We start from the raw sequence: 44,769 nt of genomic DNA on the forward strand, positions 1-44,769 counted from the left end.
TGTCCGTTGTAAACCCGCCCGGCACCAGACATACAACCCGTCGGCGGGGCAGCTTCAAGCGGGGGGGGGGGGCCCGCGTGGCCCCCAACCCCCGCGCAACCTCCCGTACCTACGCAGCTCGCATCTTCTGCTGCCTCACCCAAGCCTGGACCTCAGACACCTTGAACTGCAGCTTGGCGTTCCTGCCGCACCCGAACTTGTAGGGCACGAGCCCGAGCCGGGGAGCGTCGCGGTATACCCAGGCGAGCGACATGTTCAGATACGTCGCGGTCTCCTTGGCACTCATGAACTGTTCCGGCACGGCGCCTCCTGCATGAACGGACCGAAGTTTGCGGAACACGAATATCGATGAATGAAGGTGGCTTGGTCTCGCCGTCACCGCGTGGTAGGGGTACTGCAACGCCACCCCATCACCGCTGGCCGCACCGAGAACTCTTCGAAAGCAAGGTGAGGCGCAAGGGCGGGCTGGCTCCCGGGCTCTGCATATCGGTCAGCGGCTTCACCACCGGGGCTCGCACGAGTACGACCGTCGCACGACCTTCAGCACGATGGGCGGCGGCGACCAGCCAGGTTCGACAGGCTCCGGTCAGCGGAGGATGGTGGTCCCGGATAGGGATCGCGGGCGGCTCTCAGAGACAACGCCTGTGAACCACAACGGAGATCGGGAGCGGCAGTGGGCGATCGCAGCGGAATCGAGTGGACGGAGGCCACGTGGAACCCCACCACAGGGTGTGACCAGGTGTCGGCCGGGTGCGACAACTGCTACGCCCTCACGCTTGCCAAGCGGCTGAAGGCCATGGGGGCGGCGAAGTATCAGAGCGACGGCGATCCCCGGACCTCCGGACCCGGATTCGGCCTCGCCCTTCACGCGGATGCACTCCGGGTACCATACGGCTGGCGCAGCCCGCGGACGGTTTTCGTCAACTCGATGTCCGATCTGTTTCACGCCCGGATTCCGCTCGACTTCGTCCGCCAGGTGTTCGAGGTGATGGCGGAGACACCGCAGCACACATACCAGGTGCTCACCAAGCGGGCCCGTCGGCTGCGGCGCGTGGCGGATCGGCTCGAGTGGCCATCCAATCTGTGGATTGGCGTGTCCGTCGAAAGCACGGAGGAACTCGGCCGGGTCGACGACCTTCGAACGGTCCCCGCTGCCATCCGATTCCTGTCCTGCGAGCCGCTGTTGGGACCGCTCGACGGTCTGAAACTCGACGGCATCCACTGGGTCATCGCGGGGGGCGAGTCCGGGCCAGGCCACCGGCCGATGGAAGTGGCCTGGGTCCGGGAGCTTCGCGACGCCTGCCTCCGCGAGGAGGTGGCGTTCTTCTTCAAGCAGTGGGGCGGGCGCACGCCCAAGTCTGGTGGCCGCGTCCTCGACGGACGAACCTGGGATCAGCTGCCGCTGCCGGTCAGTACCTGACCGGCGGTCGCACTTCGAGGTTCTTGATCCTCGATCCCTTTCCGTCGCTCGGGGTGGCGCCGGCCGCGTGCAGGTGCTGGATCGCTTTGCGGGCCACGGTTTCCGGGACCTGGCCGTAGTAGTCGCCGAACACCTCGACCGTGTGCTCGACGAGCTTGAACGGCCGTCCCAGCTGCAGCAGCGTCCGGATGTTCTCGGCGATGGCCGGCACAGCTTCCTTCTGCACCCTCGCCGGGTCCGGCCGTTGAATGGTCGCCAGCGGAATCAGTGCGTTGTCCTTTGCCTCTTCCTGCAGCACGAGACCCTCCCACCAGGTGTCACGGGCACGGGCATGCGCATCGCCGAAGACCCACAGACCGTGGTTGCTCCGAGTCCCAAAGACCAGGTTGTAGACGGCCTTCTGCCCCGGCCCCTTCGTAACGGGCACCGAGACCATGCGCATGCCGGTCTCCCGTCCTAGACGCAGGCTGTACTCGGCGGCTACCTTCTCGTCCGCGTCCTGCGTGTAGCCGTCCGCGAAATGGCGGCGCCACCACGTGCCGCCGCACACGGCGTCGAGGCGCTCGTTGGTCCGCTCATTCCCCTTCGACGACTGCGAGTTTCCTCCGATCCGGCGCACCGCCATCATGCTGAAGTTCAGCAGCAGCTCGGTAGGCGGCCAGGACGCGGTGCTCCGCCGACGAGCGAGGATGTCGACCAACTGCTCGAACGGCAGCGCCAAGCCACAGGGGTCGAGGAACAGGAAGAGCGGTCGGCCGACCGCAGCGGCGAGCACCTCGTCGACCAAGCCCAGCACGTCGCCGTGGAACGCCCGAGCGTCCACCCCACGAGCGCGGTATTCCCCCACCAGCACTTCGAGTTGGGTGAACGAGCCCACTGCCTTCTCCGCGAAGAAGCACGTCCAGTGGATCAAGCCCTTGTCCTGATGATCAGCTGCCACTCTGAGCACGCGGTCAGCGGACCCGGACTCGCCGTTAAGGTAGCGCCCCTCCCCCGCATAGCCGTCCAGGTAGACGACCCCTCCACCCGGCGAGCCGGTCATTCCGCCGAACTGCGGTATGTACCGGCTCAGCAGGTCGTGCTTGAACCTGCTGGGCAGCGCCGGCGCAGCCCAGTACTCCCCCGAGGTGCCCTTCGACATCCGTCCCCTCCTGGCCCGACACCCGCACGAGTCGTCGACCGTTACAGAGTGGGCCTGCAAAGTCCGACACGTAAAGAGCTGGTGCCGACACAACGGCCCCATCCCCAAAGACGATGGGCGCCGAGGGACTGGGCCGGGGTAACGCAGGATTCAACGGCAGGACTTCGTACCTCAGTCCGATTCCCGGAGCATGCCGGAGAGCGCGGCCAGGACCGACGGGGCGACGCGGTAGTAGATCCAGGTGCCCCGGCGGTCGGAGGTGATGAGGCCGGCCTCGCGGAGTCGGCGGAGGTGGTGGCTGACGGTGGGCTGGGAGACGCCGACGTCCTGTATGTCACAGACGCAGGCTTCGCCGTCCGGGTGGGAGGCGATCTTGGAGAAGAGCCGGAGCCGGACCGGGTCGCCCAGCGCCTTGAACATCGCGGCCATGACCTCCGCAGCTTCTTCGGAGAGTTCCTCGCTGGTCAACGGTGCGCAGCAGGCCTGCACCGGCGTGGCGGATTCGAGGGTGGCGACCGTCCCGAGCGGCTTCGACATGCCCCCATGTTGACACTCCCGATCGAGTAGTGCCAGGATCCGCTGATTAGACATCTGTCTAATCATGGCACCACCGGACGACGGGCGGGGAGTCAATGCGGACTGCGGTCATCACCGGGGGAAGCAGCGGCATCGGAGCGGCAACCGGGAAGGCGCTGGCCGGCGCCGGGTTCAAGGTCGTGCTCACGGCGCGGCGAGCGGATCGGCTGAGCGAGGTGGCCCGCGAGATCGAAGCGGCCGGCGGCCACGTCGCGACCGCCGCACTGGATGTGACGGACCAATCGGCAGTCGAGAAGTTCGCCGGGAGGATCGACCGGTGCGATCTTGTCGTCAACGTCGCCGGCGGAGCCTTCGGCACCGAGACCGTCTCCACGGCCGATCCGGCGGACTGGCGGCGCATGTACGAGGTCAACGTGCTGGGCTCGCTCCAGGTCACGCAGGCGCTGCTGCCCAAGCTGATCGAGAGCGGTGACGGAACGGTGGTGATCCTCACCTCGACGGCCTCGTTCACCGCCTACGAGGGCGGTGGCGGCTACTCGGCGGCGAAGCATGGCCAGCACGTGATCGCGGCCACGCTGCGTCTTGAGCTGTCCGGACACCCGGTTCGCGTCATCGAGATCGCGCCCGGGATGGTGGAGACCGAGGAGTTCTCGTTGAACCGGTACCGCGGCGATGCCGGGAGGGCGGCCGAGGTCTACGACGGGCTCGACGCGCTGACCGCGGCGGACGTGGCCGAGGCGGTCACCTGGGCGGTGACCCGGCCGTCGCACGTCAACGTCGATCTGCTGGTGGTGCGACCGCTCGCCCAGGCCGCCCAGCACAAGGTGCACCGGCGCGCCTGAGCGGCGGCGACCGACCAGTGGGTGGTGCCGCCCGGGAGCGGCACCACCCCGTCCGGTTCAGCCGCAGTTCGGAGCGCTCGGCACGTCGAACTGTTCGGCCGCGAAGGCCGCGAGCTGCAGCGCCGCCGTCTCGTCGACGCCGAGTTCGGCGGCGGCCGCCAGCACCGCGTCCGCCGCCGTGGGCGAGGTGCCCAGGTGTTTGGCAGTGGCGTGCAGAAGCTGCTCGTGCCGCTCCGGGGTGAGCCCCAGCCGGGTCGCCAGCGCCGCACCGCCGGACACGACCGAGCACACCCCCGTCTCGGGGAGCCGGAGCTCCACCGACCTCGCCGACTCCATATCCCCGGCGAGGGCCGCCGCGATCGAGCGGACCTGCTCGTAGCCGGTGAGCATCAGGAAGGTCGGGGCCCTGCCGTAGCTCTTCATGCCGACGGCGAAGTAGCCCGGCTCCGGATGGGCGAGCTCCGCATAGCCGTGCGGGGTGACCGTGCCGCAGGAGTGGTGGTTCGGATCGATCAGCCGGGCCAGCGGCCGGACGGCCTCCATGATCGGGTCGAGCTCCAGGCGGAGTTCGGCGGCGATGCCGAAGTCCGGGCGATAGCCCGTCGCGGCGACGATCCGATCGGCCACGATGACCGTCTCGTTGCCGTCGGCCTCCCGCGAGACGAGCTCGACGCCACCGGAGGCGGGGTCCGCACCCAACGGCCTGATCGCGGACGTACGGAAGTTCGGCGCGAGTGCGATCCTCCCGGAGTCCACCAGGAGCTTGATTCCGGAGCCGAGGGCGCCGCGGGCGGGGAGTTCGTCGTCCGAGCCGCCGCCGAACGAGCCGGCCGGGTCGCTCGCCCGGATGGCCCAGGTGATCCGCGTGCCGGGCTCGCCCTTGGCCAGTTCGGCGAGGGCGAGCAGCGTGGTCGCGGCCGAGTGACCGGCCCCCACCACCACGGTGTGCTGGCCCGCGTACCGGGCCCGCTCGCTCCCGAGGACGTCGGGCATGGCCGACGCGACCCAGGGCCGGGCGTCGTGCTCACCGTGCGCGGGAAGGCCGTTGGCGCCCAGCACGTTCGGCTGAGTGAAAGTGCCGGAGGCATCGATGACCGCGCGGGCGAGTACTTCCTCCCCCGTCTCCAGCCGGAGCAGGAACGGCGTCCGCTCCCGCCCCGCCGAACGCATCCGGTCGATGCCCTGGCGGGTGATGGCGGTGACCTTCGCGCCGTACCGGACGTGCGGAGCGAGGGCCGGCACTTCGGAGAGCGGCCCCAGGTACTGCTTGATCAGCTCCTCGCCGGTCGGCAGTCCGGACGCCTCCGGTTCGCTCCACCCGGCCGCGGTCAGCAGACGACGCGCGGCCGGATCCGTATTGAACTCCCATGGGCTGAACAGCTGGACGTGCCCCCAGGCACGCACGGAGGCGGCGGCTTGATCGCCGGCCTCCAACACGACGAAGGGCAGGCCGCGTTCGGACAGGTGGGCGGCGGCGGCAAGGCCCACGGGGCCGGCTCCGATGACTGCCACCGGCAGGTCCGGGCTGGGGCTGAGCGAGTCGGCCACGGGCAGTGGTCCTTTCTCACATGAGGGCGAACGCGGTCAGCAGGCGGGCGTGATCTCATCCGCAGGCCCATCGGGCGCCTCCGCGGCGGCCGCGGCCCGGGTGGCGGCGGCCTCGCGCCACTCATCGAGAGCGGCACAGCAGCTCGCGTGCGACTCCTCCGCCTCGATGGACGTGGTGGTGTCCTGGTCCGCCATCGTGACCCCCTAGCAGCGGCCGGACCATCCCGTTCGGCCGACCGACATCCGGATGAAGGATGAGAAAACGGGACGACTCGTCCCGGCATTGCCATAGATAGACACATACCTAATCAAGACCAGGGTGACCCTTGATTCGATAGATGTCAACTTACATTCGAGCCCTTATCGCGTGTGACGATGGTCACACTTGACCTCGTTGCGAACGTCGATTCGGAGTGTCAATCTCGATACACGTCGAAGCAACGGGGGAAGGTCGGCAGCGACCGGACGTGCACACTGACGTCGCCTGACCATTCGTCACCAAGCCCGATTCCTGGCCTGGTTGATTCTTCAGAGCGCCCATGCGGCATACGCCGGAGCGGTTGGCTCTGTCTCCACGCGCAGTGGCGCCGACGCCGCCTGCCATCGTGCCCTCTCACCGTCTTCACGCCCTGTAAGCAGAGAAGTGCCGCGCCCGGACCGCACGCCTCTCCGCCGCAGGAAAGACATCCAGGTACCGCTTGGAGAGGACGCGTTCATGCCCGTCGACAAGCCTGCACCGCCGCCCGCCGAGAACACCGGGCCCACCCAGCCGATCGCCATCATCGGGATGGCCGGCCGATTCGCCGGAGCCTCCGATCTGCACGCCCTGTGGGAGCTGCTGGTCGAGGGAAGAGACGCCATTCGAGACATCCCCGCAAGCCGGTACGACATCGATGCCGTCTACGACCCGGAGCCCCGCAAGCCCGGACGGACCGTCAGCCGATGGGGCGGACTGCTCGACGGCATAGCGGAGTTCGACACCGAGTTCTTCGGCATCTCCCCTCGGGAGGCCGACCGCATGGACCCCCAGCAGCGGCTGTTACTGGAGATCACCCATGAGGCGCTCGAGGACGCGGGCCAATCCCTCGACCGCATCAAGGGCACCGACGGGGGCGTGTTCGTCGGGCAACTCGGCGGAGACTACTGGCACTTGCAGTACCGCAGCACCGACCGCCTGGATCTGTACGCGATGACCGGCGCCGCCTCGCGCGCCATCATGTCGGGCCGGCTCTCGTACGCCTTCGACCTACGGGGCCCCAGCCTCACCGTCGATACCGCATGCTCCTCCGCGCTGGTGGCCGTCCACAACGCGGTGCAGGCGTTACGCCTGGGCGAATGCGGACTCGCCATCGCCGGAGGGGTCAACCTCGTCCTGCTGCCCGAGGAGGGCATCGTCTACTCCGGTGCGGGCATGCTCGCCAAGGACGGCCGCTGCAAGTTCGGCGATGCCACGGGCGACGGATTCGTCCGCAGCGACGGCGTGGGAGCCGTCGTCCTGAAGCCGCTCGACGCCGCCCTGGCCGACGGGGACCGGATCCGGGCCGTCATCCGTGGCTCCGCGATCGGCAACGACGGGCAGAGCAGCGGGTACCTGGTCACCCCGGCCGTGGAGGGCCAGCGCGACGTCCTCGTCCGGGCCTACCGGAACGCGGGAATCGACCCGGCGGACGTCGACTACATCGAGGCCCACGGCACCGGTACGTCCGTGGGCGACCCCGTCGAGCTGGAGGCGCTGGCGGACGTCGTCGGGCGCGGACGCCCGGCCGAGCAGGCGGCCCTGGTCGGCTCGATCAAGACCAACATCGGTCACGCCGAAGCGGCCGCGGGCATCGCCGGGCTGATCAAGACCGTGCTATGCCTGGAGCACGGCACGGTCCCTCCGAACCTCCACTTCCGCACACCCAATCCCGCCGTCCCCTGGGACCGGGTACCGCTGAGCATCCCCACGACCGCGATCCCGCTGCCGGACCGGGGACGGCCCGCCCTTGCCGGGGTGAGCAGCTTCGGCTTCTCGGGTACCAACGCCCACATCGTCCTCGAAGCCGCGCCGCCGAATCCGAGCACCGCGGCGGCCGGCGGCGGAGACGACCGCGCCGAACTCCTCACCCTCTCGGCGAGGTCGCCCGAGGCCCTGGCCGAACTCGCCACGCGCATGGCCGACCATCTGACGAGCGGCCCCGGGCGCGCACAGTCCCTCCTCGACATCTGCCACAGTGCCGCGCTGCGGCGCTCGCACCTCGACTCCCGACTCGCCCTCGCCGTCACCGGCCACGAGCAGGCGGCCGAGGCCCTGCGGGTCTTCGCCGACGGGGAACAGGAGCCGGGCCTGTCGGCGAGCGACTACACCGACCCGGAGAGCCGCCCTCGCATCGCTTTCGTCTTCCCCGGCCAGGGTTCGCAGTGGGTCGGCATGGCGCGCCGGCTCCTGGAGGAGGAGCCCGCGTTCGCCGGAGCACTGGCCGCCTGCGACGAGGCCATCGAGCGCGAGACCGGGTGGTCGGTCCTCGACGTAGTGCTCACCGCCGACGAGGCCGGGCTGAACCGACTCGACGTCATCCAGCCGACGCTGTGGGCCATCGAGATCGCTCTTGCCGCGCTCTGGCGCTCCTGGGGCGTCGAGCCGGACGTGGTCATCGGCCACAGCATGGGTGAGTCGGCAGCCGCCTACGTCGCCGGCTCGCTGAGCCTGGCGGACGCCGCCGCCGTCATCTGCCGTCGGAGCCGGCTGGCCAAGCGGCTGACCGGCCTCGGCACCATGGCCTGGGTGGCGCTGCCCGCTGCGGAGGCCGCCGCCGCACTGGCCGGGTACGAGGACAGCGTCGCCGTCGCGGCGGCCAACAGCCCCACGGCAACCCTGCTGTCCGGTGAGCCGGCCGCACTCGCACAGGTGAGTGCGGCCCTGGAGGCACGCGGGGTGACCGTCCGACCGGTGAAGGTCGACTTCGCATCGCACTGCCCGCAAATGGACGCGCTTCGCGACGACCTCCTGGCGGAGCTGGCCCACCTCGCCCCGCGCGCCGGCACCGTACCGATGCATTCCACCCTCCTCGACGAAGTCGTCGACGGCTCCGGTCTGGACGCCGAGTACTGGGTGCGCAACATCCGCGAACCCGTCGACTTCGTCGGTGTCGTCAGCGGACAACTGGCGCTCGGTGAGACGGTGTTCATCGAACTGAGCCCACATCCGATCCTCGCGGGCAACATCCGGGAGACCGGTCGCTCGCTCGGTCTGGACACAGTGGCGGTGGGCTCGCTCCGGCGGCACGAGGACGAACGCTACGAGCTCCTGACCTCGGCCGGTGCCCTGCACACCGCGGGTGTACCGGTCGACCTCGGCGCCCTCACGGCAGGCGGCCGCTACGTCCCGCTGCCGTCGTACCCGTGGCAGCGCACGCACCACTGGCTTCCCGAGGACAGCCCCGCCACCACGTCCGCGCCCCATGCCGTGCCGACGCCACCGGTCCCGTCGCACCCCCTCCTCGGTCCGGAGGCCACCGTCGACGGACCGGCCCGCGCATGGGAGGGACCGCTGGACCTGACCCGGAACGCCTACCTGATCGACCACCAGGTCCAGGGTTCGATCATCCTTCCCGGGACGGCGCACCTCGAACTCCTCGCGGCCGCGACCCGCGCCGTGCTCGGCGACGCACCGCTCGCGCTGGCCGACGTCCGCTATCACCGCGCGCTCTTCCTCGACGAGGACGGCCCGGCGCCGACCGTCCGGGTCACCCTGTCACCGACCGACGACGGGCAGCTCGCCGGTCGGGTGCTCAGCCGGACCGGGGACGACGAGTCCTGGACCCTCCACACGGAGGCCACCACCCGGGCACTCGACGATCCCGCCCCACCTGCCGGAGAGCCCGTCCACCTCGTCCGTGCCCGCTGCACGGAGCACCAGACCGGTGCCGAGTTCTACCCGTGGAACGCCGAGCGCGGAAACCAGTGGGCGGGCACCTTCCAAGGCGTCAGCGAGCTCTGGCGCACCGACGGTGAAGTCCTCGCGCGCGTCAGCTGCCCGCAGGCGCTCCTCGACGGGCTGGACGCCCATGTCTTCCACCCCGCCCTGCTGGACTCCGGCGCGCACGCGGTGGCCGCCGCCCGGCCCGCGACCGTCCCTGGTCAGGACAACGTCTTCGTCCTCGGCGGCATCGAGGAGATCCACCTGTACCGCTCCCCCGGCACCCGGTTGTGGAGCCACGCCCGACTCGTCCCGGTCGAACGCGCCGACTCCTTCGCGGCCGAGCTGACGATCCGGGACGACGACGGCGAGGTCATCGCCGAGGTCCTGGGGATCCGCCTCCAGTACCTGGCCGGCTCGGCGCCCGCGCTGCTCGCCGATCAGGCGGTCGAGCCCAGGAGTGAGCCGAGCAGCGACCGAGCGCCGACCCCGGCCGGCGTGGCCGGCGCTTCCTCCGAGCTGCTGTACGACCTCCGGTGGGAGCCGGCACCCGCCCGGCCGGACGCCGACGTGGCGAGCGAAGGCAGCTGGATCGTCCTCACGGACAGCGGCCCGACCGGCCGGACGCTGGTCAGGGAACTGGCCGGCCGGGGACAGCGGGCGGTTGTCGTCACCGTGTCCGCCGGGTACCAGGCCGGCGGGGCGGACCGTTTCCGGATCGACCCGGCCAACCCGGAGCACTACCGCGCCGTCCTGGCCGATGCCGCCCTCGACGGCGGCATCCGCGGCGTCGTCCACCTGTGGGCGCTCGACGCCACGCCCGGGCTGGATGCCACCGCACGCGAGATCGCGCGGGCGCAGTTGCTCTCCTGCCACAGCGTGCTGCATCTGGTGCAGGCGCTGGACGAGATCGGGCTCGACTCGCCCGAACTCTGGCTGGTCACCCGGCACGCCCAGTCGACCGACCCGGCCGACCCCGTCTCCGCGCCCTTCCAGGCTCCGCTCTGGGGCCTCGGCCGCACCCTCGCCGCCGAGCACCGGTCGTGGCGCACCCGGCTTGCCGACGTCGACCGGGACGCCGCCAGCCTCGGCGCGCTGGCCGACCTGATCGTCCACCCGGATGCCGAGGACCAGATCGCGCTGCGTGGCGGTCGGCGGCTGGCTGCCCGCCTGGTCGCACGCGCTGCCCCCGGCTCCGCTGCCGAGCCGACCGTCAGGGTGTCCATCCAGAGGCCCGGAGTCCTGGACGATCTCGGGCTGGAGGCCGTCACGATCCTGCCGCCGGGGCCCGGCGAGGTGGTCCTGAAGGTCTCGCACGCCGCGCTCAACTACCGCGACGTGCTGATGGCGATCGGCATGTACCCCGGCCAGGGAGAGGAGAGCCCCAGGCTCGGCTGGGAGTGCGCGGGTACGGTCGAGGCCGTCGGGCCGGACGTCGACGAGGTCGAGGTCGGCGACCGGGTCATCGCCTTCACCGACGGGGCCATGGCCACCCGGGTCGTCACCAAAGCCGTCCTCACCGCGCCGATGCCCGCCGGGCTCACCCCCGCCGAGGCCGCGACCCTGCCGGCCTCCTACCTCACGGCCTACCACGCCCTGCACGGCCTGGCCGACGTCGCCCCCGGCGACCGCGTCCTGATCCACTCAGCGACGGGGGGAACCGGCCTGGCCGCGCTCAACGTCGCGCGGTGGAAGGGCGCCGAGGTCTTCGCCACGGCCGGAAGCGCGGAGAAGCGCGCTCTGCTTCGGGAACTGGGGGTGCAGCATGTCGCGGACTCGCGGTCGCTCGCCTTCGTCGACAGCTTCCGACTCGCCACCGACAAGGCGGGGTTCGACGTCATCGTCAACACCCTGGCCGGGGAGGCCATCCCGGCCAACCTGTCGCTGATGGCACCGTACGGCCGCTACATCGAGCTCAGCAAGCGGGACATCATCGAGGACGAACCGCTGCCGCTCGGGTTCTTCGCCCGCAACCTCTCGTTCCACGCCGTCGACCTCGTGCACATGGTCCAGCACCAGCCCCGGCGGGCGGGAGCGCTCCTGCGGGCGGCGGCCGAGCTGGTCGGCCAGGGGGTTCTGCGACCGCTCCCGTTCCAGGAGTTCCCCGCCGACCGGGCGGCCGAGGCGTTCCGGCTGATGTCCCAGTCCCGGCACACCGGCAAGATCGTGCTGTCGTTCCCGGACGTTCTTCCGGACCACCGGTCCGTGAGCCGGCCCGTCGACACGGTCGGTTCGGACACGCCGATCGTCCTCGGCTCCACCGGCACCTACCTGGTGACCGGCGGCGCCGGCGGCATCGGTGGGCGGCTCGCAACCTGGCTGGTCGAGCACGGCGCCCGGCACCTGCTCCTGACCGGCCGGAGTCCGCTGCCGGATCCAGCGGCCGTCGTGGCCGAGGACCATCCACAGGCACCGGCCGTCGCCCTGCTCCGCGACCTGGCGGAACGCGGCGCCGAGGTCGAGTACGCGGCAGTCGACGTCGCCGACCTCGACGCCATGCGGTCCTTGCTCGACGGGCGCGCCCAGGCCGGCAAGCCGCCGCTGAGCGGTGTCCTGCACGCCGCTGGCACCATCGACTACGCACCACTGCGGGACTTCGACACGGGCCGGTTGGACGCGGTGCTGCGGGCCAAGGTCACCGGGGCGTGGAACCTCCACCGCCTGACCCGAGACCTCCCGCTCGACCTGTTCGTGCTGTTCTCCTCCGGGTCCGCACTATTGGGCTCCCCCTTCCTCGGGGGGTATGCGGCGGGCAACGCCTTCCTCGACTCCCTGGCCCATCACCGGGACGCCCAAGGCCTCCCGGCCACGGTGGTGAACTGGGGCTTCTGGGAGAGCGTCGGCATGGTCGCCCGCAAGGAGCGGGAGGACGGCCGCAGCCTGCTTCCGCGCGGCATGGGGTCGTTCACCCCCGACGAGGGGCTCTCCGTCCTGGGCCGACTGCTCGACGCGAAGGCTCTGCACACGGTCGTGCTTCGGGCCGACTGGCCGACCTGGGCCCAGGCGTATCCGGCCGCTGCCGACGCACCTCTGCTCCACCACCTGACGGGCTCGGCCACCGCGGTTCCGGCTCGTGCGCTCGTGCCCACCGGGGCGGCTCGGACGTCACCGGCTCCTGCCGAACGGGAGCAGGACAGCCCCGCCGAACCCGTGGAGGCCGTCGACGACCTCGGTCCGATCCAGGAGTTCCTGGTCGCGGAGGCCGCGCAGGTGCTCGGACTGCGGCCGGAACGCATCAACGCCAACCGGCCCCTCCAGCGCATGGGCATGGACTCCCTGATGGCCGTCGAGTACCGCAACCGCATCGAACGCCGCTACCGCCTCAAGCTCCCCATCGTCGAGCTCCTCAAGGGCGGCACCATCGCCTCCGTCACCCAGGCCCTCGCGGCCGGACTCGCCGATTCCACGGGGGCGGAACGACCCGTCGCCGCTGCTCACCCCGCGCCCGCCGAGGCTCCTGCCGCCACACCGCCGGCTCCGGTGGCCGCAACGCCGGTCGTCGAGCCGGCCACGCCCGCACCCGTGCCCGTCGTGCCGACACCCTCGGAGCCGGCGACACCCCTCGAACCGTCCGACGCCGTCCAGGAGTTCCTGGTCGCAGAGGCCGCACAGGTCCTCGGACTGCGGCCGGAACGCATCAACGCCAACCGGCCCCTCCAGCGCATGGGCATGGACTCCCTGATGGCCGTCGAGTACCGCAACCGCATCGAACGCCGCTACCGCCTCAAGCTCCCCATCGTCGAACTCCTCAAGGGCGGCACCATCGCCTCCGTCACCCGGCTCGTCCAGGAGGGGTTCCCCGTACAGACGACGGCCGACGAACCGGCCGCCGCCGAGGAGGTCACCGCACCGTGAAAACCCCCGAGATCTTCATCGCCGGGCTCGGCACCTACCTGCCGGAGCTGTTCGACGCACGGAAGGCCGTCGCCCTGGGGCTCTACGACGGCGAGGACTACGAGTGGTACGGCTGGAAGAGCGCGGCCGTGGCCGGTGACATGCCCGCACCCGACATGGCCGTCACCGCGGCCCGACAGGCGATGCGGCGCTCCGGCCTGCACCCGCACGACCTGGACCTCCACATCCATGCCTGTGGCCACGAGCAGGGCCCTGAGGGCTGGTCGGCGCAGCACTACATCCTCCGGCACATCACCGACCGGGACATCCCGTCCTTCCGGGTCTGGCAGGCGTGCAGCGGGCTGATCGGCTCGTTGGAGCTGGCGGCCTGCTACCTGCGGGCCGTGCCCGAGCGGTCGGCGGCACTGGTCACCGGGGCCGACAACGTCGGGACGCCCTCGTTCAACCGGTGGGACTTCGGTATCCAGAACGGCGTGGTCGGGGATGCCGCAAGCGCCGTGGTGCTCTCCACGACGGGCGGGTTCGCCCGCCTGCTGGCGATCAACACCGGTTCCACCGCCGAGGTCGAGGAGCAGTATCGGGGCGCGGAACCGCTGTTCCCGCCGTCGCTGACGGTCGGCCGGTCGATCGACTTCAAGGAACGGCTGGCAGCCGCCGGCGGGTTGGAGGAGACCGTCGCGGAGGTGGTGCGCCGGCAGGGCGAACTCCGCACCGAGATCGCTCTCAGGACGCTCGCCGAAGCCGACCTCGACGCCGCGGACATCACCCGGGTCGCGCACGTCTTCACGGGCCAGGAGAGCTATCTGAAGGTCATCCTCGACCCGATGGGCCTGCGCCCCGAACAGGGCCTGCTCGACTTCGGCAGCCGGCTCGGCCACCTGACCGTCAACGACCAGATCGTGGGCCTCGAACACCTCGTGGCCACCGGCCAGGTGGGCGCGGGCGACCACGTTCTGATCGTCGCCCACGGCGGCGGGGTGTCGATCACCTGCGCCGTCGTCCGGATCGAGGCCCGACCGGACTGGTCGAGAACCTCCTCCCCGCTCACCTGACCACCGGCCGGGGCCGGCGCGACCGCTGTGGTCCGCCGGCCCCGGTCGCGTCGTGCCCGCACCACCGCACGGTTCTCCTTCCAACCCGTCTGTCGAGAGGTCACCACCGATGACACAACTAGCGGCCGGGTCAGGGCTCCTGGACCCAGAGCACCTGGTCTCCAGTTTCGGTCTGCTGGGAATCGCGGTCCTGGTCTTCGCGGAATCCGGCCTGCTCGTCTGCGCCGTCCTGCCCTTCCTCCCGGGTGACTCCCTGCTGTTCACCGCCGGGCTGCTGGTCGCCGGCGGCGGCTTCGTGGAAGACGGTCTGTGGCTGGTCTGCCTGGTGGCCACGGCAGCCGCCATCGTCGGCGACCAGGTCGGGTACCTGTTCGGCCGGAAGGTCGGCCCGAGTCTCTTCCGGCGTCCGGACTCCCGCTTCTTCAAACGCGAGAACGCCGAGAAGGCGCACGCCTTCTTCGAGCGCCACGGCGCGCGTTCACTCGTCCTCGCACGGTTCGTGCCCCTGTTCCGGACGTTGACGCCGATCATGGCCGGCGTCGGCCGGATGGACTACCGGGCCTTCCTGACCTACAACGCCCTCGGCGGTGCCCTGTGGGGATGTGGGCTCACCGTTCTCGGGTACTTCCTCGGACAAGTGGCCGTCGTCCGTGACAACATCGAGGCCGTCCTCATCGGCATCATCGTGCTCTCCTTCGCGCCGCTCCTCGTCGAGTGGCGCCGGGGCCGTCGCGCCCGGGCGCGGCAGGCGGCGGCCACAGCCGACGAGGTCCCTCCCACCCAGCGCGAGCAAGGAGTCCAGCAGTGATTTCAGCCGAGGTGTTCTGCGAGGAGCTCACCCGACGCGGGTTCACCATGGCCACCGGTGTGCCCTGCTCGTCCTTCGGCGGACCGATCGCCCTGTTGAGCCGCGACACCGACACCTACGTCCCGGCGGCCAACGAGGGTGCCGCGGTGGCCATCGCGGCGGGCGTCGCCCTGGCCGGGGGCCGGCCGTACGTCATGCTGCAGAACTCGGGCCTGGGCAACCTGATCAATCCGCTCACGTCGCTGGTCGCGACCTACCGGATTCCGCTCCTGATCTTCGTCAGCCTGCGCGGTTGGCCGGACCCGGCCACCGACGAGCCGCAGCACGCGGTCATGGGGCCGTCCACGCACGCCCTGCTCGACGCCGTCGGGGCACCGCACCACACCCTGCGCGCCGACGACGACCTGGCCCGCTTCAGCGAGGTCTTGGACGCCGCGCAGAAGGACCTCGAAGCGCAGCGGCCCGTCTTCGTGCTGGTCGAGCGGAAGGCCATCGGCACCGTCCCCGCCGAGGTCGACACCGGGCGGACGGGCGTGCCGAGCGCCGACGCGATGCGCCTGATCGCCGAACTCGCCCCCGAGGCCGCGCTCGTGGCGACGACCGGCTACACCGGGCGGGAGCTCTTCGCGGTCGCGGACCGGCCCGGCGCCTTCTACATGCAGGGTTCCATGGGGCACGCCTCGGCGATCGGGCTCGGCGTCGCCCGAACGCGGCCGGAGCGCACGGTGATCGTCCTGGACGGCGACGGAGCCGCGCTGATGCACCTGGGGACCCTGTCCACCATCGGGCACGCGGCGCCCCCGAATCTGATCCACGTGGTCCTGGACAACGGCGCACACGAGTCGACCGGCGGCCAGTGCACGACGTCGGGGACCACGTCCTTCGCGGTCGCCGGCACCGCCGCCGGCTACCGGGGCACCGCCGAGTGCCGCAGCCTCGACGAGGTGCGCGAGGCCGTGCGCGAGGCGCTCGACTCGCCCGGCCCGCACCTGATCTCCGTCCGCACCCTCCCCCGGACCGGCGTCATCCCGCCGCGGGCGACGAGCGCGCTCGGCGCGGAGGACATCCGCGACCGGTTCGCCGCCTCGCTCCGGGAGGACTGACCGGCCGCAGCAGCGGGGCCGGTCCCGTCACCCACGCGGGCAACGGGACCGGCACCGCCTCCGGCTTCCGGAGGTCCTTCACTCCGCGGCGCGTGGCTGGAGACAGGCTGCGACGCCCTCCGGGTCCATCGCCGCCAGACTCGCGAGCACCCGCACCGGCTCGGCCAGCGCGGGGCAGCAGAGCACGTACTGGTTGCTCCGGCCGCGCGGCACGGCCTCGATCAGCTCCTGCTCGCGCAGTGGCGCCAGGTGGTGACTGACGAGCGTCTGGCTGAGACCGGTGGCCTCCTGCAACTCCTTGACCGTGCGCGGCCTCTGAGCTATCAGCAGGATCAAGGTCAGCCGGGTCTCGTCGGCCATCGCACGGAGCTTCGGAGTCAGTACCTTGGCCCGCTCGCGCTCGTCGAGCCAGTGGGTGGGATCGCTGACGGCCACCCTCAGCTTCGCCGGCTGCGCCATGGTCCGCCTTCCTCGTGGGGCGACGCCGTCAGCGCCCGGCGGGGCGGCCGACAGCAGTCACGCATTGCCTTCCTGGGGCTTGTGCCGGGAGCGCCGACGAACCGCCCGTTCGCTGCCGAGTCTACGCTCCGGCCGCCCATGACAGTGGCCCACCAGGGGTCAGAGACCTGCCGGCGCGGTGCCCTCGGGGCTCTGGGCCGCAGCGGCCGGTTCGCCCACTTCGTCGACGCCGACCGTACGGCCGCGCGGGAGCGCCAAGGCAGCCACCAGCGCTCCGACCACGGCCACCGCGACGGCGATCGAGAGCGTCCCCGCGAACCCGTCGACGAAGGCGTCCTGAGCGCCCTCCAGGAGGCGACGACCGGCGTCGCCACCGAGCCGGCCGGCGACCGCTGCCGCGCCCGCCACCGACTCCTCCACCGCCCGACCTGCCTCAGCGGGCAGCTGGTCGACGTTCGGCAGGCCGTCGCGGTAGAGCGTCGCGATCACACTGCCGCTGATGGCGATGCCGAGCGCGCCACCGATCTGCATCCCGGTATCGGCGACCGCGGAGCCCGCCCCGGCTTGCTTGTCGGAGGAGAGGATGAGGATCGCGTCCACCGCTGCGGGGAGCGCGATGCCCATGCCGAGGCCGAACACGGCCAGTCCGATGAGCGCCTGCGCCTGGGCGTCGGCACCGACACCCGCCAGCAGACCGAGGCCGGCGGCGCAGAGCAGCAGCCCCACCACGACCGTGCCCTTCAGGCCGATGCGCTCGACCAGCTTCGGCGAGGCCGGCGCGCCGACGATCATGGTGCTGATCGCCAGCATGCGGATGCCGGCCGCCAGCGGGTCGAGTTCCAGGACGGACTGCAGGTACTGCGTGAGCAGGAACAGACCGCTGTAGAGACCGAACGAGACGCAGGTGATCGCCAACGCGCTCGCGCCGTACCGGCCGTTGACGAAGAGCCGCACGTCCAGCATGGGATTCGGGGTCCGAAGCTCCCAGACCACGAACGCGACCAGGAGCACCAGGCCGAGCCCGAGGGCGCCGAAGGTCACGGGGTCCGTCCACCCGTTGTGGGGTGCCTCGACGAGCCCGTAGACGAGGGCGACGAGCCCGCCCACCGACAGCAGCGCCCCCAGGAGGTCCAGTCCGGGGTGCCCGGCGGCCTTCGACTCGGGGATCAGCAGGAACCCGACCACCAGTGCCAGTACCGCCAGGGGCACGTTGATGAGGAACATCGAGCCCCACCAGAAGTGCTCGAGGAACAGTCCGCTCACCACCGGGCCCAGTGGCACGCCGATGGCCGCCGCGCCGGACCAGATGCCGATCGCCTTGCCCTGCTCCTCCACCGGGAAGACGTCCCTGATGATCGCCAGGGTGGCGGGCATCATCAGCGCCGCCCCGACGCCCATCAGAACCCGGAACAGGATGAGCCCGCCGGGCGACGTCGCGAAGGCCGCGGCCAGTGAGAAGGCGGCGAAGACCACGATGCCGACAGCCAGCAGACGCTTGCGGCCGAACCGGTCGGCCAGTCCGCCGGCCATCAGCAGGAGTCCGCCGAAGGCGAGCGCGTAGCCGTCGACCGTCCACTGCAGTTGGCTGGTGCCGGCGCCGAGGTCCGTCTGGATGCTCGGCAGGGCCAGGTTGAGGATGAGCGTGTCCAGCCCGATCAGGACGAGGCTGAGGCACAGCACGGCCAGGATCTTCCAGCGGCACTGGTGCACGATGTCGCGGTCCACGGGGGAGCCTTCCTCTGAGAGCCCCGACCGGCGAGGCGAGTCCCGCCGGATAGGGATGCTGGCGCGGATTTCCTTGGGAGATGACCCAGTTGGGCCACGCAGCGATTCAACAACGCCAGCCGCTATCAACAGTAGATGCTGTTGATAGCAGACCTGACTATGAACCAGATCCGGCCAAGATCCGACAAGCCCCCTGACAGGCCGAGACGACCGCGCGCCCACCGTCGCCACCCGGAAGGGGCCCGCCAAGGGTGGCCGATACCCGCCTCCAAAACTTTTATGGTCATCGATAAATTGAGCGAAGAGCGATGCGGATGACACCCCTGAGGGCTCCGCATCCGACGGGGGAAGGACCAGAAGCCGCGATCCGCTCCACCGGGAGTGGCACTCGCGCCGGCGTTCCGAGGCGACGCTTCGGGCCGGCCCCCACTGTGCGTCACCACGCGCCGGCCGAGCTCACCAGCCGAGAGGCCACCGACCGGCGTTCGCAGCCCGCACCGAAGGGGGAATCCGTTGTCCTCATCCAGCCTCCCGCGCATAGCGCTCGTGGGCGACCACGGCAACCACAACGAGCCGGCCCATCCACGGATCGACGAGATGGTGCCGCACCTGCCCGTCCAGGCCACATGGGTGCCGACGGTCGACATCCACGACGCGGCGGCCCTCCAGGGGTTCGACGCCGTCTGGCTGGTCCCGGGTGCGCCGTACTTCAACCAGCGCGGCGTGCACCTCGCGATCCGGCACGCCCGCGAGAACGGACTGCCCTTCCTCGGCACCTGCGGCGGGTTCTTCAGCGCGTTGATCGAGCACGCCCAGAACGTCCTGCACCTGCCGGCGGCCGAAGGGGTCGACGAGAACCCGGACAAGATGCTCCCGCTGGTGACACCGCTCAAGTGTTCCTTCCGCGGCGAGCGGGCCCCGCTCCGGATTCGGGAGAACTCGCGGATGTCATCGATCTACGGTGGCTCGACCGAGGTCGAGGAGGTGTTCCACTGCGACTACGGCCTCACCGAGGACTTCATGGACGCCGCCAATCAGGGGCAGCTCAGCTTCAGCGCCTGGGACATCGACGGCGCGCCACGCGGACTGGAGATCGCCGGCCACCCGTTCTTCGTAGGCACTCTGTTCCAGCCCGAACTCTCCTCGACGCCCGAGTCCGTCCACCCGATCATCCGGACGTTCATCGAGACGGTCCTCCTGACCAGCGGCGCCACCGGGAGAGCCGCCGCCAAGGACGCGGCCTGACCCCACTCCGGGACCGCCGGAATTCATCGAACTCAATTCCTGATCAATGGCATCTCGGGAGCGCCCCACCGCCCTCGGTGAGGCGCCCTGAGGCGTGCCCGGAAATGGCCCTTCAAGAGAGTCGGGGCATGTCCGGATCACTTTTGGTGATTTTCCGGAATAAGCCACCTCGCGAACGGCGATGGCCGTTATTGTCTCTACCTGTTCGGCGGCCCAGAGCAGCGCCTGAGGCAGGAGATGATCATTCATGCGCGCCAAGAGGAGCGACGTGTCCCGGCGGAGATTCGTCCAGGGCACGATCGTCGGAGGGGTGGGACTCGGCGCGCCGGCCCTGGGCTCCTCCTCCGCGTCGGCCGAGGCAGCTACCGGGGCAGCGGAGCACCCTGGGGAAGCCACCGCCCCGTTCGACTTCACCACCGGCTCCGCCGCCCTCCAGCCCGATCGCACGGTGGCCACCGCCTGTCAGTTCTGCAACTCCAACTGCCGCCTGAACGTGGACCTCAAGGCGGACCGCGTGATCGCCGTCCGCGGCGAGGACGAGGACCCGGTGCAGGCCGGCGGCCTGTGCGTCAAGGCCGGTCTGATGCCCGAACTGGTCTACAACCAGGACCGGTTGACGAGACCACTGCGCCGGGTTTCGGGCCGCAAGGGCTCCCCGGACTCGAAGTTCGAACCGATCTCGTGGGACGAGGCCCTGGAGACGATCGCCGCCAGGTTCCTCCGACTCCGCGACTCCGGGCAGGCGCACACGATCGCCAACCGCACCACCGGGCGCCTCCCGCGCGGCACCGGCTCCCTGGTCGCCCGGATGTTCGCCATGCTCGGCAGCCCCAACAACACGGACGTCGGCCCGGTCTGCAACGACGCCGGCGGCGACGCCCTGGCCATGACCTTCGGCCTCGGCAACTTCACCAACGGGTACGGCGTCGACCCGGCCACCGGCGGACAGGACCTGGGCTCCGCCCGCTACCTCCTGTTCCTCGGCACCAACCAGGCGGAAACGCACCCGGTCACGTTCGAGCACCTCCTGCGCGAACGTCGCCGGACCGGCGCCCGGCTCACCGTCGTCGACCCCCGGCTCACGCCCACCGGCACCCAGGCCGACCGCTGGGTGGCGCCCAAGCCGCACACCGACTTCGCGCTCGCGCTCGCGCTGCTCCATCACATCGTCACCAACGACCTCCACGACCAGGCCTTCGTGGACCGCTGGGTGACGGGATTCCCCGAACTCCGCAACCACCTCGTCAAGCACGGCTACACACCAGCCTGGGCGGCAGGGGTGACCGGCGTTCCCGAGGAGACGATCACGGCGATCGCGGAGGAGTACGCGACGGCGAAGCCCGCGGCGATCTTCTGCAACGCCGGCGTGTCGCATCAGCTGGGCGCCTTCGACACCTACCGCGTGCTCGCCTTCCTGGCCGCCGTCACCGGCAACATCGGCGTGCCCGGCGGTGGCTGCAACTTCATGCACAACACCTGGCCGGGCGATCTGCACCTGCCGCCACTGAAGGCCCGGGTACCCGACCTCACCACCGCGCTCCCCGTCGGCCCCGACTACTTCGCCGAGTCGATCCTGACCGAGCGCCCGTACAAGCTGCGGGCCGTCGTCACCCAGGGCAATCCGCTGGTCTCCTCCGCCAACTCCGGCCGGGTGCGCCAGGCCTTCGAACAGCTGGAGTTCTACGTCTACACCGGCCTGTTCATGGAGGAGGCCGCCTACTACGCCGACGTCATCCTGCCGGTCTGCAGCGGCCTGGAGTTCGAGGGCGTCTACATGCGGCGCGACGACCGCGGCATCCGCTGGCAGGACCAGGTCGTCCCGCGCGTCGGCGAGTCGAAGCCCGACTGGGAGATCTGGATCGGCCTCGCCCAGGCACTCGCCGAGCTCGACCGGAAACGCCCCCCGACCGACTGGACGGACGCCTTCCCCACCTCGTGGCTCGACTACCGCAACCTCTGGCGCGAGTTCGTGACGCACACACCGGCCATGGGCGGCATGGGCGAACAACGCCTTCGCGCACGCAGGGAACCGCTGCGCTGGCCGTGCCCCGACGACGGCCACCCCGGGGTCTCCACCCTCTACCTCGACCATCCGACCTGGTACCGGGCAACCGAAGTACTCACCGGCAAGCAGGGCCGGCGCTTCCTGACGCCCAGCGGGAAGATCGAAATCACCACCCCTGAACTGGAGGCCAGGCTGGCCACCGCCGGCCACAGCGCCCTCCCGATGTTCTACACCCACCCCGAGGTCACCGGTGGCCACCCCACCGTGCGCCTCGGCCGAACCTTCGTCCCCAATCCGATCAACCCCCAGGCGCTCACCCACCCCGCCGCCCTCGGAGTGCCCGGGAACGGCCGGGTCCACCGCGACTTCCCGCTCATGGGGATGACCGGACGCCCCAGCGTGGTCCACTTCGCATCGGTCACCCACTGGACCCACACCGGCAAGCAGCTGAACGGCGTACGCCTGATCCAGATCCACCCGCGGGCCGCGCGACGCGCCGGCGTCGCCGACGGCGACACCGTCCGGGTGGAGAGCCCGCGCGGCGCGGTCACCGGGACGACCCTGCTCTGGGAGGGCATCCGCGAGGACACCGTCTTCGTCCCCAACACCTTCGGGCCCGCCCAGCGCGTCGGCGACGCCTTCGGCGACCCGCGCTACGAGCCCGCCAACACCCTTGCCGACGACGGCTTCTACGACAACCTGTCCGGCCAGCAGGCGTACAAGTGCTTCGCCTGCCGGGTCGTGAAGGCCTGACCGCCCCCCTTTCCCCCATCGGATCCGCCCGCTGCCGCGCGGCGGCGGACCGGCATGCCTGTCCCGGCACCGCACCAACGCACACCTCACGATCAAGGAGCAGCAGTTGAGCGCCACGCCCGATCCGCGCCTGAAGGCCGAAGAACTGACCGTCCTGCCCTTCGAGGGCCCACTCGACACCGAGGTCCGGGTGCTCGGCTCGAAGAGCTACACCAACCGGTACCTGGCGATCGCCTCCCTCTCCGGCGAGGAGACGGTGATCAGCGGCGCGCTGCTCTCGGACGACACCCTGTACTTCGCCAAGGCCATCGAGGCCTTCGGGCACGTCCGGACCGAGATCGACCACGAGACCGCCGAGATCCGGGTGACGCCCACCGGACGTCCGATGCGCGCTCCGGCGGAGGACGTCTTCGTCGGCGGCGCGGGCACCCCGCTGCGGTTCCTGATCTCGATGGCGGGCCACGCCGAGGGCGAGACCGTCATCACCGGCAACGCCCGCATGCAGGAGCGCCCGATGGGCGACCTGCTGGCCGCCCTCCCGGCGCTCGGTGTGGACGCGGTGGCCGTGCGCGGCAACGGCTCGCCGCCGATCCGGGTGTCCGGAGCGTTCCACGGCGGCTCCACCACGATCAGCGGACAGGTCTCCAGCCAGTTCACCTCCAGCCTGATCATCAACGCGATCCGGGCCGAGTCCGACACCGCGATCACCATCGCCGACGACCTGGTCTCCAAGCCGTACGTCGAGATGACCCTCGCGGCCCTCACGGAGATGGGAGTCACGGTCGAACGCGACGGCTTCGAGCGCTTCATCGTGCCGGCGGGCCAGAAGGCGCGCGGCGGTCACGTCACCGTCGAACCCGACGCCTCCGGGATGTCGTACTTCCTGGCGGCCGCCGCGGTCCTGGGCGGCCGCGTCACCATCCCCGGCATCGGTGCCGGCTCGCACCAGGGCGACGTCCACCTCGTCCGGGCCCTGGAGCAGATGGGCTGTCGAGCCGAGCTCGGCGCCTCGTCGATCACCCTTCACGGCGGGCCGCTGCGCGGGATCGACATCGACATGGAGGCGATGCCCGACGTCGTCCCGTCCCTCGCCGTCGTCGCCGCCTTCGCCGAGGGCACGACGCGCATCACCAACATCGCCTCGCTGCGGGTCAAGGAGTGCGACCGGATCGCCGCCGTCACGGCAGAGCTGCGGAAGATGGGCATCGCCGTCGAGGAGTTCCCGGACGCCATGCACATCACCGGCGGGGTCCCGCACGGCGCCGTCATCGACACCTACGACGACCACCGCATCGCCATGACCTTCGCGGTGGCCGGCCTGCGCACCGAGGGCGTCGTCATCAAGGACCCGGGCTGCGTCGCGAAGTCGTTCCCGTCCTTCTGGCGGACGCTGGACAGCCTCCACCCGTCGAAGGCGAGCACGAAGTGACGCAGCCGCAGCGGGTGTCCGGGCCCGGGATCCTCCTGGTGCTCGACGGATGGGGCGAAGCCGCCCCCGGCCCGGCCAACGCCCTGTCCGCGGCCGGGACTCCGGTGCTCGATTCCCTTCGGGCCGGTCATCCGTCCGGATTGCTGGCGGCTTCGGGCGAGGCCGTCGGCCTGCTCCCCGGCACGGTCGGCAACTCGGAGATCGGCCACATGGTGATCGGTGCGGGCCGCCCCCTCCCGTACGACAGCCTTCTGGTCCAGCAGGAGATCGACGGCGGCGGGCTCCGTCGGAACGCCCTGCTCACCGGCGCCGGCGACGTGATCGCCTCGACCGGCCGGGCGCTGCACCTGATCGGGCTCTGCTCGGACGGCCAGATCCACGCCGACATCGAGCACCTGTCGGAGCTCCTGGCGGTGGCGGCCGAAGCGGGTGTCCCGCGCGTCTGGATCCACGCGATCACGGACGGGCGCGACGTCGCCGACGGCACGGCCGAGTCCTACCTCCGGCGGGCCCAACACCTGGCAGAGCGGGCCGGGGTCGGCCGGATCGCCACCGTCACCGGCCGCGGCTACGCCCTCGACAAGGCCGGCAACCTCGACGTCACCCGCGAGGCCGTCCTCGCCGTGGCCGACGGTACGGGTCCTGGCGTCAAGTCCCCCGAGGAAGCCGTGCGTTCGTCGGAGCGCGGCGACGAGTGGGTCCCGCCCAGCGTCGTGCTCGGCCCGGACGGCGACGCCCTCGCGCCGATCCGGGACGGCGACGCCGTGCTGTTCTTCAACTTCCGCAGCGACCGCATCCAGCAGTTCGCCGACGCGCTGCTCGTCCACCTCGCCGAGACCGGGCGCACCGTGACCGCGCTGAGCCTGGCCCAGTACGACACCACCGCGCCGATCCCGCCGCTGGTGCCGCGCGCCGACGCCTCCGGCGGCCTCGCCGACGAACTCGCCGCCGCGGGGTTGCGGTCGGTCCGGATCGCGGAGGCCGAGAAGTTCGAGCACGTCACCTACTACGTGAACGGCCGCAGCGACGTACGGCGCGAGGTCGAGGAGCACGTCCGGATCAAGGGCGAGAAGGCCCCGGACTACCGCGCGCGACCGGAGATGGAGCTCGGCCTGGTCACCGCCGCCGTAGTCACCGCGGCGCACCGGCCGGAGGTCGACCTCGTGGTGGCGAACCTCGCGAACATCGACGTCGTCGGGCACACCGGCGACTTCGACGCCACCGTCGGGGCCGCCGAGGCCACCGACGCCGCGGTGCAGGAGATCCTCATCTCCGCTTCTCAGAGCGGCCGTTGGGTGATCCTCGTCGGCGACCACGGGAACGTCGAACTGATGTCGAAGCCCGGCCCGGACGGCACCGACCGGCCGTACGGCGGCCACACCACCAACCCGGTTCCGGTCGTGGTCGTCCCCGCTCCCGGCAACCCGGACGGCGAGCTCCGGGACGACGGCACGCTCGCCGACATCGCCCCCACCGTCCTCGCCCTGCTCGGCCGCGACGCAGGCGCGGCCATGACCGGAAGGCCCCTGCTGTGACCACCCTCGACACTGCTGTGACGACCATCCCGAACGGCCGGTCGGACAAGCTGATCGGCTCATTGCGCAGCGCGGTGCTCGGGCTGTCCCCCAGCCAGAGCGCCGACTTTCACCCGTCCGCCCGCGCCGCGCTCGAAGCGGGTGGCTCGTTCCGCCCGGTCTCGCTCGGCGAGGGAATCTGGGCCGGAGTCCGCTCAGCGGCCGACGGCTCGGCGCACGTCCTCTTCGCGCACAACCTCACGGCGATGCCGGTCTCCTTCACACCGGGCGAAGCTCTGCCCGAGGAACCGGGCGGCGCCGCTCAGCTGTACTTCCTCGCCGGAGCGTCCGCCAGCAGCACTGAGAGCACCGGCGCCACGGTCTCCGAGCTGGAACCGCACGGATTCGTCTGGCTTGCCCGGTTCAGCGCCGACGCGGAGCCGCGTCTGTGACCTCCGCCGGCGCCGCGCGGCCGCCCCCGGGTGTGCGCGCAGGTCTCGCGGGCGCGACGCCTTGACGCGTCCCGCCCCACGTTCCACCGCAGCCTTCACGGCGGCGGGCACCGACCGACCCGGTCCGGGCCCGCCGCCGAGGTCTTTTCCGAAGGGCACCGCCAACCCAAAGGAACCGAACATGGACATCCTCGTACTCGCCCTGGTCCTGGCACTCGCTGCCGCCAACGGCGCGAACGACGTACCGAAAGGCGTCGCCACGCTGGCCGGCGCCGGTGTGGCCAGAATCCGGACCGCCATCGCGTGGGGCGCACTCACCACGGCGGTCGGCTGCCTGGTCTCCCTGCACTTCGCCTCGAAGATGACGGCCCTCTTCTCCAAGGGCATCGTGTCGGCCCACCCGACTCCGGCGTTCGCCGCCGCCGTCCTGACCGGGACGGTCGCGTGGGTCGCCCTGGCCACCTGGCGCAGCCTGCCGGTCTCGACCACACACGCGCTGACCGGCTCACTCCTCGGGGCGGGCGCACTGTTCGCGAGCGACGCCGTGCAGTGGGGTGTGCTGCTCGCCAAGGTCGTCCAGCCGCTGCTGTTGTCCGTGCTGGTGGCCTGGGCGGGCTCTGCGCTCCTCACCGCGGTCGCCCGCCTCATCGGCCGCGGGCCGGAGCGGCGCCGCGCCGACGCGCCGGCCGTCAGAGAGCCGGCCCCGGCAACCGTCGGCGGACAGAGCGTCTCCCCGGCCCCGACCGCAGCTCACGGCGAAACCGCCGGTTCACCCAACGGCATCGGTGTGATCGGTGTCGCGCACTGGATCACCAGCGGGCTGACCAGCTTCGCGCGCGGGATGAACGACGCGCCGAAGATCGTGGCGATCGGCTCCTTCGCCCTGATCTCCGGGCTGACCCCGACCGGGCTCCTCATCGCGGTGACGATCGCCATGGCCGTCGGCGGCCTGCTGGTCGGACAGAAGGTCGCCGACCGCCTGGCCGCCGACGTCATCACGATGTCGCACGTCGAGGGCTTCACCGCGAACCTCACCACCGCGACGCTCGTAGGCCTCGGCGCCTTCCAAGGGCTTCCGCTGTCCACCACCCACGTGTCCATCGGCGCGATCTCCGGTACGGCGGGGACGGACCTGTCGAGGATCAAGAAGAAGACCGTCCGCGACTTCGCCATCGCCTGGCTCGTGACCCCGCCGTTCGGCGCCGCCGTCGCCGCGGTCGCATACCTGCTGCTCCAGTAGCCGACCGCGCCAATGGAAGGTTCCGGGCATGACGTTCCCGGAACCTTCCAATAACAATCGCCTACGAATGAATTCGCACTGTGGGCCGATAGTTGCAGCCAGTGATCCATAGGTACTCCTCGACCGGGTACGAAACCTGCTCCGGATACTTCACAATCCGGCCATTTGCCATCAGCACAGGGCGCCGCAAACCAACTCCCACCTGAGTGTGATTTTCTCTCCATCGCCGACATGCGAGCCGCCTACCAACAACTCCACAATGCCATTCGAGCACAGTCAGCTCATAGCTGAACACAGATCGTCACGCAAGCACCCGCACCCCACGGGAGCGGCATTTTAACTGAGCTCGAGAGTTTCCAGATCAAGCATGATGGGTCATCCTGAAGAGAGGTCCAAGCTGGTCGCGATCCACCAACCCAGCCCAATGAGGTGATTGGCGTGCTACCGAGCAAGCCAGTCGTATTACTAGAGCACCGCCTCCCGGCAGCTCGGCATGAGCTGGCAAACCAAATGACCGAGTGGTCCGATCACCATATCGACGTGATCGCGACCGCAAATCACCAAGAGACTCTCGATGCAATAGATGAGAAGTCAGAAATCGGGGGGCGCGCCACTGCAATTATTGTTGACAGTCAATCAATTGACCCAAGTTTCAGCGATTTCGCCAAAGAAATCCACGAGCGCCGCGCGGGAATTCCCATTGCGATACTTGCCGACGGGAAAATTACCATTCATGGACTCGATGGCAAGGAGCCGCTACCTGTACAGAAGGCCTTAATTTCACTGGCCAACTCATGGCGCCCGGAAGACCCACAAGTGACGGTATCCGGCCCTGCAGACTCCGTCAAAATGAACGAAATAAGGGGCACCCTGGAACGCGCTGGATTCCAGAGTGACTTCGTTGCCGAACCTACCTCGGAACCAACTGTCAAAATTAAGGGATGCGATCCATTGATAAATCCAACAAAGACGGATCTGCTCAGAGCATTTAATATCATAAGCAGCCCCACTAACGGAATGGACCATCGTTACGATCTCGTCATCATCGGCGCAGGTCCGGCTGGGCTGTCTGCAGCTCTCGCCGCATGTGTGAACGTGGGGCTCAGCACTTTGGTGATTGAGAGCAACCTTCTCGGCGGGACCGCGACAACCTCCATCAACCCTATTGATAATTACCTTGGATTTCCACAGGGAATATCTGGCCCCAGACTTGCACGGCTTGCCGTTCAGCAAATCAGAGTTCTCAACCAGACGGATTTTCGGCTCGACCTAAGAGCCCAGTGCCTGCGCAAGGATGAGCGAAATCCCGGGCGATATATCATTGAAGTTTCTAGCGAGAGAGGCAGCGAGGACGTCCCACTCTCGGCCGGCATGATCCTACTTGCCTGCGGACTGAAACCCAGAGATCTCCCCCTCGCCAAAGGAAGTCACATTCCGGACCGCGGCGTGTACTACTCGGCCCTCCCATGTGACCGATACCACGAGAAGGACAATAGTGTCGTAATATTCGGCGGCGGGGATTCCGCCGGGCGGGCCGCCTTGCTATTTTCCAAAGAGAGTCGCGTATCGGTCGTCGCAACCTACGGATTCAATCGCATGTCATTGCGTCTTCAGAGAGACCTCGAGGATGCCCGTATAGCGACTTACAAGACTCATCGCGTGGCTGGCTTTGTAGGCGACCATCAACTCAGCAAGGTCATACTGGAGGACGTTAGTTCTGCACCACCAAGAACTCTTCCCATAGCTGCGACCTCTGCCTATATTCTCATCGGCGGGACACCGGATACCAAGTGGCTTTGCCCTAATCAATCCGGGCGCCGGCGAGGTGAGCTGAAGATTGATCGAGACAGAAGTGGCTACATAAAGACCGACATCTACCTAAGGCCCTACGGAGGAAAACTCCCATTCGAGACTAGCCTACCCGGCGTATTTGCTGCAGGTGATGTCCGTGTTAATTCCCTTCGCCGGGTCGGGCAGGCGGTCGGGCAGGGAGTGGCAGCGGTTGCTTCAATGGAACGCTACGCAATCAAGCACCCTGGAATACTAGACGACGAGGATAGCCCAGCATATTCCTGGTTGAGGCACTGAGATGGCTAAGAACTAATCTCGCTCGGCGTGGTCGAGTGCTCCGTTACTTCGATGCCCGGACGGACCAGCGCGGCCTCGCTGTCTGCGCTCACACCTAAGAAGACATCTCATTTGGGCTTGTAGGCTGCCCGCGTGACGATCGTGGAGCGTCTCGTCCCGGACGAGTTGTGGGAGCTGTTCCAGTTGGTGGTGCCGGAGGCGCCGACTCGGCCGCAGGGCGGTGGCCGGCGCCGCTACGGTGACCGGGAGGTGCTGGCGGCGATCGTGTTCGTGGCGACGGCGGGGTGTACTTGGGCCCAGCTGCCGCCCTGTTTCGGCCCGTCCGGACCGACTGCCCACCGGAGGTTCACCGAGTGGAGCAGGGCCAGGGTGTGGGCCAAACTCCACAGGGTCGTCCTGGACGAGCTCGGCGCGCGCGGCGAGCTGGACTGGTCGAGGTGCGCGGTCGACTCGGTGAACATGCCGGCCCTGAAAAGGGGGAGCTGACGGGTCCGAATCCTGTCGATCGGGGCAAGTACGGGTCGAAGATCCACCTGCTCACCGAACGTTCCGGTTTACCCCTGTCGCTCGCGATCTCCGGGGCCAACGTCCACGACAGCCAGGCCCTGATCCCGCTCGTCGACGCGATCCCGCCGATCCGCTCACGACGCGGCCCGAGACGGCGCAGACCCGGCAAGCTGCACGGCGACAAAGCCTACGACCACCGCTTCATCCGCTCCTACTTGCGACGACGCCAGATCCCCGCCCGCATCGCCCGCCGCGGCATCGAGGCCTCCAACCGTCTCGGCCGGCACCGCTGGGTCATCGAACGCACCGTGGCCTGGCTCGGCGGCTTCCGCCGACTCCACCGCCGCTACGAACGAAAGGCCGACCACTTCGCCGCCTTCGCCAGCATCGCAGCAGCTCTGATCTGCACCCGACGCCTCCCCAAATGAGATCTCCTCTAAATCGGCGGGTCCATCGAAGTGAACACGGCCAAGAACGCCCTGCCCGCCTACCTCCAACTCCCCCAGTCGAAGGGGCCCCCACCCGACCGAGGGCCCCGGATCGCTCTACGACGCGGCACGTTGGAGAGGTCGCACGATGTCGGCCCGACCACCCCGCCCGTGCCCTCCGACGTCGATGCCAGTCCAGCTCCGCCCCACTCCCGCCGAGGGACGCGGGCCGGGACCGAGACTGTCACTCCGCCGGCCCCGACTCTGGAAACCTCAGTCGCCAACCAGCGCCAGTGCCGCATCGCCTTCGCAGACGTCCCCTCGATTACCATCGGCCAGCTCGGCGAGGTACCGCTCGGCGTCCAGGGCCGCGGCGCAACCGGAGCCGGCTGCGGTGATCGCCTGGCGGTAGGTGTGGTCGACGATGTCTCCGGCTCCGAAGACGCCCGGCAGGCTGGTCCTCGTCGAGGGCGAGTCGACCTTCAGGTACCCGTTGCCGTCCACCTCCAGCTGCCCGAGGAACAGTTCGGTGCGCGGATCGTGCCCGATCGCGATGAAGAGGCCGGAGGCCGCGAGTTCGCGCTCGGCGCCGGTGACGGTGTCGCGCAGGGTCACCCCGGAGACGAGCTTGTCGCCGTGGATCGCGGCGACCTCGCTGTTCCAGGCGAAGGTGATCTTCGGGTCGGCGAAGGCCCGGCTCTGCATCGCCTTGGAGGCGCGCAGGCTTTCGCGGCGGTGGACGACGGTCACCGAGGCGGCGAAGCGGGTGAGGAAGGTCGCCTCCTCCAGTGCGGTGTCGCCGCCGCCGACCACGATGACGTCCTTGCCCCGGAAGAAGAAGCCGTCGCAGGTTGCGCACCAGGACACGCCACGGCCCGACAGCTCGTCCTCGCGGGGGATGCCGAGCTTGCGGTAGCCGGAGCCGGTGGCCACGATCACCGTCTTGGCGCGGTGCACGGTGCCGGCGGAGTCGGTGAGGAGCTTGATGTCGCCGGTGAGGTCGACCTCGACGATGTCGTCGTCGACCATCTCGGCGCCGAACCTCTCGGCCTGGGCCCGCATGTTCGTCATCAGGTCGGGACCGTCGACGCCGTTGGGGAAGCCGGGGAAGTTCTCGACCTCGGTCGTCGTGGTCAGCGAGCCGCCGACGAAGATCGAGCTGCCGAAGAGCAGCGGCTTGAGCTGGGCTCGGGCGGTGTAGAGGGCGGCGGTGTAGCCGGCTGGGCCGGAGCCGATGATGACGACGTCGCGCACGTCGGCGCCGAGCTGGGCGTTGGCGGTCATGTGGATGATCAGCTCTCCTCGGCTGCTGCGGCCTTGGTGTCGATCTCGGCGATGAGGCCCTCGATGAGGGCCTTGATCTCGTCGCGGATCGGGCGGACGGCTTCGACGCCCTGGCCGGCCGGGTCGTCGAGCTTCCAGTCCAGGTACTTCTTGCCGGGGAAGTACGGGCAGGCGTCGCCGCAGCCCATGGTGATCACGTAGTCGGACGACTGGACGGCCTCGGTGGTCAGCACCTTCGGCTTCTGGTCCGAGATGTCGATGCCCAGCTCGGCCATCGCGGCGACCGCGGACGGGTTGACCCGGTCGCCCGGCATGGAGCCCGCCGATCGAACCTCGACGCGGTCGCCGGCGAGGTGGGAGAGGAAGCCCGCGGCCATCTGGGAGCGGCCGGCGTTGTGGATGCAGACGAAGAGCACGGAAGCTATCGGCGCGGTGGTCATCAGTGGATCTTCCTTTTGCGGTGGAGCGGTGTCCTCGTCCGTCGCGGACGGGCGCGAGCTCTATCAGAGAGTGTCGGCCCGCTCGTCGGCCGGGCGCGCGGCGAGCACGATCAGCGTTGTTCGGATGGTCGCGCGCCCGGTGACCGGAGAGGCAGATGGGGCGAACCCGGTGGCAGCCGGGAGGGGGCTCGTCAGGCGGCCCCGCGGCGGGTAACGTATCACCCCATGGTGACGTCAGTCGATAGTGATACATGGAAGGCCTTGGCCGACCCCCTGCGGATGCAGATCGTCCGGCTTCTCGCTCGCGAGGCACTGTGCACGACCCATCTCGTGGAGGAGACCGGGGCCAGACAGACCAACCTGTCGAACCACCTGAAGATCCTTCGGGAGGCCGGGCTCGTGGACACCGAACCCTGCGGACGCTTCACCTACTATTCCGTCCGGCCCGAGGTCCTGGAAGCCCTGGCCGGAGACCTCACCGGGTTGGCCGCCACCGCCCGCGAGGCGGCGGGCCGCAAGCGGTCCTGCTGAGCCACCCGACCCACAGCCCCACCGGCGGCCACCCCGCCCTGTACGAGGAGTGTCCTTGAGCACCACAGCCGAGGCGAGAGCCGAGACCGTCCCCGTGAAGGTCACCGACGGTCCCGACGAGCCGCCGGCGGTCGAACCGCCCCCGGTCCCGCTGCTGAACCGGGCCGCCGCCGAGCTGGTCGGCACCGCCGCGCTGGTGGCGGTCGTGGTCGGATCCGGCATCCAGGCCACCGAGCTGACGACGGACGTCGGGCTGCAACTGCTCGCCAACTCCCTCGCCACCGTCTTCGGCCTCGGGGTCCTGATCCTCCTGCTCGGCCCCGTCTCCGGCGCGCACTTCAACCCGGTCGTGACCCTGGCCGAGTGGTGGACGGGCCGCAAGGACCCGAAGGGCCTCGGACCGCGGGAGGTCGCGGCGTACGTGCCGGCGCAGATCGCGGGCGCGATCGGCGGCGCGGTGCTCGCGGACGCGATGTTCGGCGAGCAGCTGGTGAAGTGGTCCACGCACGACCGGTCCGCCGGGCACCTGCTCCTGGGCGAGGTGGTCGCCACCGCCGGCCTGATCCTGCTGATCTTCGGCCTCGCGAAGACCGAACAGCTTCGCTTCGCCCCCGTCGCGGTCGCCTCGTACATCGGCGCCGCGTACTGGTTCACCTCCTCCACCTCCTTCGCCAACCCGGCCGTCTCCATCGGCCGGGCGTTCACCGACACCTTCGCCGGGATCGCACCCGGCTCGCTGCCCGGTTTCATCGGCATGCAGCTGATCGGCGGCATCGTGGGCCTGGCCCTGGTCGCACTGCTCTTCACCCACCGCCGCACCCCGTCGGCCGGGACGAAGTGAGCGGGGTCCGGCGCGTCCAGGTCCTCGTCGTCGGAGCGGGCCAGGCCGGCCTCGCCGCCGGGTACCACCTGCGGCGCGCCGGACTCGACTTCGCCGTCCTCGACGCGGCGGCGGCACCGGGCGGGGCCTGGCAGCACTACTGGGAGAGCCTGCGCCTCTTCTCCCCCGCCGCGTACTCTTCCCTGCCCGGCCGCCCGATGCCCGGCCGGCCCGGCGCCGAATGGCCGGACGCCGAGCACGTCGTCGAGTACCTGGCCGAGTACGAGAAGCGGTACGAACTCCCCGTCCACCGGCCGGTCACCGTCACCTCGGTGGCGGACGCCGGCGACGGGGGCCTTCTCGCCCGCACCGACGGCGGCACCTGGCACGCGCGGGCACTGATCAGCGCCACCGGCTCCTGGTCCCGCCCCTTCGTCCCCGCCATCCCGGGGCGCGAGCTGTTCACCGGCCGCCGGCTCCACACCAGCGGCTACCACCGGGCAGCCGACTTCACCGGCCGGAGGGTCGTCGTGGTCGGCGGCGGCAACTCCGGCGCCCAGATCGCCGCCGACCTCACCGGGCACGCGGCCGCCGTCCGCTGGGTCACCCGCCGACCGGCCCGCTTCCTCCCCGACGAGATCGACGGCCGGGCGCTGTTCGAGATCGCCACCCGCCGCGTCCAAGACGGCGGCCCGCGCATCTCCGACCTCGGCGACATCGTCGCCACCGAGCCGGTACGCGCCGCCCGCGCCGCCGGACTCCTCACCGACCACCGCATGTTCGACGCCCTCACCCCCGACGGCCCACGCTGGCCGGACGGAGAGGTGTGGCCCGCGGACACCATCATCTGGTGCACCGGCTTCCGCCCGGCGCTCGCCCACCTCGCCCCGCTCGGCCTGCGCACCGGCGAACGCGGCCGGATCGCCACCATCGGCACCCGCGCCGCCACCGACCCCCGCATCCACCTGGTCGGCTACGGCGACTGGACCGGCCCCGCCTCCGCCACCCTCATCGGCGTCGGCCGCACCGCACGCCAGGCCGTCGCCGAGATCGTCGCCCTCGTGCGCTGACGGCACCCGATTGGGCTGCCGGAGCGTCAGCCGATCGTCGGACTGCGGCGCTCGATCAGCACGACGTCCCGCCAGATGCCGTGGAGTCGGCCGATGCGCTCACGGGTGCCGATGACCCGGAAGCCCGCCTTGGCGTGGACGGCGAGGCTGGCGGCGTTCTCCGGGAAGACGCCGGACTGGATCGTCCAGATCCCGGCGGCCTCCGTCGAGGCGACCAGCGCTCCCAGCAGTCGCCCGGCGACGCCACGGCCCTGGGCGTCCGGGTGTGCGTAGACCGAGTGCTCGACCACTCCGGCGTAGGCGCACCGGTCGGAGACCAGGCTCGCCGCCACCCAGCCCAGCGTGCGACCGGTCTCGTCGAGGGCGACGAAGCGGTGGCCCGCCGGCTTGGCCCGGTCGAACTGCTCCCAGGTCGGGGCGGTGGTCTCGAAGGTGGCGTTGCCGCCGTCGATGCCGGCCTGGTAGATCGCGAGGACCTGTACGGCATGGTCGGCGGTGAGCGGCGCGATCGTGATGCTGCCGTGGTGCATGGCCGGCTCCGCGCTGGTCAGGAGGTACGGGGGTCGCAGGGGTCCCAGGGGTCGCGCTCGCCGAGGATCGTGCGGACGGCGTCGGGGAAGGCGCGCAGGCAAGCGCGGTTGACCTCGTACTGGGTCGAGGTGCCCTGCTTCTCCGCCAGGACGAAGCGGACACCGGCCAGGACCTTCAGGTGGTGGGAGACGGTGGACTGTCCGACCGAGGAGTTCTCGACGATCTCACCCACGCTCATGGGCCTACGGGTGGTCGCCAGGAGGTGCAGCAGCTGGATCCGTGTCGGGTCGGCGAGCGCCTTGAACCAGGACGCGTACGTCTGCGCGGCCTCCGCATCGACGGTGGGACTGGTGCAGTTCGACTCATTCATCGATAATCGACGATAGTCGATAATAAGGGCCGACGAAAGCCCCCTGCCCTGCCGAGGTCCGCGCGATTCAGCGCGACGTGGTGGACAGCAGGCTCGCCATCGCCGCGAGAACCGCGGGCTCGACCCGGTAGTAAACCCAGGTGCCGCGCCGCTCGGAGGCCAGCAGGCCGGCCTCACGAAGCTTCTTGAGGTGATGGGAGACGGTGGGCTGGGAGACACCGACGTCCTGGATGTCGCACACGCAGGCCTCGCCGCCCTCGTGCGAGGCGACGCGCGAGAACAGCCGCAGCCGCACCGGGTCGGACAGCGCCTTGAACATCGCGGCCATCCTGACGGCGTCGACCTCGGAAAGTGCCGCCGAGGTGACGGGCGGGCAGCATGGCACGACACCGGATTCGACGACCGGCGATTCGATCAGCTCAAGATTCGACATGCGTCTATGTTGACATCTGTCGATGCGAGCGGCAAGCTCAAAGCGCATCGACAAACGTCGAATCAGCGAGCGGGGCCCACGCCATAGCCGGGCCACCCCACCCGCCGCCTTCCGCTCCCGACCCCGGAGAACCGCGATGAGCGAGAACACCCCCGCCGACCTGCCCGTCATCGTCGTCGGCGCAGGTCCGATCGGGCTGGCCGCCGCCGCCCACCTGATCGAGCGCGGCATCGAGCCGCTGGTCCTGGAGGCCGGCCCCGTCGCGGCCGCGGCCGTTCGCCAGTGGGCGCACGTGCGCCTCTTCTCCCCCTGGGCCGAGGTGATCGACCCCGCCGCCGAGAAGCTGCTCACCCCCACCGGCTGGGTCCGGCCCGACGGCGCCGTCTACCCCTCCGGCGGCGACTGGGCGACGCTCTACCTCCAGCCCCTCGCCGACGCGCTCGGCGAGCGCGTCCGCTACCGCACCCGCGTCACCGGCGTCGCCCGCGCCGGGCGGGACCGGATCGTCGACTCCGGCCGCGCGGAGCAGCCCTTCACCGTCCACGTCGAGCACGCCGACGGCCGCGAGGAGCGGATCCTCGCCCGGGCGGTGGTGGACGCCTCCGGCACCTGGTCCACCCCCAACCCGCTCGGCGCCAACGGCCTGCCCGCCCTCGGCGAGCGCGCCGCCGACGGCCGGATCACCTACCGCATCCCCGACCTGACCGACCCCGTCGTCCGCGCACGCTTCGCCGGCAAGCGCACCGCCGTCGTCGGCACCGGCGCCTCCGCCTTCACCGCCCTCGCCTACCTCGCCGACCTCGCCAAGGACGAGGACGGCACCCACGCGGTGTGGGTCCTGCGGCGCGGCATCAACGGGTCGACCTACGGCGGCGGCGAGGCCGACCAGCTCCCCGCCCGCGGCGCGCTCGGCCTGCGCGCCAAGCAGGCCGTCGACGACGGCCACGCCACCGCCCTCACCGGCTTCCGCACCGCCGCCGTCGAGGCCGACGGCGAGCAGCTGGTCCTGGTCGCGGAGGACGGCCGCCGCAGCGAGCCGGTCGACCAGGTCATCGTCCTCACCGGACTGCGCCCCGACCTCTCCTTCCTCTCCGAGATCCGTCTCGGCCTCGACGAGCGTCTCCAGGCGCCCACCGCCCTGGCCCCGCTGATCGACCCCAACCAGCACTCCTGCGGCACCGTCTACCCGCACGGCGCCACCGAACTCGCCCACCCCGAAGAGGGCGTCTACCTGGTCGGCATGAAGTCCTACGGCCGCGCGCCGACGTTCCTCGCGATGACCGGCTACGAGCAGGTCCGCTCGGTTGCCGCCGCCCTCGCCGGCGACCACGAGGCCGCCGCCCGGGTCGAGCTCACCCTCCCCGAGACCGGCGTCTGCGGCGGAGCCGGCCTGTTCGACGAGCCCGACGCCGCCCAGAGCGGCGGTGGCTGCTGCTCCGTCCCGGTCGCACCGCAGGTGCTGAGCATCGGCCTCCGGGCGCCCGCCCCCGCCGCCGAGAGTTGCTGACCTCACGGTGACCAGCACCCGCCTGAGCGGGGCCGCTACCGGAGCAGCCACCCGGTCGCGGCCCCGCGCCGCCCTGCCAGCCCTGTGCGTCACCCAGATCACCAGCTGGGGAATCGTCTACTACGCCTTCCCAGTCCTCACCCCCCACATCACGGCGGACACCGGCTGGACCACGGCGCAGACGACGTCCGCCTTCACCGCAGCCCTGCTCGTCTCCGCCCTCGTCGGCATCACGGTCGGCCGAATCATCGACCGGCGTGGTCCCCGAACCGTGATGACCACAGGCTCGGTCGTCGGTGCCCTCGCGCTCATCGGCATCGCCACCGCTCCGAACCTACCCTTGTTCTTCGGGAGTTGGCTGCTGGCCGGCGCCGCGATGGCCGCCACCTTCTATCAGCCCGCCTTCGCCGCCCTCACCCGCTGGCACCAGCCCCAGCACGTCCGGGCACTCACCACCGTCACCTTGGCCGGCGGCCTCGCCTCCACCGTCTTCGCGCCCATCACCGCCGTCCTCGCCGACCAGTTCGGCTGGCGCACCACCTACCTCGTTCTGGCGGCAGCGCTCGCCGCCGTCACCGTACCCCTCCACGCCCTGGCACTGCGTCACCCCTGGCCTCCCGCCGGACCGCACACGGCCACGAAGCACCCCGCTTCGACACCGGACGATCCGGCTCGCACACGTCAATTCCTGCTCGCCGCAGTGGCGTTCACGCTCTCCGGCTTCGCCATGTACGGCGTGGTGTTCAACCTCATCCCACTCCTCCTGGAGCGCGGCGTCGGTTCCACCACCGCCGCCTGGGCACTCGGGCTCGGCGGCCTCGGCCAGACCCTCGGACGAACCCTCTACGCCACCCTCGCCCGCCACACCAGCGTCACGGTGCGCACGGTCGCCCTCATCAGCGCCAGCGGCGCCACGACCGCACTCCTCGCGGCAGTCCCCGGCCCCACCGTGCTCCTCATCGCCATCGCGATCCTGGCAGGAACCATCCGCGGCAACCTCACCCTTCTCCAGGCGACCGCCGTCACCGACCGCTGGGGCACCACCTCATACGGCCGCCTCAGCGCTCTGCTCGCCGCCCCGGCCACCATCGCCGGCGCCCTGGCCCCCTGGGCCACCTCCGCACTCGTCCCGTTCCTCGGCGGGTACCCGGCACTCTTCACCGCCTTGGCCGTCATCGCCGTGGTCGCCGCCGCCGTCGCGTCGACAGCTCGGCCGAGACCGCAGGCGAGCTGACGCGCAACAAGGGACGTCACACTCGCAGCGGGAGTTGCATACCCGTAGACCCATCCAGGCATCGCGGACGCGACCGAAGCACTCCAGCGCGACGATCGCCTTCTCGGAAAGGCCCGGAATGCGGTTCAGTACGACCCGGACGAGACCGCCCGACGTCGCAGGGACCGCATTGTCCAGTTGCGCGTGGACGTCTCCGGGGGCGGGTCGATTGACGCGGTCAACTGGCGCTCTCTGGACGTCGGATCAGAGAGCGCGCAGCCCGCAGCCGAGGACACCGGAAAGAGGAATACTGCAATCCTCTTCGCGATTGGTCTCTCCGTACGGTCGCGTGAAGGGGGCGTGGGTGACCGATCTGAAGGTGTTCCGACGGGGTGTCGATGGCCGAGACGTCGAGCTGCAGGGCTCGACGGTGACGCGGGAGAAGGAATTGCAGCGCCGAGTCGAGGAGGCGCTGGGGCCGATGCTGGGGGTGCGCTTCCTGGCATCGGAATACCCGACGGGGCCCTGGCACCAGGGTCGGATCGACACACTGGGGCTGGACGAGAACGGCGTGCCAGTCGTCATCGAGTTCAAGCGCGGCCGGGATGCAGGGGTGATCACGCAGGCGACGTCCTACCTGAGCTGGCTGTTGGCGCACCGACACGAGTTCGAGGCCCTGGTGCGCAGACGCCTGGGGGCTGACGTGGCGGAGGCGATCGACTGGCGGCGGCGCCGCGCTATCTGCGTCGCGGCCGAGTTCTCGCGCCACGACCGGGCCGCCGTTTCGCTTCACCAACGGGACCACCGGGTGGACCTCGTGCGTTACCGGGTATTCGGCCCGGACCTGCTGACGCTGCAGCTGGTCGAGACAGTCCCGGGTGCCACCGCCCCCGCCTTGCCGATGCCGGCCGATCCGGCCGGGGCTGGGGATGACGGTCCGGAGGCGGCACGGATACCGGCACAGGTCTCGCAGCTGGAGGTGCCGGGGTGCCTGCTGGAGCTATACAGCGAACTGGACGAGGTGCTGACCGCGGCAAGCGACCTAGAGGTGGTGGTGCTCAAGCACTACGTCGCCTACCGGCGGATGCTGAACGTGGCGTCCGTCGTGTTCCGCCCAGGTCACCAGGCCCTGCTGATGTACCTGCGGTTGACCCCGGACACGGTGAGGCTGGAGGAGGGCTTCACCCGGGACGTGCGCGGCATCGGGCATCTGGGGACCGGTGACCTGGAGGTGCGGATCACATCGTCGGCGGACGTGGAGAAGGCGACGCCGTTGATCCGGCGGGCGGTCGAGGAGTCCTGACGGACGGAGAAGGGCGGCTGGGGCATGAGGCCCCGGCCGCCCTTTTCGTGCTTGCGGCGCCCGGAGGCTCTCATGTCACGCCTCCGGACCGGCGAGGACGAGGTCGTCCGGGGCCAGCTCGGCGCGCAGCCGCTGCTCAGCGATCTCGGCGTAGTGCAGGCTGAGCTCGATGCCGCGGAACCGCCGGCCTTCGCGCAGGGCGGCGACGCCGGTGGAGCCGCTGCCGGTGAAGGGGTCGAGGACGACACCGTCTTCGGGGCAGATCTGGACGAGCTGCTGCATGATCTCCAGCGGCTTCTGGGTGATGTGGACCCGGTCCTTGCGGGGCTGGCTGGCGATGAAGTGGCCGGGCAGGTAGATCGCGCGGCTGTGGTCGAGGGTGCCCTTGACGCCCCAGGTGATGAACTCGGCGGACTGCTTGAAGCCGCCCTTGCGGGGCCGGCTGGCGGGCTTGATCCACGGGATGGTGCCCTGCCACGTCCAGCCGGCCATCTGGAGCGCGTCGCTGGTGGTGGGTTCCTGCCTCCAGTCGGAGAACACGATCGCCACCGAGTGCTCGGTGCTCGCCCGGTACGCCTCGGTGAGGAGTTCGGTGAGCCAGGAGCGGTAAGAGCGCTGATCGCGGTTCTCGCCGGGGAAGGTCTTGAGGTCGTGGGCGCTGTTGGACGTCACGTACTTGGCGCGGGCGTCGCGGCTGGTGCGCTCGGAGCTGGTGCGCCCGCCGCTGTTGTACGGAGGGTCGGTGATGACCGCGTTCACGGACTCGTCGGGCAGGGACTTCAGGACGGTGAGGGCGTCGCCTCGGTGGAGGGTGAAGCTGCTCATGGGGGCCTCTCTCAGGGCAGGGCAGGGCCCGCTTCCGGCGGCGCCCGGCGGCTGCTGCCGGGAGCGGGGATGGCCGGGACGGTAGCCGTGATTCCCGGCCGGGCCTAACGACGGCGTGAGCGTGGTCCGGCCTGGTGAGGGGCTGTTTGGTGCGGCCGGACTTCGCGTCTACTGTCTCGCCATGCCAACCGGGCAGGAGGTCAACTCGACCCGAGGTGGCCCGTGTTGGTACCCGTTGTCTCGTCCAGCGGGGTACCGGGCGGACCTGCCCCTACACTCTTTCCGCCCTCAGGAGACCCCCGTGTTCCGGCTGAGATTACGAGCGCGGCCGGCTGCCGCGCGTGACCCGAGACCGGCGTCCGGGAGCTACCAACTCCCCTGACCCGGGCCCGCCCTGAGAGGCGGTTTCACCACCGGCGCGGTGCCGGCGACTTCTTCGCACGAGAGGCCGGCACCGCGTCTCCTACGAACCCCGAGGAGCCGCTGCGATGCAGCATGCCCTGGCACAGCCATGCCTCGACGGCCCGGCCCCCGCCGCCCACCCGGCTGAACGGCGGCGCCGATGAGGAAGTCCGCGGGCGCCCTGGTGAGCCTCGTCGCCGCCGGCCCGCTGGTCTTGGCCCTTCCGATCGTGGTCGTCGCCGCCGGGAGCGCCTCCGCCTCTTGCATTCCCGGCGGCGATGCGCAGGCGGTGGATACCTCCGCCGTCGCCCAGCAGGTCAAGGCGATCCTGAACGGTTCCAGCCCGCTCAGCGGCCCGGGCGTGGCCGGGCTGGAGAAGCCGGACGAGCAGATTCCCAACGCCCAGGTCATTCAGGCCACCGGTATCGCGATGCACGTCCCCGTGCGCGGGCAGGTCGTCGCGCTGGCGACCGCGCTCCAGGAGAGCGGTCTTCGCAACATCGACTACGGGGACCGGGACTCGCTGGGGCTGTTCCAGCAACGCCCTTCACAGGGTTGGGGCACGGCCGCGCAGATCATGCAGCCGGTGTACGCCTCGACGAAGTTCTTCGAGGGGCTCAAGCAGGTTGCCGGCTGGGAGTCGATGACGGTCACCCAGGCCGCCCAGGCGGTGCAGCGCTCCGGTTTCCCGGACGCCTACGCCAAGTGGGAGCCGTTGGCGACGGCGCTCCAGCAGGCCATCGCCCCGCTGCTCACCGACCCCGGCGCCGGCTCGACCGCGCTGCCGGGCCCAGGCACGAGCCCGTCCGCGAGCGCCACCTCCACCGCGGGTGCGCCGGCTGCCGGTGGCTGCTCGACTACGGGCGGCGACGGGAGCAACTTCGGGACGATCCCGCCCGGCACCCTCCCCGAGGGGTACGTGATCCCGGCCGACGCGCCGCCGCAGGTGCAGGCCGCGATCCGCTGGGCGCTCGGGCAGCTCGGCACGCCCTACCAGTGGGGCGGCTCCTGCGCCGACTCGCACGGCGCGGACCCGGTGGGCCGCTGCGACTGCTCCTCGCTCATGCAGGGGGCCTACAAGGCCGCCGGGGTCGCCTTGACCCGCACGACCTACACGCAGGTCGCCGAGGGCACGGCCGTCTCCGCCGGCGCCCTGAAGCCGGGCGACCTGCTGTTCACCCGCGGGACGGCCGCCGTTCCGGAGCACGTCGGGATGTTCATCGGCGGCGGGCTGGTCGTGCACGCGCCCAAGACCGGTGACGTGGTCAAGGTCTCGACCCTCGCCTCCTGGCAGCCGGCGATCCTCGCTGCCCGCCGAGTCCTCTGACCGGCGCTTCTCTCCTCCCTCTCCCCCTTTTCCCTTCGGCGCGCCTTTGCGTGCCCGCATTCCCTCCTGGAGTTCGTCTTGTCGTACCTGGCCGACGCGGTCACCCAGCTCGCCTACGACCCGGGGATCACCCCCAACGAGGGCGGCCTGCCCGGCCTCTCCGTGCTCAAGCAGGTCATGGGCAGCCTGAACTTGTTCGGCATCATCGCGGTCGTCGGCGCGCTCGCCGTGAGCGCCGGGGTGTGGGCCTGGGGCCACCACTCCGGCGGCCACCAGGCCGAGGCCAACGGCAAGAAGGGTGTGCTCGTCAGTGCCGGTGCCGCTCTGCTGCTCGGCGCGGCCAACGGCGTGGTCGCGTTCTTCAGCGCGCTTGGCAGCCAGGTCAAGTGACCATGCAGAAACGTTCCCTCTCCTCCCCTTCCCGCAACGGGCTGTCCAGCGGCGCCCTCGTGCGCCGCCGGGCGCTGCTGGGCACCGTGGCCCTGGTGGCTCTCGTCGCCCTGGCCGGGCTGTTCTCCTACCTCACCCGCGACGACCGGGCACCCTCCAACCATGCTTCCCCCGAGCCGAGTTCACCCTCGACAGCGGCTTCGGCGCCGCAGTCGCCGTCGGCGCTGCCTGGCGGCCGGGCAGCGGCACTGCTGGCGCCGCCGGATACCCGCGACCCGATCGTGTTCGGGAAGGCGGCGGCGGTGGCACTGTGGTCGTACGACACCCGTTCCTCCTCGCAGCCCGAGCTGGTGGCCTCCCTCCACCGGTGGCTGACGACCGAGGGCAGCTACGTGGACGCCGATTCGGTCGAGCGCCTGGTGCCATCGCCGCTGCTGTGGGGGCGGATGGCCGACTCCGGTCAGTTCGCCACCGCGAGCGCGGCCGAGGCGCACTTCCCGGAGTCCTTCACCCGGGCGCTGCAGGCCGATCCGGGGGCGATCGCCCAGGCGTACGTGTATGCCGTCACCGTCTCCGGCAGGCAGTCGATCTCCTGGAACGGGGCCCCGCACGGCGGGGCTGAGGACCGCTCGGTCACCCTCGCCGTCCAGTGCCGGCCTGACCGCCCGTGTGCCCTGGTCGGCGTGATGCCGTCCGTCGCGCCCTGACACCACGAAGGAGGTGCCCTTCGTGGGCGTCTGCGACATTCCCCTGATGAGCCAGGTCTGCACCGTGGTCGACGCGGTCAGCTTCGCCTCCAACCCCGGAAAGTCGATCACCGACGGCATCGGCGCGTGGATCGCCAAGAGCATGGGCGAGCTTGCGGCCGGCGCCGTCGACCTGGCCTCGCGCGCGGTCGACCAGACCACCGCCATCGACCTGTCGGCGCCGTGGTTCCGGGACAACTACCAGTTGATCCTGCCGATCGGCCTGATTCTGACCGTCGGCACGTTCTGCGCGCAGCTGATCCTGGCCGCCTGGCGGCGCGACGAGCGCGCGCTCGCGCAGGCCGCCTGGGGCACCATGACCGGTGTCCTGTTCTCCTTCGGCGCGATCAGCTTCACGGCTGTGGCCGTCACCGTGGTCGACGCGCTGTCGGCCGGGCTGTTCAAAGCCGCGAACACCTCGGTCGACGACGCGATCCGGCGCCTGGTGAAGGTGTCCCAGCTCGGGGCGATGTTCCCGCTCGGCTGGGCGATCCCCGCGCTCGTCGCGGTCGGCTGTGCGGTCGGCGCGTTCCTCTACTGGGCGGTGATGGTCGCCCGCAAGGTCGGTGTCCTGGTCCTGGTGGCGCTCGCCGCGTTCGCGGGTGCCGGCGGCGGCTGGGAGGTCGCCAAGCGCTGGCGGCGCGGCTGGATCGAGGCCACCGCCACCCTGGTCGTGTCGAAACTGCTGATGACCGTGGTGTTCCTCGTCGGCGTCTCCGCGATCGGCAAGACCGACGCCAAGGACGGGCTCGGCGCCCTGTCCGACGCCATGGCCGGCATCGTCATCATGGCGCTGGTCCTGCTGTGCCCGTACGCCGTCTACAAGTTCGTCCACTGGGCGACCGACAGCGGCGGCCACGACGACCTCCACCGCACCGGCGTCGCGGGCATGGCGGTCGCCGCCGGCGCTGCGAAGACCGCCGGAAACCTCGCCATGCAGATGGGCACCGGCGCCCCGGCGCCGCAGGGGCCCAGCCAGGTCCCCGGCACGGAGGGCGGCGGCACCGGAGGCATCGACCCGACCGGTCGCTTCAGCAAGGAGGGCATCGACGCCGGCCCCGCGCAGCAGCCGACAACCTTCCGCTTCGGCGAGGACCCCAACGCACCCGGCGACCGCGGACGCGCCCTGGTCACCCGGCCCGGCCTCCCCGTCCTGATCACCCGTCCAGCTCCGACGGCTCCGGCTCTGGCCCCGGCGGACAGCCGCAGGCCGACGCCAACGCACCGGACGCCTCGGCCGCGCCCAGCACTCGGGGGTTCTTCACCGGCGGTACGGTCGCGCCGCCGAGTACGGGTTCGCCCGCATCGTCGCCGACCGCCCCACCCGCCGCTCCGGCTCCGGCTCCGGAAGGGGCATCGGTCGGCGGACCGCCTCCGGCCGGGACGTCCGCACCGGATTCGATCCGGTTCGTCTTCCCGGACCAGCCCCCGGCGTCCGGTTCCTCCCTGACCGCACCAGTACCCGGGTCGGGCCGCCGTTTGCGGGCCGACCCGGGGCCCACCCCCGCGGCCCCCCCCGAAGGGAAAC

37 protein-coding genes are annotated in these 44,769 nt (G+C 70.4%); 24 read left to right on the forward strand and 13 right to left on the reverse strand.

Annotated features, from left to right (window positions below; translation table 11 throughout):
- Positions 1 to 109: 109 nt before the first annotated feature.
- Complete coding sequence (locus AB0N76_RS13280; protein ID WP_363556371.1) at positions 110 to 301, reverse strand: hypothetical protein; 192 nt, start codon at positions 299 to 301, stop codon at positions 110 to 112.
- Between the two features lie 372 nt (positions 302 to 673).
- Here AB0N76_RS13280 and AB0N76_RS13285 point away from each other — a divergent pair, with 372 nt between their 5' ends.
- Positions 674 to 1,420, forward strand: coding sequence for a phage Gp37/Gp68 family protein (locus AB0N76_RS13285; protein WP_363556373.1), 747 nt, complete (start codon positions 674 to 676; stop codon positions 1,418 to 1,420).
- On the opposite strand, the gene tcmP is transcribed toward AB0N76_RS13285, so the two are convergent.
- Together tcmP and AB0N76_RS13295 are read right to left on the reverse strand one after the other, a co-directional pair.
- Positions 1,410 to 2,561, reverse strand: coding sequence for a three-Cys-motif partner protein TcmP (gene tcmP / locus AB0N76_RS13290; protein ID WP_363556375.1), 1,152 nt, complete (start codon positions 2,559 to 2,561; stop codon positions 1,410 to 1,412). The two genes, AB0N76_RS13285 and tcmP, sit on opposite strands and share 11 nt — an antisense overlap.
- Before the next feature lie 171 nt (positions 2,562 to 2,732).
- Entirely contained in the window at positions 2,733 to 3,098 is a 366-nt protein-coding gene (locus AB0N76_RS13295) for a metalloregulator ArsR/SmtB family transcription factor (RefSeq protein ID WP_363556377.1), read from the reverse strand.
- Positions 3,099 to 3,193: 95 nt separating this feature from the next.
- Here AB0N76_RS13295 and AB0N76_RS13300 point away from each other — a divergent pair, with 95 nt between their 5' ends.
- Positions 3,194 to 3,940, forward strand: a complete 747-nt coding sequence (locus AB0N76_RS13300) for an SDR family oxidoreductase (RefSeq protein ID WP_363556379.1) — start codon at positions 3,194 to 3,196, stop codon at positions 3,938 to 3,940.
- 57 nt (positions 3,941 to 3,997) lie between these two features.
- Here the strand turns inward: AB0N76_RS13300 and AB0N76_RS13305 are convergent, their stop codons facing one another.
- Together AB0N76_RS13305 and AB0N76_RS13310 are read right to left on the reverse strand one after the other, a co-directional pair.
- Positions 3,998 to 5,488: an FAD-dependent oxidoreductase gene (locus tag AB0N76_RS13305; protein ID WP_363556381.1), complete on the reverse strand. Its 1,491-nt coding sequence runs from the start codon at positions 5,486 to 5,488 to the stop codon at positions 3,998 to 4,000.
- A gap of 36 nt (positions 5,489 to 5,524) precedes the next feature.
- The gene (locus tag AB0N76_RS13310) at positions 5,525 to 5,683 is read right to left on the reverse strand and encodes a hypothetical protein (protein WP_363556383.1); all 159 of its coding nucleotides are present in this window, start codon (positions 5,681 to 5,683) and stop codon (positions 5,525 to 5,527) included.
- A gap of 520 nt (positions 5,684 to 6,203) precedes the next feature.
- Here AB0N76_RS13310 and AB0N76_RS13315 point away from each other — a divergent pair.
- From AB0N76_RS13315 to aepY, 4 genes are all read left to right on the forward strand, one after another.
- Positions 6,204 to 13,241 carry a type I polyketide synthase gene (locus AB0N76_RS13315; RefSeq protein ID WP_363556385.1) on the forward strand — a complete coding sequence of 2,346 codons (7,038 nt, stop codon included), beginning with the start codon at positions 6,204 to 6,206 and terminating at the stop codon, positions 13,239 to 13,241.
- On the forward strand, positions 13,238 to 14,293 hold the full coding sequence (locus AB0N76_RS13320; RefSeq protein WP_363556387.1) for a ketoacyl-ACP synthase III family protein: 1,056 nt from the start codon (positions 13,238 to 13,240) through the stop codon (positions 14,291 to 14,293). The genes AB0N76_RS13315 and AB0N76_RS13320 overlap by 4 nt, the downstream gene beginning before the upstream one ends.
- A gap of 109 nt (positions 14,294 to 14,402) precedes the next feature.
- Positions 14,403 to 15,101 carry a VTT domain-containing protein gene (locus AB0N76_RS13325; protein ID WP_363556389.1) on the forward strand — a complete coding sequence of 233 codons (699 nt, stop codon included), beginning with the start codon at positions 14,403 to 14,405 and terminating at the stop codon, positions 15,099 to 15,101.
- On the forward strand, positions 15,098 to 16,204 hold the full coding sequence (gene aepY / locus AB0N76_RS13330; RefSeq protein ID WP_363556391.1) for a phosphonopyruvate decarboxylase: 1,107 nt from the start codon (positions 15,098 to 15,100) through the stop codon (positions 16,202 to 16,204). The genes AB0N76_RS13325 and aepY overlap by 4 nt, the downstream gene beginning before the upstream one ends.
- Before the next feature lie 78 nt (positions 16,205 to 16,282).
- On the opposite strand, the gene AB0N76_RS13335 is transcribed toward aepY, so the two are convergent.
- On the reverse strand, positions 16,283 to 16,663 hold the full coding sequence (locus AB0N76_RS13335; protein WP_363556393.1) for a metalloregulator ArsR/SmtB family transcription factor: 381 nt from the start codon (positions 16,661 to 16,663) through the stop codon (positions 16,283 to 16,285).
- A 159-nt stretch (positions 16,664 to 16,822) separates the two neighbouring features.
- On the reverse strand, positions 16,823 to 18,388 hold the full coding sequence (locus tag AB0N76_RS13340; RefSeq protein ID WP_363556395.1) for an MFS transporter: 1,566 nt from the start codon (positions 18,386 to 18,388) through the stop codon (positions 16,823 to 16,825).
- 513 nt (positions 18,389 to 18,901) lie between these two features.
- On the opposite strand from AB0N76_RS13340, the gene AB0N76_RS13345 reads away from it, so the two are divergent.
- The 8 genes from AB0N76_RS13345 (at position 18,902) to AB0N76_RS13380 (ending at position 30,049) form a co-directional block, all read left to right on the forward strand.
- Positions 18,902 to 19,633, forward strand: coding sequence for a hypothetical protein (locus AB0N76_RS13345; RefSeq protein ID WP_363556397.1), 732 nt, complete (start codon positions 18,902 to 18,904; stop codon positions 19,631 to 19,633).
- A gap of 247 nt (positions 19,634 to 19,880) precedes the next feature.
- A complete protein-coding gene (locus AB0N76_RS13350; RefSeq protein ID WP_363556399.1) occupies positions 19,881 to 22,391 on the forward strand; it encodes a molybdopterin-dependent oxidoreductase in 2,511 nt (836 codons plus the stop codon).
- A 106-nt stretch (positions 22,392 to 22,497) separates the two neighbouring features.
- Positions 22,498 to 23,820, forward strand: coding sequence for a 3-phosphoshikimate 1-carboxyvinyltransferase (gene aroA / locus AB0N76_RS13355; protein ID WP_363556401.1), 1,323 nt, complete (start codon positions 22,498 to 22,500; stop codon positions 23,818 to 23,820).
- A complete protein-coding gene (gpmI, locus tag AB0N76_RS13360; RefSeq protein WP_363556403.1) occupies positions 23,817 to 25,355 on the forward strand; it encodes a 2,3-bisphosphoglycerate-independent phosphoglycerate mutase in 1,539 nt (512 codons plus the stop codon). The genes aroA and gpmI overlap by 4 nt, the downstream gene beginning before the upstream one ends.
- Positions 25,352 to 25,786 (forward strand): hypothetical protein, encoded by a 435-nt coding sequence (locus AB0N76_RS13365; RefSeq protein WP_363556405.1) that lies wholly within the window; start codon positions 25,352 to 25,354, stop codon positions 25,784 to 25,786. The genes gpmI and AB0N76_RS13365 overlap by 4 nt, the downstream gene beginning before the upstream one ends.
- Positions 25,787 to 25,967: 181 nt before the next feature.
- Positions 25,968 to 27,026 carry an inorganic phosphate transporter gene (locus tag AB0N76_RS13370; protein ID WP_363556407.1) on the forward strand — a complete coding sequence of 353 codons (1,059 nt, stop codon included), beginning with the start codon at positions 25,968 to 25,970 and terminating at the stop codon, positions 27,024 to 27,026.
- Positions 27,027 to 27,566: 540 nt separating this feature from the next.
- The gene (locus tag AB0N76_RS13375) at positions 27,567 to 29,114 is read left to right on the forward strand and encodes an FAD-dependent oxidoreductase (protein ID WP_363556409.1); all 1,548 of its coding nucleotides are present in this window, start codon (positions 27,567 to 27,569) and stop codon (positions 29,112 to 29,114) included.
- Between the two features lie 138 nt (positions 29,115 to 29,252).
- A protein-coding gene (locus AB0N76_RS13380; protein WP_363556455.1) for an IS5 family transposase occupies positions 29,253 to 30,049 on the forward strand; the annotation gives its coding sequence in 2 pieces (ribosomal slippage) (positions 29,253 to 29,598 and positions 29,598 to 30,049; 798 coding nt in all).
- 273 nt (positions 30,050 to 30,322) lie between these two features.
- Here AB0N76_RS13380 and trxB read toward each other — a convergent pair.
- Both trxB and AB0N76_RS13390 read right to left on the reverse strand, forming a co-directional pair.
- Complete coding sequence (gene trxB / locus AB0N76_RS13385; RefSeq protein WP_363556411.1) at positions 30,323 to 31,333, reverse strand: thioredoxin-disulfide reductase; 1,011 nt, start codon at positions 31,331 to 31,333, stop codon at positions 30,323 to 30,325.
- Positions 31,334 to 31,341: 8 nt separating this feature from the next.
- The gene (locus AB0N76_RS13390) at positions 31,342 to 31,773 is read right to left on the reverse strand and encodes an arsenate reductase ArsC (RefSeq protein WP_363556413.1); all 432 of its coding nucleotides are present in this window, start codon (positions 31,771 to 31,773) and stop codon (positions 31,342 to 31,344) included.
- A gap of 225 nt (positions 31,774 to 31,998) precedes the next feature.
- Between AB0N76_RS13390 and AB0N76_RS13395 the strand changes: the two genes are divergently transcribed.
- The 3 genes from AB0N76_RS13395 (at position 31,999) to AB0N76_RS13405 (ending at position 34,194) form a co-directional block, all read left to right on the forward strand.
- Positions 31,999 to 32,304 carry a metalloregulator ArsR/SmtB family transcription factor gene (locus AB0N76_RS13395; RefSeq protein ID WP_363556415.1) on the forward strand — a complete coding sequence of 102 codons (306 nt, stop codon included), beginning with the start codon at positions 31,999 to 32,001 and terminating at the stop codon, positions 32,302 to 32,304.
- 94 nt (positions 32,305 to 32,398) lie between these two features.
- On the forward strand, positions 32,399 to 33,145 hold the full coding sequence (locus tag AB0N76_RS13400; protein WP_363556457.1) for an MIP/aquaporin family protein: 747 nt from the start codon (positions 32,399 to 32,401) through the stop codon (positions 33,143 to 33,145).
- Positions 33,142 to 34,194: an ArsO family NAD(P)H-dependent flavin-containing monooxygenase gene (locus tag AB0N76_RS13405; RefSeq protein ID WP_363556417.1), complete on the forward strand. Its 1,053-nt coding sequence runs from the start codon at positions 33,142 to 33,144 to the stop codon at positions 34,192 to 34,194. Before AB0N76_RS13400 ends, AB0N76_RS13405 begins: the two co-directional genes overlap by 4 nt.
- Positions 34,195 to 34,220: 26 nt before the next feature.
- Here AB0N76_RS13405 and AB0N76_RS13410 read toward each other — a convergent pair whose 3' ends face one another.
- From AB0N76_RS13410 to AB0N76_RS13420, 3 genes are all read right to left on the reverse strand, one after another.
- On the reverse strand, positions 34,221 to 34,724 hold the full coding sequence (locus AB0N76_RS13410; protein WP_363556419.1) for an N-acetyltransferase family protein: 504 nt from the start codon (positions 34,722 to 34,724) through the stop codon (positions 34,221 to 34,223).
- Positions 34,725 to 34,741: 17 nt separating this feature from the next.
- Positions 34,742 to 35,095, reverse strand: coding sequence for a metalloregulator ArsR/SmtB family transcription factor (locus AB0N76_RS13415; protein ID WP_363556421.1), 354 nt, complete (start codon positions 35,093 to 35,095; stop codon positions 34,742 to 34,744).
- A gap of 67 nt (positions 35,096 to 35,162) precedes the next feature.
- Positions 35,163 to 35,528: a metalloregulator ArsR/SmtB family transcription factor gene (locus AB0N76_RS13420; protein ID WP_363556423.1), complete on the reverse strand. Its 366-nt coding sequence runs from the start codon at positions 35,526 to 35,528 to the stop codon at positions 35,163 to 35,165.
- Between the two features lie 136 nt (positions 35,529 to 35,664).
- On the opposite strand from AB0N76_RS13420, the gene AB0N76_RS13425 reads away from it, so the two are divergent.
- The 3 genes from AB0N76_RS13425 (at position 35,665) to AB0N76_RS13435 (ending at position 39,551) form a co-directional block, all read left to right on the forward strand.
- Positions 35,665 to 37,035, forward strand: a complete 1,371-nt coding sequence (locus AB0N76_RS13425; RefSeq protein WP_363556425.1) for an NAD(P)-binding domain-containing protein — start codon at positions 35,665 to 35,667, stop codon at positions 37,033 to 37,035.
- A gap of 7 nt (positions 37,036 to 37,042) precedes the next feature.
- Positions 37,043 to 38,269 (forward strand): MFS transporter, encoded by a 1,227-nt coding sequence (locus AB0N76_RS13430; RefSeq protein ID WP_363556427.1) that lies wholly within the window; start codon positions 37,043 to 37,045, stop codon positions 38,267 to 38,269.
- A gap of 343 nt (positions 38,270 to 38,612) precedes the next feature.
- Positions 38,613 to 39,551 (forward strand): DUF5655 domain-containing protein, encoded by a 939-nt coding sequence (locus AB0N76_RS13435; RefSeq protein WP_363556429.1) that lies wholly within the window; start codon positions 38,613 to 38,615, stop codon positions 39,549 to 39,551.
- A 75-nt stretch (positions 39,552 to 39,626) separates the two neighbouring features.
- Here AB0N76_RS13435 and AB0N76_RS13440 read toward each other — a convergent pair whose 3' ends face one another.
- Positions 39,627 to 40,376, reverse strand: coding sequence for a site-specific DNA-methyltransferase (locus AB0N76_RS13440; protein ID WP_363556431.1), 750 nt, complete (start codon positions 40,374 to 40,376; stop codon positions 39,627 to 39,629).
- 562 nt (positions 40,377 to 40,938) lie between these two features.
- Here AB0N76_RS13440 and AB0N76_RS13445 point away from each other — a divergent pair.
- The 4 genes from AB0N76_RS13445 to AB0N76_RS13460 all read left to right on the forward strand — a co-directional run bounded on the left by AB0N76_RS13445 (position 40,939) and on the right by AB0N76_RS13460 (position 44,691).
- Positions 40,939 to 42,105 carry an NlpC/P60 family protein gene (locus AB0N76_RS13445; RefSeq protein WP_363556433.1) on the forward strand — a complete coding sequence of 389 codons (1,167 nt, stop codon included), beginning with the start codon at positions 40,939 to 40,941 and terminating at the stop codon, positions 42,103 to 42,105.
- A 78-nt stretch (positions 42,106 to 42,183) separates the two neighbouring features.
- Complete coding sequence (locus tag AB0N76_RS13450) at positions 42,184 to 42,495, forward strand: DUF6112 family protein (protein ID WP_363556435.1); 312 nt, start codon at positions 42,184 to 42,186, stop codon at positions 42,493 to 42,495.
- Between the two features lie 2 nt (positions 42,496 to 42,497).
- A complete protein-coding gene (locus AB0N76_RS13455; RefSeq protein WP_363556437.1) occupies positions 42,498 to 43,202 on the forward strand; it encodes a hypothetical protein in 705 nt (234 codons plus the stop codon).
- Between the two features lie 46 nt (positions 43,203 to 43,248).
- Positions 43,249 to 44,691, forward strand: a complete 1,443-nt coding sequence (locus tag AB0N76_RS13460) for an ATP-binding protein (RefSeq protein ID WP_363556439.1) — start codon at positions 43,249 to 43,251, stop codon at positions 44,689 to 44,691.
- Positions 44,692 to 44,769: the final 78 nt, after the last annotated feature.

Source organism: Kitasatospora sp. NPDC093806 (genome assembly GCF_040683335.1).
Classification (GTDB): domain Bacteria; phylum Actinomycetota; class Actinomycetes; order Streptomycetales; family Streptomycetaceae; genus Kitasatospora.

Excerpts from the sequence above, each read along its gene's own strand:
- AB0N76_RS13310 (WP_363556383.1), bottom strand. The coding sequence starts at position 5,683 with ATGGCGGACCAGGACACCACCACGTCCATCGAGGCGGAGGAGTCGCAC.
- AB0N76_RS13390 (WP_363556413.1), bottom strand. The coding sequence starts at position 31,773 with ATGACCACCGCGCCGATAGCTTCCGTGCTCTTCGTCTGCATCCACAAC.
- tcmP (WP_363556375.1), bottom strand. The coding sequence starts at position 2,561 with ATGTCGAAGGGCACCTCGGGGGAGTACTGGGCTGCGCCGGCGCTGCCC.
- AB0N76_RS13335 (WP_363556393.1), bottom strand. The coding sequence starts at position 16,663 with ATGGCGCAGCCGGCGAAGCTGAGGGTGGCCGTCAGCGATCCCACCCAC.
- AB0N76_RS13315 (WP_363556385.1), top strand. The coding sequence starts at position 6,204 with ATGCCCGTCGACAAGCCTGCACCGCCGCCCGCCGAGAACACCGGGCCC.
- AB0N76_RS13410 (WP_363556419.1), bottom strand. The coding sequence starts at position 34,724 with ATGCACCACGGCAGCATCACGATCGCGCCGCTCACCGCCGACCATGCC.
- AB0N76_RS13420 (WP_363556423.1), bottom strand. The coding sequence starts at position 35,528 with ATGTCGAATCTTGAGCTGATCGAATCGCCGGTCGTCGAATCCGGTGTC.
- AB0N76_RS13395 (WP_363556415.1), top strand. The coding sequence starts at position 31,999 with ATGGTGACGTCAGTCGATAGTGATACATGGAAGGCCTTGGCCGACCCC.
- AB0N76_RS13425 (WP_363556425.1), top strand. The coding sequence starts at position 35,665 with ATGAGCGAGAACACCCCCGCCGACCTGCCCGTCATCGTCGTCGGCGCA.
- AB0N76_RS13350 (WP_363556399.1), top strand. The coding sequence starts at position 19,881 with ATGCGCGCCAAGAGGAGCGACGTGTCCCGGCGGAGATTCGTCCAGGGC.
- AB0N76_RS13415 (WP_363556421.1), bottom strand. The coding sequence starts at position 35,095 with ATGAATGAGTCGAACTGCACCAGTCCCACCGTCGATGCGGAGGCCGCG.
- AB0N76_RS13440 (WP_363556431.1), bottom strand. The coding sequence starts at position 40,376 with ATGAGCAGCTTCACCCTCCACCGAGGCGACGCCCTCACCGTCCTGAAG.
- AB0N76_RS13460 (WP_363556439.1), top strand. The coding sequence starts at position 43,249 with ATGAGCCAGGTCTGCACCGTGGTCGACGCGGTCAGCTTCGCCTCCAAC.
- AB0N76_RS13455 (WP_363556437.1), top strand. The coding sequence starts at position 42,498 with ATGCAGAAACGTTCCCTCTCCTCCCCTTCCCGCAACGGGCTGTCCAGC.
- AB0N76_RS13325 (WP_363556389.1), top strand. The coding sequence starts at position 14,403 with ATGACACAACTAGCGGCCGGGTCAGGGCTCCTGGACCCAGAGCACCTG.
- AB0N76_RS13445 (WP_363556433.1), top strand. The coding sequence starts at position 40,939 with ATGAGGAAGTCCGCGGGCGCCCTGGTGAGCCTCGTCGCCGCCGGCCCG.
- trxB (WP_363556411.1), bottom strand. The coding sequence starts at position 31,333 with ATGACCGCCAACGCCCAGCTCGGCGCCGACGTGCGCGACGTCGTCATC.
- AB0N76_RS13295 (WP_363556377.1), bottom strand. The coding sequence starts at position 3,098 with ATGTCGAAGCCGCTCGGGACGGTCGCCACCCTCGAATCCGCCACGCCG.
- AB0N76_RS13300 (WP_363556379.1), top strand. The coding sequence starts at position 3,194 with ATGCGGACTGCGGTCATCACCGGGGGAAGCAGCGGCATCGGAGCGGCA.
- AB0N76_RS13370 (WP_363556407.1), top strand. The coding sequence starts at position 25,968 with ATGGACATCCTCGTACTCGCCCTGGTCCTGGCACTCGCTGCCGCCAAC.